This is a genomic window from Mycobacterium sp. 852002-10029_SCH5224772 (assembly GCF_001667315.1).
Taxonomy (GTDB): domain Bacteria; phylum Actinomycetota; class Actinomycetes; order Mycobacteriales; family Mycobacteriaceae; genus Mycobacterium.
In genome coordinates this window covers 1-57671 of record NZ_LZHT01000027.1, presented here as the reverse complement: position 1 = coordinate 57671, position 57671 = coordinate 1, and the positions used below count along the sequence as shown (strand labels likewise).

The 57671-nt window shown below is 68.6% G+C and carries 46 protein-coding genes and 1 riboswitch (1 of these 47 running past the window's edge); of the genes, 20 read left to right on the top strand and 26 right to left on the bottom strand.

Annotated elements, in window-relative coordinates; translation table 11 throughout:
- The 3 genes from A5775_RS06880 to sigE form a co-directional block, all read right to left on the bottom strand.
- Positions 1–1416 carry the 5' portion of a S1C family serine protease gene (locus A5775_RS06880; protein ID WP_067249660.1) on the bottom strand. It extends 99 nt beyond the left edge of the window, so 1416 of the gene's 1515 nt are visible here — the first part of the coding sequence; its start codon is at positions 1414–1416; its stop codon lies off the left edge, out of view.
- A gap of 156 nt (positions 1417–1572) precedes the next feature.
- Positions 1573–1968: an anti-sigma E factor RseA gene (rseA, locus tag A5775_RS06875; RefSeq protein ID WP_067249726.1), complete on the bottom strand. Its 396-nt coding sequence runs from the start codon at positions 1966–1968 to the stop codon at positions 1573–1575.
- Between the two features lie 143 nt (positions 1969–2111).
- Entirely contained in the window at positions 2112–2867 is a 756-nt protein-coding gene (gene sigE / locus A5775_RS06870; RefSeq protein WP_067249657.1) for an RNA polymerase sigma factor SigE, read from the bottom strand.
- Positions 2868–3068: 201 nt separating this feature from the next.
- On the opposite strand from sigE, the gene A5775_RS06865 reads away from it, so the two are divergent.
- The 6 genes from A5775_RS06865 to A5775_RS06840 all read left to right on the top strand — a co-directional run bounded on the left by A5775_RS06865 (position 3069) and on the right by A5775_RS06840 (position 9467).
- Positions 3069–3737, top strand: coding sequence for an O-methyltransferase (locus A5775_RS06865; protein WP_067249654.1), 669 nt, complete (start codon positions 3069–3071; stop codon positions 3735–3737).
- Between the two features lie 109 nt (positions 3738–3846).
- Positions 3847–4485: a TetR/AcrR family transcriptional regulator gene (locus tag A5775_RS06860; protein ID WP_067249650.1), complete on the top strand. Its 639-nt coding sequence runs from the start codon at positions 3847–3849 to the stop codon at positions 4483–4485.
- Positions 4475–5440 carry an ABC transporter ATP-binding protein gene (locus A5775_RS06855; RefSeq protein ID WP_067249647.1) on the top strand — a complete coding sequence of 322 codons (966 nt, stop codon included), beginning with the start codon at positions 4475–4477 and terminating at the stop codon, positions 5438–5440. Before A5775_RS06860 ends, A5775_RS06855 begins: the two co-directional genes overlap by 11 nt.
- On the top strand, positions 5437–7080 hold the full coding sequence (locus tag A5775_RS06850) for an ABC transporter permease (protein WP_156660595.1): 1644 nt from the start codon (positions 5437–5439) through the stop codon (positions 7078–7080). Before A5775_RS06855 ends, A5775_RS06850 begins: the two co-directional genes overlap by 4 nt.
- Before the next feature lie 7 nt (positions 7081–7087).
- The gene (locus tag A5775_RS06845) at positions 7088–7762 is read left to right on the top strand and encodes an isoprenylcysteine carboxylmethyltransferase family protein (protein ID WP_067249643.1); all 675 of its coding nucleotides are present in this window, start codon (positions 7088–7090) and stop codon (positions 7760–7762) included.
- Between the two features lie 22 nt (positions 7763–7784).
- Complete coding sequence (locus tag A5775_RS06840; protein WP_231995126.1) at positions 7785–9467, top strand: CocE/NonD family hydrolase; 1683 nt, start codon at positions 7785–7787, stop codon at positions 9465–9467.
- 15 nt (positions 9468–9482) lie between these two features.
- On the opposite strand, the gene glgC is transcribed toward A5775_RS06840, so the two are convergent.
- Positions 9483–10697: a glucose-1-phosphate adenylyltransferase gene (gene glgC / locus A5775_RS06835; protein WP_067249635.1), complete on the bottom strand. Its 1215-nt coding sequence runs from the start codon at positions 10695–10697 to the stop codon at positions 9483–9485.
- A 167-nt stretch (positions 10698–10864) separates the two neighbouring features.
- Between glgC and glgA the strand changes: the two genes are divergently transcribed.
- Positions 10865–12037: a glycogen synthase gene (gene glgA, locus A5775_RS06830; RefSeq protein ID WP_067249632.1), complete on the top strand. Its 1173-nt coding sequence runs from the start codon at positions 10865–10867 to the stop codon at positions 12035–12037.
- A gap of 29 nt (positions 12038–12066) precedes the next feature.
- Here glgA and A5775_RS06825 read toward each other — a convergent pair whose 3' ends face one another.
- From A5775_RS06825 to A5775_RS06795, 7 genes are all read right to left on the bottom strand, one after another.
- Positions 12067–12240, bottom strand: a complete 174-nt coding sequence (locus A5775_RS06825; protein WP_003878471.1) for a DUF3117 domain-containing protein — start codon at positions 12238–12240, stop codon at positions 12067–12069.
- Positions 12241–12406: 166 nt separating this feature from the next.
- Positions 12407–12988 (bottom strand): DNA-3-methyladenine glycosylase I, encoded by a 582-nt coding sequence (locus tag A5775_RS06820; RefSeq protein WP_067249629.1) that lies wholly within the window; start codon positions 12986–12988, stop codon positions 12407–12409.
- Positions 12985–13344 (bottom strand): DivIVA domain-containing protein, encoded by a 360-nt coding sequence (locus A5775_RS06815; RefSeq protein ID WP_067249626.1) that lies wholly within the window; start codon positions 13342–13344, stop codon positions 12985–12987. The genes A5775_RS06820 and A5775_RS06815 overlap by 4 nt, the downstream gene beginning before the upstream one ends.
- A 59-nt stretch (positions 13345–13403) precedes the next feature.
- On the bottom strand, positions 13404–14411 hold the full coding sequence (locus A5775_RS06810) for a glucosyl-3-phosphoglycerate synthase (RefSeq protein ID WP_067249623.1): 1008 nt from the start codon (positions 14409–14411) through the stop codon (positions 13404–13406).
- Positions 14408–15232 carry a dihydropteroate synthase gene (gene folP, locus A5775_RS06805; protein WP_067249719.1) on the bottom strand — a complete coding sequence of 275 codons (825 nt, stop codon included), beginning with the start codon at positions 15230–15232 and terminating at the stop codon, positions 14408–14410. Before folP ends, A5775_RS06810 begins: the two co-directional genes overlap by 4 nt.
- A 253-nt stretch (positions 15233–15485) precedes the next feature.
- Complete coding sequence (gene fadD6, locus A5775_RS06800) at positions 15486–17264, bottom strand: long-chain-acyl-CoA synthetase FadD6 (protein ID WP_067249619.1); 1779 nt, start codon at positions 17262–17264, stop codon at positions 15486–15488.
- Between the two features lie 73 nt (positions 17265–17337).
- On the bottom strand, positions 17338–17901 hold the full coding sequence (locus tag A5775_RS06795; RefSeq protein ID WP_067249615.1) for a TIGR00730 family Rossman fold protein: 564 nt from the start codon (positions 17899–17901) through the stop codon (positions 17338–17340).
- Between the two features lie 86 nt (positions 17902–17987).
- Between A5775_RS06795 and A5775_RS06790 the strand changes: the two genes are divergently transcribed.
- Positions 17988–20105 carry an AAA family ATPase gene (locus tag A5775_RS06790; RefSeq protein ID WP_067249612.1) on the top strand — a complete coding sequence of 706 codons (2118 nt, stop codon included), beginning with the start codon at positions 17988–17990 and terminating at the stop codon, positions 20103–20105.
- Here the strand turns inward: A5775_RS06790 and dapE are convergent.
- From dapE to A5775_RS06775, 3 genes are all read right to left on the bottom strand, one after another.
- The gene (dapE, locus tag A5775_RS06785; RefSeq protein WP_067249609.1) at positions 20102–21166 is read right to left on the bottom strand and encodes a succinyl-diaminopimelate desuccinylase; all 1065 of its coding nucleotides are present in this window, start codon (positions 21164–21166) and stop codon (positions 20102–20104) included. The genes A5775_RS06790 and dapE overlap by 4 nt on opposite strands.
- Before the next feature lie 169 nt (positions 21167–21335).
- Positions 21336–22493, bottom strand: a complete 1158-nt coding sequence (locus A5775_RS06780) for a PPE family protein (RefSeq protein ID WP_067249606.1) — start codon at positions 22491–22493, stop codon at positions 21336–21338.
- Positions 22494–22530: 37 nt separating this feature from the next.
- A complete protein-coding gene (locus A5775_RS06775) occupies positions 22531–23346 on the bottom strand; it encodes a PE domain-containing protein (RefSeq protein ID WP_067249603.1) in 816 nt (271 codons plus the stop codon).
- A 316-nt stretch (positions 23347–23662) separates the two neighbouring features.
- On the opposite strand from A5775_RS06775, the gene dapD reads away from it, so the two are divergent.
- Entirely contained in the window at positions 23663–24616 is a 954-nt protein-coding gene (gene dapD, locus A5775_RS06770) for a 2,3,4,5-tetrahydropyridine-2,6-dicarboxylate N-succinyltransferase (RefSeq protein WP_067249599.1), read from the top strand.
- Here the strand turns inward: dapD and A5775_RS06765 are convergent.
- The 4 genes from A5775_RS06765 to A5775_RS06750 all read right to left on the bottom strand — a co-directional run bounded on the left by A5775_RS06765 (position 24613) and on the right by A5775_RS06750 (position 30110).
- Positions 24613–25878, bottom strand: coding sequence for an MFS transporter (locus A5775_RS06765; RefSeq protein WP_067249596.1), 1266 nt, complete (start codon positions 25876–25878; stop codon positions 24613–24615). The genes dapD and A5775_RS06765 overlap by 4 nt on opposite strands.
- A 164-nt stretch (positions 25879–26042) precedes the next feature.
- Complete coding sequence (locus A5775_RS06760) at positions 26043–27458, bottom strand: acyl-CoA synthetase (RefSeq protein ID WP_067249593.1); 1416 nt, start codon at positions 27456–27458, stop codon at positions 26043–26045.
- 29 nt (positions 27459–27487) lie between these two features.
- Positions 27488–28396: an alpha/beta fold hydrolase gene (locus tag A5775_RS06755; RefSeq protein ID WP_067249590.1), complete on the bottom strand. Its 909-nt coding sequence runs from the start codon at positions 28394–28396 to the stop codon at positions 27488–27490.
- A 253-nt stretch (positions 28397–28649) separates the two neighbouring features.
- Positions 28650–30110: an aldehyde dehydrogenase family protein gene (locus A5775_RS06750; RefSeq protein ID WP_067249587.1), complete on the bottom strand. Its 1461-nt coding sequence runs from the start codon at positions 30108–30110 to the stop codon at positions 28650–28652.
- A gap of 198 nt (positions 30111–30308) precedes the next feature.
- Here A5775_RS06750 and A5775_RS06745 point away from each other — a divergent pair, with 198 nt between their 5' ends.
- The 5 genes from A5775_RS06745 (at position 30309) to A5775_RS06725 (ending at position 33710) form a co-directional block, all read left to right on the top strand.
- Positions 30309–30854 (top strand): MaoC family dehydratase N-terminal domain-containing protein, encoded by a 546-nt coding sequence (locus tag A5775_RS06745; RefSeq protein ID WP_067249583.1) that lies wholly within the window; start codon positions 30309–30311, stop codon positions 30852–30854.
- Positions 30854–31252, top strand: a complete 399-nt coding sequence (locus A5775_RS06740; protein ID WP_067249580.1) for a Zn-ribbon domain-containing OB-fold protein — start codon at positions 30854–30856, stop codon at positions 31250–31252. Before A5775_RS06745 ends, A5775_RS06740 begins: the two co-directional genes overlap by 1 nt.
- 82 nt (positions 31253–31334) lie before the next feature.
- A complete protein-coding gene (locus A5775_RS06735) occupies positions 31335–31790 on the top strand; it encodes a MaoC family dehydratase (RefSeq protein WP_067249577.1) in 456 nt (151 codons plus the stop codon).
- On the top strand, positions 31787–32956 hold the full coding sequence (locus A5775_RS06730) for a lipid-transfer protein (protein ID WP_067249573.1): 1170 nt from the start codon (positions 31787–31789) through the stop codon (positions 32954–32956). Before A5775_RS06735 ends, A5775_RS06730 begins: the two co-directional genes overlap by 4 nt.
- Before the next feature lie 136 nt (positions 32957–33092).
- Positions 33093–33710, top strand: coding sequence for a TetR/AcrR family transcriptional regulator (locus A5775_RS06725; protein ID WP_067249716.1), 618 nt, complete (start codon positions 33093–33095; stop codon positions 33708–33710).
- Here A5775_RS06725 and A5775_RS06720 read toward each other — a convergent pair.
- Together A5775_RS06720 and pruA are read right to left on the bottom strand one after the other, a co-directional pair.
- The gene (locus A5775_RS06720) at positions 33704–34669 is read right to left on the bottom strand and encodes a proline dehydrogenase family protein (protein ID WP_067249568.1); all 966 of its coding nucleotides are present in this window, start codon (positions 34667–34669) and stop codon (positions 33704–33706) included. The two genes, A5775_RS06725 and A5775_RS06720, sit on opposite strands and share 7 nt — an antisense overlap.
- Positions 34669–36300 (bottom strand): L-glutamate gamma-semialdehyde dehydrogenase, encoded by a 1632-nt coding sequence (gene pruA, locus A5775_RS06715; RefSeq protein WP_067249564.1) that lies wholly within the window; start codon positions 36298–36300, stop codon positions 34669–34671. The genes A5775_RS06720 and pruA overlap by 1 nt, the downstream gene beginning before the upstream one ends.
- 83 nt (positions 36301–36383) lie before the next feature.
- On the opposite strand from pruA, the gene A5775_RS06710 reads away from it, so the two are divergent.
- The 4 genes from A5775_RS06710 (at position 36384) to A5775_RS06695 (ending at position 42659) form a co-directional block, all read left to right on the top strand.
- Positions 36384–37979 carry a CdaR family transcriptional regulator gene (locus tag A5775_RS06710; RefSeq protein WP_067249561.1) on the top strand — a complete coding sequence of 532 codons (1596 nt, stop codon included), beginning with the start codon at positions 36384–36386 and terminating at the stop codon, positions 37977–37979.
- 55 nt (positions 37980–38034) lie between these two features.
- Positions 38035–38217: riboswitch (cobalamin riboswitch) on the top strand.
- A 209-nt stretch (positions 38218–38426) separates the two neighbouring features.
- Positions 38427–40103, top strand: a complete 1677-nt coding sequence (locus tag A5775_RS06705) for a PPE family protein (protein WP_067249557.1) — start codon at positions 38427–38429, stop codon at positions 40101–40103.
- 105 nt (positions 40104–40208) lie between these two features.
- Positions 40209–41945, top strand: a complete 1737-nt coding sequence (gene fadD21 / locus A5775_RS06700) for a fatty-acid--AMP ligase FAAL21/FadD21 (protein WP_067249553.1) — start codon at positions 40209–40211, stop codon at positions 41943–41945.
- A gap of 27 nt (positions 41946–41972) precedes the next feature.
- Positions 41973–42659, top strand: coding sequence for a GAP family protein (locus tag A5775_RS06695; protein WP_067249550.1), 687 nt, complete (start codon positions 41973–41975; stop codon positions 42657–42659).
- A gap of 28 nt (positions 42660–42687) precedes the next feature.
- Here A5775_RS06695 and A5775_RS06690 read toward each other — a convergent pair whose 3' ends face one another.
- The 3 genes from A5775_RS06690 to cysC are packed head-to-tail and all read right to left on the bottom strand — an operon-like array spanning position 42688 to position 44965.
- Positions 42688–43005 (bottom strand): hypothetical protein, encoded by a 318-nt coding sequence (locus tag A5775_RS06690; RefSeq protein ID WP_067249547.1) that lies wholly within the window; start codon positions 43003–43005, stop codon positions 42688–42690.
- The gene (gene sat, locus A5775_RS06685; RefSeq protein ID WP_067249544.1) at positions 43002–44261 is read right to left on the bottom strand and encodes a sulfate adenylyltransferase; all 1260 of its coding nucleotides are present in this window, start codon (positions 44259–44261) and stop codon (positions 43002–43004) included. Before sat ends, A5775_RS06690 begins: the two co-directional genes overlap by 4 nt.
- Entirely contained in the window at positions 44258–44965 is a 708-nt protein-coding gene (gene cysC / locus A5775_RS06680) for an adenylyl-sulfate kinase (protein WP_067249541.1), read from the bottom strand. Before cysC ends, sat begins: the two co-directional genes overlap by 4 nt.
- Positions 44966–45738: 773 nt before the next feature.
- Between cysC and A5775_RS06675 the strand changes: the two genes are divergently transcribed.
- Together A5775_RS06675 and A5775_RS06670 are read left to right on the top strand one after the other, a co-directional pair.
- Positions 45739–46932: a PPE family protein gene (locus A5775_RS06675; RefSeq protein ID WP_067249539.1), complete on the top strand. Its 1194-nt coding sequence runs from the start codon at positions 45739–45741 to the stop codon at positions 46930–46932.
- Between the two features lie 73 nt (positions 46933–47005).
- The gene (locus A5775_RS06670; RefSeq protein ID WP_067249533.1) at positions 47006–48166 is read left to right on the top strand and encodes a PPE family protein; all 1161 of its coding nucleotides are present in this window, start codon (positions 47006–47008) and stop codon (positions 48164–48166) included.
- A 13-nt stretch (positions 48167–48179) separates the two neighbouring features.
- Here A5775_RS06670 and pks2 read toward each other — a convergent pair whose 3' ends face one another.
- The 3 genes from pks2 to A5775_RS06655 form a co-directional block, all read right to left on the bottom strand.
- Entirely contained in the window at positions 48180–54551 is a 6372-nt protein-coding gene (gene pks2 / locus A5775_RS06665; RefSeq protein WP_067249529.1) for a type I polyketide synthase, read from the bottom strand.
- Positions 54552–54904: 353 nt separating this feature from the next.
- Positions 54905–57268 (bottom strand): APC family permease, encoded by a 2364-nt coding sequence (locus A5775_RS06660; protein ID WP_067249525.1) that lies wholly within the window; start codon positions 57266–57268, stop codon positions 54905–54907.
- A gap of 112 nt (positions 57269–57380) precedes the next feature.
- Positions 57381–57671: aminotransferase class I/II-fold pyridoxal phosphate-dependent enzyme (locus A5775_RS06655; protein WP_156660592.1), on the bottom strand; the 291-nt coding region annotated here is incomplete at its 5' end.

The window sequence follows — 57671 nt, the reverse complement described above, 5'->3', positions numbered from 1 at the left end:
CGCGACCACGAACTCGTCGGCGTCGGCGACCTTGCGGTTACCCACCTTGACGACGACGTCGTTTTCCAGGATGCCGCCCTTCTGCGCCGGACTTCCCGCCTTCACGTTGGCGACCTGCGCGCCGGAGGCGATTGCGTTGCTCACCGAGCGGGTGCTGACGCCCAGGGTCGGGTGCACGATCTTCCCGTCCCTGATCAAGGTCTGGGCGACCTCCTTGGCTTCGTTGATCGGAATCGCGAAGCCCAGCCCACTTGCGCTGTCGGACAACGACTTACCCGCGGTGTCGATGCCGATCACCTGGGAGTCCATGTCGATCAGCGGGCCGCCGGAGTTGCCGTGGTTGATCGACGCGTCGGTCTGGAGGGCGTCGATCACCGTGTCGGTGTCCGAGCCCTCGCCGGACAGCGGGACGGGCCGGTGCAGCGCGCTGATGATGCCGTGCGTCACGGTGCTGCGCAGCCCCAGCGGCGCACCCGCGGCGAGGACCTCATCACCCACCCGCACCTTGTCGGAATCACCCAGGCGCGCCACGCTCAGGTTGTCGACGTTGTCGACCTTGATCACGGCCAGGTCCGTCTTGGGGTCGCGGCCCACCAGGTTGGCGGGCACTTCCTTGCCGTCGTTGAACACCACGGTGGTCTTGAACTGGCTGGGGCTGTTCGCCGCCTCGGAGATCACGTGGTTGTTGGTGACGATGTAGCCGCGCCCGTCGATGACGACGCCGGAGCCCTGCATGCCCTCCTGGTCACTCTTGGACTCGATGGTCACCACGGCGTTGGCTGTCGCCGACGCCACCTTGGCGAAGCGCCCCGCCGGACCTTCCCCGTTGCCATTGGTCGACAACGTCACCTTCGAGGTGGTGAACGCCTCGGCGACCTCGGCCGTCTTACGGCCCACCAGGCCGCCGAACAGCCCGATGACCAGCGCGATCAGCGCCAAGACGATCAACGCAAGATAGGACACGCGGCCGCCGAACAGTACGTCGCGCACACCGAGTTTGCCGCCGTAGCCCAGCGCGGACCGCGACGTCGATGGCGCGACGGCCGGTGTTCCCAAGGCCGCCGCGGCCGCCGGGTCCCGCCAGGGATCGTCCAGCTCGTCGGGCTCCACGCCGTCTTTCTCGGCGGCCAGGGCGCCGACATCCACAGGATGACGCTGCAGCGAATCGGGGCTACCCTCCGGCCGGTGGAACGCCTCCTGCAGGACGGGGTCGGCCGGCCGATCGCTCGGCCGGAATTCGGCCTGCTCCCGGTACTTCTGCGGGCGGACGCGCTCGGCCACGAACGACCCGCGCAGCCCGTCGGGACGACCGAACTCCCGACGCGATGCGGGGTCGACCGGCGGACGAGAGACGGGGCGCGGCGCTAAGCGGTTGCCGCTGTCATTGCTTCGGTCGAAGCCTTGGTCGGAGGTCACGTTATCCCTTTTGGATCCTCTACTTGAGCGCTCGAGACTGGCCTTCACCGGCCGATATACGCGGCACCGGCGTTGTCCGTGTCCACCCTAGTATCCACGGCACGCCGAGGGTCAGCACGAACGCGCGTGTGGGGTGGTTGCGCAGCGGATCGATCGCTAGCGACGCTTGCGCCGTTCGCGGGCGTCGCGGTCGGCGAAACGGTCGGACGCCGGTGCGGTCGGGTCGTCGGGCGAATCATAGGGAATGTCAGCCAGCATTCCGAGCAGCGTGCTGGGGATGCGGATGGGGTGGGAATCGCGCAGCGCGGCGCGCGTCCGACTCTGGTCGTCCACCTCGGCCGCGCACTGGGGGCACATCGACAGGTGATGCGCGGCCCGCAGGTGGGCGTTCATCCGCAGCTCGCCGTCGACGAACGCGGCGATGGCTTCGACCGAGAGGTGCTCGGTGGAACCGAACTGGCGAGGCGCGCCGACGGGCGCATCGCTTTGGGAGGCGAACTGTGCGGGAAGCCAGGAGAACGCGCGGCGGAACACATGTCCTCGATCGGGCATCACCAGCTCCTGCCGCTCATTGTTATTGCCACCTCATCTCGAATGTAGCGCGAGCCGGTGCGCAATACCGCAGCTGCGGGCACAAAGCCGCTGAATATCTACCTGATCGCTCCGCTGCCGAGACCCGGCGGGGCGACCGTCGGCTATGCCATCTGGGCGCGCAGCGCGTCCCGATCGGAGTGGGCGGCCAGGTAGTCCCGCAGGGCCTGACGGCCGCGGTGGATGCGGCTGCGGACGGTCCCCAGTTTGACGCCCAGGGTGGCACCGATCTCCTCGTAGGACAGGCCTTCGATGTCGCACAAGACGACGGCCGCACGAAACTCCGGAGGCAGCGAGTCCAGCGCGGCCTGCAAATCAGGGCCGAGCCGCGAATCGTGGTAGATCTGTTCGGGGTTGGGCTCGTCAGCGGGCACCCGCTCGTAGTCCTCGGGCAGCGCCTCCATCCGGATGCGCGCGCGCCGGCGGACCATGTCGAGGAAGAGGTTGGTGGTGATGCGGTGCAGCCACCCCTCGAACGTTCCCGGTTGGTAGTTCTGCACGGAGCGGAAGACCCGGATGAAGGTCTCCTGGGTGAGGTCCTCGGCGTCGTGCTGATTGCCGGCGAGCCGGTAAGCCAGCCGGTATACCCGGTCGGCGTGCTGGCGCACCAGCTCGTCCCACGACGGCATGGCCGCCTTGTCCCCCGTCGCGTCGAAAACCGCGGTCCCTTGTGGCACGTCCGACGGCTCCACCCACTCGTCGGCGGGGTGCTCTTGCGGGTGGGACATGCTGGACGGGCTGAGAAGCGTGGTGATGATCAAGTCCTCCGAATCGGGTGTGCCACTCAGCGGCACTTCGTCATTGACGGCAACAGGCAGCTGCCATTCGGTATTCCCCGTCCAACGCGCTCCGCGATCCATACGGACACCGTCTCGTACCGGCGTATGTGCGGTATATGAACAGTCTGAGCTGAGGCTGAGAAACCGTTTTGTTACCTGCGCTGTGCAGGAAATATCCATCGCGTGGTGACCTTAAACGCGCGGCGCCGGTTGGGCGTGTCGTCGGCGTCCGGTTCAGGCGCGCCTGTCGGACCGCGCGATGAATTGGAATACGCTGCGGGCATGGACGGCACCGACGACGAAGCCCCCGCCCAAACAGCGCCCGGTCGGGCCGAATCGCTCTTTGCCCACGCCGAGGGGTCGATATCGGAGGACGCGCTGTTGGCGGCCGCCCGCGAGCGGGCCGAGGACATCGGCGCCGGCGCGGTGACGCCGGCGGTGGGCGCGTTGTTGAGCCTGCTGACCAAGCTGAGCGGCGGCAAGGCCGTCGCCGAGGTGGGCACGGGCGCAGGTGTCAGCGGGCTGTGGTTGCTGTCGGGCATGAGCAACGACGGCGTCTTGACCACGATCGACATCGAGCCCGAATACCTGCGGCTGGCCAAGCAGGCGTTCAGCGAGGCCGGCATCGGCCCGTCGCGCAGCCGGCTGATCGGCGGCCGCGCCCAGGAGGTGCTCACCCGGCTCGCCGACGAGTCCTACGACCTGGTGTTCATCGACGCCGACCCGATCGATCAGCCGGACTACGTCGTCGAGGGCATCCGGTTGCTGCGCCCCGGCGGCGTGATCGTGGTGCACCGGGCCGCGCTGGGCGGGCGGGCCGGCGATCCGGCTGCGCGCGACGCCGAGGTGGTCGCGGTGCGCGAGGCGGCCCGCCTCATCGCCGAGGACGAGCGCCTCACCCCGGCGCTGGTGCCGCTGGGCGACGGCATTCTGGCCGCGGTCCGCGACTAATTCGGCCGAGTCGGCGCAAACACACCCACATCCGTGCCCGATTGACGCTTTGCGTCTGCTCACGGGAAGGCCTTGACCGCAGACTGAACGTGCGTTTAGCCTACTGAACATGCGTTCAGCCGATCTGACGGCCGCGGCCCGGATCCGCGATGCGGCCATCGAGCAGTTCGGCGAGCACGGGTTCGGCGTCGGGCTTCGCGCTATCGCCGAAGCCGCGGGCGTGAGTGCCGCGCTGGTAATCCACCACTTCGGCTCCAAGGAGGGCCTGCGCAAGGCCTGCGAGGACCACATCGCCGAGAAGATCCGCAACACCAAGTCCGAGGCGCTTCAATCCAACGACCCGGCCACCTGGTTCGCGCAGATGGCCGAGATCGAGGACTACGCGCCGCTGATGGCCTACCTGGTGCGCAGCATGCAGACCGGTGGTGATCTGGCGAACATGCTGTGGCGCAGGATGATTGACAACGCCGAAGAATACATGGAAGAGGGCGTGCGCGCCGGGACCATCAAGCCCAGCCGCGACCCCCAGGCCCGGGCCAAGTATCTGGCGATCACCGGGGGTGGCGGGTTCCTGCTCTACATCCAAATGCATGAAACGCCAACGGATCTGCGTGCGGTGCTGCGCGACTACTCGCGCGACATGATACTGCCCGCGCTCGAGGTCTATACCGAAGGATTGCTGACCGACCGCACCATGTACGACGCATTTTTGGCTGCCGAACATCAAGGAGAATCCCATGGCAACTGAACGTTCCGTCGCTTCCGCCCCCATCGAAATTTGCGGGCTCACCAAGAACTTCGGCGCGGTACGGGCACTGGACGGCCTCGACCTCACCGTGCAGGAAGGGGAAGTCCACGGGTTCCTCGGCCCCAACGGCGCCGGTAAGTCGACCACCATCCGCATCCTGTTGGGCCTGGTGAAGGCCGACAGCGGCAGCGTCCGACTGCTCGGTGGCGACCCCTGGACACAGTCCGTCGCGCTGCACCGCCAAATCGCCTACGTTCCAGGTGATGTGACGTTGTGGCCGTCACTGACGGGCGGCGAGACCATCGACCTACTGGCACGCATGCGCGGCGGCATCGACAAACGGCGCCGCGCCGAGCTGATCGAGCGCTTCGATCTGGACCCCCACAAGAAGGCGCGCACGTATTCGAAGGGCAACCGCCAGAAGGTCTCCTTGATCTCGGCGTTCTCGTCCCACGCCAGACTGCTGCTCCTGGACGAACCCAGCAGCGGCCTGGATCCGCTGATGGAGAACGTGTTTCAGCAGTGCGTGGCGCAGGCCCGCGACCGGGGCACGACGGTGTTGTTGTCCAGCCACATCCTGGCCGAGACGGAGGCGTTGTGCGAACGGGTGACGATCATCCGCGCCGGCAAGACCATCGAGAGTGGTTCGCTGAACTCCATGCGGCATCTGAGCCGCACCTCGATCAGGGCCGAAATGATCGGCGATCCAGGTGATCTCAGCCGGATCAAAGGTGTCGAGGACATCAGCGTCGAGGGCAATACCTTGCGGGCCCAGGTCGATAGCGAAAGCCTGGGTGAGCTCATCCGGCTGCTCGGCGACGCCGGCGTCAGCAGCCTCGTCAGCCAGCCGCCGACGCTCGAGGAGCTCTTCTTGCGCCACTATGACACGTCCGGAGACGGATACGGGGGCGACGGCCGGCACGGGCGCGACGCGGAAAAGGTGTCGTTGCCATGAGCGCGACCACGCTGGACCGACCCTACGCGTCGGCATCGCCTGAGCCGCTTCGCGGTTCGAACTTCTCCGGGACGCTTGCGATGCTGCGGCTCTACCTTCGCCGCGACCGGGTTTCGTTGCCGCTGTGGATGTTTCTGCTGTCGGTGCCGTTGTCCACGGTGTACGTCGGCAGCATCGAAAAGATCTACCCCACCGCGGCGGGCCGCGCCGGATTCGCCGCCTCCATCATGGCCAGCCCGGCCCAGCGTGCGCTGTACGGGCAGGTCTACAGCGACAGCCTTGGCGCCGTGGGCATTTGGAAAGCCGGGATGTTCCACGTGTTGATCGCGGTGGCCGTCATCCTCACGGTCATCCGGCACACCCGCGCCGACGAGGAGAACGGGCGGACCGAGTTGGTGGACTCGACCGCGATCGGCCGCTATGCCAGCCTGGGCGCGGCGCTGCTGCTGTCTTTCGGAGCCTCACTGGGCACCGGCGCGATCGGCGCGGCGGGCCTGCTGAGCACCGACGTCCCGGCCGCCGGGTCGCTGGCGTTCGGGGCGGCGCTGGCATGCTCGGGCCTGGTGTTCACCGCGGTCGCGGCGGTGGCCGCACAGTTGTCGCCCAGCGCCAGGTTCGCCCGCGGTACCGCCTTCGCCGTGCTGGGAGCCGCGTTCACACTGCGCGCCGTCGGCGACGCCGGCTCGGGCACCCTGTCGTGGCTGTCTCCGCTGGGGTGGTCGCTACTGGTCAAACCGTACGCGGGCGATCGCTGGTGGGTGCTGCTCCTGCACCTGGTGACGGCTGCCGCGCTGACCCTCCTGGCATATCGCCTGCTCGTCGGCCGCGATGTGGGCGCCGGACTCATCGCGGAACGCCCCGGCCCCCCGACCGCCGCGCCGGCACTGGGCAACGCCTTTGGACTGACGTGGCGGCTCGATCGCGCCGCGCTGCTGCTGTGGACGGTCGGATTGTGCCTGTACGGGCTGCTGGTGGGCAGCGTGGTGCACGGCATCGGCGACGAACTGGGTGGCAGCGGCGTGGCCCGCGACATCGTCGCTCGGATGGGCGGCACCAGCGCCCTCGAGCAGGCCTTCATCGCCGTGGCGTTCGCCATGATGGGCATGGTGGCCGCGGCGTTCGCCGTCTCGCTCACCTTGCGGTTACACCAGGAAGAAACAAGCCAGCGCGCCGAAACGGTGTTGTCCGGCGCGGTGTCGCGAACCCGCTGGCTCGCAAGCCATTTGGTGACCGCGCTGGGCGGGTCCGCGCTGGCGATGCTGGCCAGCGGGGTCACCGCCGGAGTGGTCTACGGCATCGCGGCCGGCGACGTCGGCGGCAAACTCGCGATGGTTGTCGCAAGCGCGGCCGTCCAACTGCCCGCCGTCTGGTTGTTGTCGGCCGTGACGGTCTGCGTGTTCGGCGTCGCGCCGCGGTTCACGCCGGTGGCCTGGGGCGTGCTGATCGGGTTCATCGCGCTGTATCTGATCGGGTCGTTGGCCGGGTTCTCACAGTGGTTGCTCGATCTGGAACCGTTCGCCCACGTCCCGAGAATTGGCGCCGATTTCACGGCCGTGCCCTTGCTATGGCTACTGGGCATCGACGTAGGGTTGGTAATTCTGGGTGCCATGGGCTTTCGGCGCCGCGATCTACGCTGCTAGGAGCGTGATGAAAACCGGGATCCGAGTGACGACAACATCTGTCGGAGGCATTCTCTCGTGGATTTTGATCCTGCTCTTACCGGCCGGAACGCTCCACTACTGGCAGGCGTGGGTTTTCATCGCCGTGTTCACGGCGGCGACCATCGTGCCCACGATCTACCTGAGCCGGGCCAACCCCGCGGCCCTGCAGCGGCGCATGCGCGCGGGCCCGCGGGCCGAACCCAGGACCGCACAGAAATTCATCATCACCGCCTCCTTTCTGGGCCTCTTCGCAACGATGGTGTTCAGCGCGCTCGATCACCGGTTCGGCTGGTCGTCGGTGCCGGCCTGGCTGTCGCTGCTCGGCGACGTCCTGGTCGCCGCGGGGCTCGGCATCGCCATGCTGGTGATCGTCCAGAACAGCTATGCCGCCGCCACCGTCACCGTGGAGGCGGGCCAGACCCTGGTGTCCGGCGGCCTCTATCGATTCGTGCGCCATCCGATGTACGTCGGAAACGTGATCATGATGATCGGCATCCCCCTGGCCCTCGGCTCGTACTGGGGACTGCTTTTCGTCATCCCGGGCGCCGTCGTGCTCACCCTGCGCATCGTCGACGAAGAAAAGCTGCTCATTCACGAACTGCCCGGCTACCGCGAATACGCCGAACGCGTGCCCTATCGGCTGGTTCCCTACGTCTGGTAGCCGACGCGCCTAGGGTATGGGCGTGGTGCACAATCGCCCATCGGCCCTGGACCGCCCGTGGCGACGGCCCGGTGGGCTGCGGTACGCAGTGAGCAGGATTCGTGGCGTCGCCAGACCCCCGGTCACCGTCACCGACCCACCCGCCGACCTCGACGTCGAGCGTGACGTCGCCGTCACCACGCGCGACGGAACGGTGTTGCGGGTCAACGTCTTTCGTAAAGCCGGCGCCGATGCCCGGCCGGTCATCCTCAGCATCCACCCCTACGGCAAGGACAACCTGCCGAAGCGGCGGGGCGACACGTGGACGTTCTCGGCGCAGTACCGGGTCCTGCGCCAGCCGCAACCGGTGACCTTCTCGGCGCTGACCGGATGGGAGGCCCCCGACCCGGCGTGGTGGACCGCGCGGGGCTTCGTCGTGGTGAATGCCGACTCGCGCGGCTGCGGACACTCCGAGGGCACCGGAACTCTGTTGTCGCGGCGCGAGGCCGAAGACACCTACGACCTGGTGCAGTGGATCGCCGGCCAACCGTGGAGCGACGGCAATGTCGTCATGCTCGGGGTGTCCTACCTGGCGATCAGCCAGTACGCCGTCGCGGCGCTGCGACCGCCGGCGCTGCGGGCGATCTGCCCGTGGGAGGGCTTCACCGACGCCTACCGCGACCTGACATTTCCGGGCGGCGTCCGGGAGCGGGGCTTCACCCGGATGTGGTCACGAAACACGCGACGCGACACGCGGCAGGCCTACGACCTGGAGCGCATGCAGGACCTGCACCCGCTGCGTGACGAGTTCTGGCGCTCACTGGCACCCGACCTCTCGTCGATCACGGTGCCCATGCTGGTGTGCGGCAGCCTTTCCGACAACAATCTGCACAGCCGCGGCTCCATCCGCGCGTTCACGCACAGCGGTTCCCGCCACGCCCGGCTCTACACGCATCGGGGCGGCAAGTGGACGACCTTCTACTCCGAGGCCGCGCTGGCCGAGCAGCTGACGTTCTTTCGCGGGGTGCTCGACGGCGCTCCGGCGTCGCGCGGTGTGCGCCTGGAGGTACGCGAGGACCGCGACACCGTCGCCGCGGTGCGTGAAGAGGACGACTGGCCGCTGTCCCGAACCCGTTGGTGCCCAATGCATTTGGGCGCCAACGGGACGCTGACGACCGAACCGCCCGCCGATGCCGGCAGTGTGACCTTCGGAACACGTTCGCGTGCAGCCTCTTTCACCTGGACGTTTCCCGACGACATCGAGCTGTCCGGGCCGATGGCCGCCCGGTTGTGGGTCGAGCTGAGCGGCTGCGACGACGCGAACCTGTTCGTCGGCGTAGAGAAGTGGCGCGGCGGCCGCTTCGTCGGATTCGAGGGGTCCTACGGCTACGGCCGCGACCGGGTGAGCACCGGCTGGCAGCGCGTCTCGCTGCGCACCCTGGAACCCGAGCTTTCCCGCCCGGCCGAACCCGTCACGACCGGCACCGATCCGCGGCCGGTCGCCGTCGCCGAGGTGGTCGAGGTCAACGTCGCGCTGGGCCCGTCGGCGACGTTGTTCCGCGCCGGCGAGCAGCTGCGGCTGGTGATCGCCGGGCGCTGGTTGTGTCCGAAAAATCCGCTGACGGGCCAATTCCCGGCGGCCTACGCGGACTCACCGCGCGGGCGCATCACCCTGCATTGGGGTCCGGACCGCGGCGCGCACCTGCTGATCCCGGAGATCCCCTAGCCCGCCGAGGGCGAGCTAGATCCAGACGCCCTTGCCCACCGCGACCACACCGCCGGCGCTGATCGCGAAGCGCTCCCGGTCCTTCTCCAGATCCACCCCGACCATCTCGCCCGGCCCTACGACGACGTTCTTGTCCAGGATCGCGTGGCGCACCACCGCGCCGCGGCCGACGCGGGCGCCGGGCATGATCACGCTGCCCTCCACGATCGCGCCGTCGTCGACCACCACGTTGGACGACAGCACCGAGTTGCGCACCGAGGCCGCCGAGATGATGCTGCCGGCGCCCACCACCGACTCCTGCGCGGAGCCGCCGTTGACGAACTTGGCCGGCGCCAGGTTCTCCGACTCGCCGCGGATCGGCCAGCGCTTGTTGTACAGGTTGAACACCGGATGCACCGACACCAGGTCCATGTGCGCGTCGTAGAACGCGTCCAGCGTTCCGACGTCACGCCAGTAGGCCCGGTCACGATCGGTGGCGCCGGGCACCTCGTTGTCGCTGAAGTCGTACACCGCGGCCATCCCGTCGTCCACCAGTCGCGGGATGATGTCCCCGCCCATGTCGTGATCGGAATGGTCATCGTCGGCGTCCGCGCGGATCGCGTCGATGAGCACCTTGGTGGTGAAGATGTAGTTGCCCATCGACACGAACGTCGTCTCGGGATCATCAGGGGTGCCCGGCGGATCCAGTGGCTTCTCCACGAATCGGCGGATCCGCCCGGACTCGTCGGAGTCGATACAGCCGAACGCGGTGGCCTCGGCGCGCGGCACCCGGATGCCGGCTACCGTCGCACCCGCCCCGCTGTCGATGTGGAACCGGACCATCTGCTCGGGGTCCATCCGATACACGTGGTCGGCCCCGAAAACCACTATGTAGTCGGGGTCTTCGTCGTAGATCAGATTGAGTGACTGGTAGATCGCGTCGGCCGAACCGGTGTACCAGCGCGGACCGAGGCGCTGCTGCGCGGGCACCGGCGTGATGTACTCACCGGCCAAACCGGACAACCGCCAGTTCTGCGAAATGTGACGGTCCAGTGAATGCGACTTGTACTGCGTGAGAACGCAGATCCGCAAATAGCGGGCGTTGACGAGGTTGGACAGCACGAAGTCGATCAGCCGATAGGCGCCCCCGAAAGGAACCGCGGGCTTGGCGCGATCCGCGGTCAGCGGATACAGCCGCTTGCCCTCACCGCCGGCCAGGACGATGCCCAGCACGTGTGGTGCTTCCCTCATGGTGTCAAACCTATCGGCCCCCGGGGAACGCTGCCAGGGGCAGCGGGCTATTGCCAGCGTTCTGTGGGGCTGTCCGTCAAGGTATTTGGCTTGCCGGCGACCAGATCACGCCCATATTGTGGCCGCCCGGCTCGCGGGCCTCGTCATCCTCGAACTACGGTGCGGGTATGCGGGTGGCGATGATGACTCGGGAATACCCCCCAGAGGTCTACGGAGGGGCGGGAGTACACGTCACCGAACTCGTCACCCAACTGCGCCGGCTGTGCGCGGTGGACGTGCATTGCATGGGCGCGCCGCGCCCGGGCGTGCGGGGAGTGGCCGTGCATCAGCCCGACCCGCGGTTGCAGGGCGCCAACGCGGCGATGGCGACGCTGTCCGCCGACCTGATGATGGCCAACGCGGCATCGGCGGCCACCGTGGTGCATTCACACACCTGGTACACGGCCATGGCCGGGCATCTGGCCGCGCTGCTCTACGACCTCCCGCACGTGATGACTGCGCATTCCCTCGAGCCCCTGCGCCCGTGGAAGGCCGAACAACTCGGCGGGGGCTACCGGATCTCGAGCTGGGTCGAACACACCGCGGTGCTGGCCGCCGACGCTGTGATCGCGGTCAGCTCCGCGATGCGCGAGGACATCCTGCGCGTCTACCCCGCGCTGGATCCCGGCGCCGTGCACGTCATCCGCAACGGCGTCGACACCGACGTCTGGTGCCCCGCGGACCCGAAGCGAACCGGATCGCTGCTGGCGGCACTGGGGGTCGATCCCGCCCGTCCACTGGTGGTGTTCGTGGGCCGGATCACCCGGCAGAAGGGGCTCGGGCACCTGGTGGCGGCCGCCCACCGGTTCAGCCCAGAGGCGCAGGTGCTGCTGTGCGCCGGCGCACCCGACACCCCGGAGATCGCCGACGAGATTCGGGATGCGGTCGCCGGCCTGGCCCGCGCCCGCACCGGCGTGTTCTGGATCCAAGAGATGCTCCCCATCGGGGAGTTACGCGAAATCTTGTCGGCGGCAGCTGTTTTCGTGTGCCCGTCGGTGTATGAGCCGTTGGGCATCGTGAATCTGGAGGCGATGGCCTGCGCGGCTGCGGTGGTGGCCTCGGATGTGGGCGGAATCCCGGAAGTGGTCGCCGACGGCGTGACCGGGACTCTGGTGCATTACGACCCCGACGATGTGGCGGGCTATCAGGCCGGATTGGCCGAGGCGGTCAATGAGCTCATCGCCGACCGCGAAAAAGCGCAGCGCTACGGCAAGGCGGGACGCCAACGCTGCGTCGAGGAGTTCTCCTGGGCCCACGTCGCCGAGCAGACCCTGGAGATCTATCGGAAGGTGTGTGCGTAGCTCCGCCGACTCTGGATCGGCGGCAAGCCCTAGCTGGAGCTCGTGACGCCCTTGAGTTCGTCACCGAGGGCAGCAGCCTCGTCGGGCGTCAGCTCGACGACCAGTCGACCTCCACCTTCCAGTGGTACCCGCATCACGATGCCGCGCCCCTCCTTGGTTGCTTCCAGAGGACCGTCTCCGGTCCGGGGCTTCATCGCCGCCATCGAGTACTCCCTCCAGGTTCGCGCTGGCCCGCCCGTGCGGACCTGGTCGGCACCGAGCATGCCCCGCCAGCGAACCTCAAGCCATGCCCGACATCGAACTGAGTTGTCACCCCTCCATTGTTCCCTATCCAGGTCACCGCTCGTACAAAGACCCACAACTGGGCGCTCAGCGGGCGGTCGCGGGCACCCAGCAACCGCGGATATGGTCGTCGACCATGCCGGTCGCCTGCATCAACGCATACGCGGTGGTCGGTCCCACGAAGCGGAACCCGCGCCGCTTGAGTTCACGCGCCATGGCCTTCGATTCGTCAGTGGCCGAGGGAATTTGGGATGCATCCGCCGGCCGCGACCGCGGCGACGGCGCAAACGACCACAGCAGCTCCGCCAGGTCCGCCGCGGTCCCCAGCTCCGCCGCCGCGCGCGCGTTGGCGATCGTCGCGTCAATCTTGGCGCGGTTGCGCACGATTCCCTGATCCGCCATCAGCCGCTGCACGTCGGCGTCGGTGTACCCGGCGACCGCCGTGATGTCGAATCCGGCAAACGCGCGCCGGAAATTCTCCCGTTTGCGCAGGATGATCAGCCACGACAGGCCGCTCTGAAAGGCCTCCAGGCTCATCCGCTCGAACAGGGCCACCCCGTCGTGCACCGGGCGGCCCCACTCCTGGTCGTGGTAATCGCGGTACATCTCGAAGTCCGGCCCGGGCCGAATGGCCGCCCAGCTGCACCGAACCAGCTCGTCTTCGCTCACATCGAGTCCTGACGATCCTCGCCCTCGCCGGGTTCCCCCGAATCGTCCTCGGGGTGCTCTTCGGCGGCCGGCGAGGCGTGCACCGCGGCCAGCTGCCCGCGCAGGGCCTCCAGCTCGCGGGCGAGCCGGTCCAGCACCCAGTCCACCTCGCTGGTCTTGTATCCGCGCAGCACCTGGGTGAACTTGACGGCGTCGACGTCGGAGCCGGTCACCCCGAAGGCCGGCAGCACGGTCGCCGTCGTCCCCCTCGGCAGGGGCGGCAGCTGCTCACCGCGACCGAACAACAGGCTGGCCGCGCCGAACAGGACGATCGCCACCAGCACCAGAACCACCAGGTACAGCAACACCAACGCCACGGGTTCGATATTGCCCTATGCCACCGACACGGCGATGTTCAGCGTGACCTCGCCGGGCCTTACCGGGGCCTGATCGCCTGCATCGGCGGGCGGTCAGCCAGCGACACCGGCGACGTGTGCTGGGCGTAGCTCTGACCGTCGGGCTCGTCGGGACCGACGGCCACGAACTGGGTCAGGCCGACCCCGGAGTCCGGGATCCCGCAGCGCGACAGCAGGGTGGCGATGACCTGGCGGCTCATCGCGCCCAACTCGGCCAGCGGGCGGTTGCGGTGCGCCCGCACACCCAGGTTGACCTGGGCGATCGCGTCCAGACCCAGCCGGTCGAAGGTGTCCACCAGCAGGCCGATCTCCACGCCGTAGCCCGGGGCGAACGGCACCGAGGTCAGCAACTCCCTGGTGGCCGCGTATTCGCCGCCGAGCGGCTGCAGCACCCCGCCCAGCTCGGGCCGCAGCGCGGCGAGCAACGGCCGGGCCACCAGCTCGGTGACCCGCCCCCCGCCGGTGGCTCCCGCGCTGCCGCCGACATCGGCGACGTTGAGGGGCCGCCGGTAGAAGCTTTTGACCAGGTGGACGCCGCGGGAGGGTGGCCCGGTGAGCAGCGGGCCGACCAGCCACGGCACGAACATCGGGTGCGGGTCGATCAGGTCGGAGTCGACGAACACCACGATGTCGCCGCGGGTGGCCGCCAGCGAACGCCACAACGCCTCGCCCTTGCCGGGCCGTATCGGGACCTCGGGCAGCGCCTGCTCGCGGCTGACGACCCGGGCGCCGGCCGCGACGGCCCGGATCTCGGTGTCGTCGGTGGAGCCGGAGTCCAGCACGATCAGCTCGTCGACCAGCCCATCGACCAGCGGTGAGACGCTGTCGATCACCGATTCGATGGTGTCTTCCTCATCCAGGGCGGGCAGCACCACCGAAATGGTCCGCCCGGCCTTGGCGGCCTCGAGTTCGGGCAGGGTCCAGCTCGGACGGTTCCAGCTGCGGTTGGCCAGCCAGGTATCTCCCGGCCGGGCGGCGAGCATCCCGTCGCTGGCGAGATCGCCGACGACCAGGTCCGATGTCGTCATGCGAGCCCCCTCACGGTGCGTGCCGGCGGACGTGTCCCCTGGATCGAGGCCACCATTTCCAGCACCCGGCGGGTGGCGGCGACCTCGTGCACGCGAAACATCCGCGCACCGGCGGCCGCGGCCAGCGCGGTGGCCGCCAACGTTCCCTCGAGCCGCTCGGTCAATTCCACACCCAGAGTCTCCCCGACGAAGTCCTTGTTACTCAAAGCCATGAGCACGGGCCATCCCGTATTCACCAGATCGCCGACGTGGCGCAACAGCAGCAGCCCGTGAAAGGTGTTCTTGCCGAAGTCGTGGGTCGGGTCGATCAGCACCCGGTCGCGGGCCACGCCGCACGCGACCGCGCGCTCGGCGGCGGCGGTGACCTGCGCGATCACGTCATCGACCACGCCGCGTGTGGTGGTTCCATAGTTCACCCGGAACGGGCGGGTGCGTGGCTGCGCGTTGCCGGTGTGCGAACACACCAGGCCCGCCCCGAACTCCGCGGCCACCTCCGGCAGGGCGGGGTCGATGCCGGCCCAGGTGTCGTTGATCAGGTCCGCCCCGGCCGCGCAGGCCACCTTGGCGACCTCGGATCGCCAGGTGTCGGCGCTGATCACCTGGTCGGGGTAGGCGTCGCGGAGCCATTCGATAAATGGCACCAGGCGGGCAATCTCGGTGTCGGCATCGACCTCTTGACCCGGGCCGGCCTTGACCCCGCCGACGTCGATGACATCGGCGCCGTCGGCCACGGCCCGGTGCACGGCCGCCCGGGCGGCCTCGTCGCTGAAGGTGGCCCCCTTGTCGTAGAACGAGTCCGGGGTGCGGTTGACGATCGCCATGATCAGCGCGCGATCGCCTGCGACCGGGCGGCCGCACAGCGTGGGATGGCCGGCCGGCGCCGGCGGTGTCGATCGGCCGGCCAGCGCCGGCGGTGTCGATTGCACACGTACATGGTGCCCGGTCACCGCGCGACGCGCGGCCCGGGGATGCCTTCAGACCCGGCGCGCGAGCGTACCGCCACGGCGATTTTTGGCCCGATTTTTCGCCGTGACGTTACGCTCGCCGAGCGGCGTAAGCGCCGAACGCGCGGCCCTACGGGCGTTTGCCCTCGGCCACCTCGTCGGGGTACTCGTCGTAGAACGGCACATAGCCATCGTCGCGCCCGGCCAGCACGTAGAGCGGGTCGGCCACGTCGGGACCATAGGCCTGCTCGCGCAACTCCACCTTGCGGCTCTTGAAGGTCGTGGTCTGCTCGATCGACTCGACCACCCGCACGAACAGCGGCAGCGCGTAGCCGGGCAGCTGGTCATACACGGCACGGGCCAACGACTGCCCGTCGAACTCGGCGCCGTCGCGCAGCTTGACCGCGGCCATCCCGGCGCGACCGCCGGTGCGCGGCACCTCGACCCCGAACACCGTGCAGTCCTCGACGGACGCGTCGGAGTCCAGCGCCGCCTCGACCTGGGTGGTGGCCACGTTTTCGCCCTTCCAGCGGAAGGTGTCGCCGAGCCGGTCGACGAACGCGGCATGGCCCAGTCCCTGCGGGCTCATCACGTCGCCCGTGTTGAACCAGCAGTCGCCGTCACGAAAAGCGTTGCGCACCAACTTCTTTTCGCTGGATTCCGGGTCGGTGTAGCCGTCGAAGGGCTGCAGCCGGTTGACGGGGCTGAGCAACAGGCCCGGCTCCCCGGCCGGCACCCGGCGCACGCGCCCGTCGGCGCCGCGCAGCGGGGCGCCGGTGTCGGGGTCGTACTCGACGTAGGCCAAGGGCATCGGGAAGAAGCCGGTCGAGCGGGGCACGTTGAAGACGTTGATGAACGCGGCGTTGCCCTCGCTGGAGGCGTAGAACTCGCAGACGCGCGCGATGCCGAATCGTTTCGTGAACTCGTCCCAGATCTCCGGGCGCAGCCCGTTGCCGGCGATCACCCGCACCCTGTGCGCGCGGTCGGTCGGCTTGGCCGGCTGGTTGAGCAGGTACCGGCACACCTCGCCGATGTAGATGAACGCCGTGGCGTCGTTGGCGATCACTTCGTCCCAGAACTTCGACGCCGAGAACGACTTGCCCAGCGCCAGCGTCGCCCCCGACGTGATCACCGACGACAACGCGACCGTCAACGCGTTGTTGTGATACAGCGGCAGGCAGCAGTAGAGGGTGTCGGAGCTCTTGAGCCGCAACCCGATGCCGCCGAACGCCGCGAGCGCCTTCAGCCACCGCAGGTGTGTCATGACGCTGGCCTTGGGGAAACCGGTTGTGCCCGAGGTGAAGATGTAGAACGCGGTCTCCCTGGCCTGCACGGCCGACGCCGACGCCGGGTTGGTGGCCGGGGCGCTGACCGCGAACCGCTCCAGGTCTTCGACGGTCAGCGTCTGGGTGCTGCCCGAACCACCGCACTCGGCCACGGCGCTGACCAGATCGGTCTCGGCGATGAGCACCTTGGCGTCCAGCAGGCCGAGGCTGTGGGCGAGCACCTCGCCGCGCTGGTGGTAGTTGAGCATGCCGGCAACCGCGCCGCACTTGACCGCGGCCAGCATGGCCAGCACGGCGTTGGGCGAGTTACGCAGCATGATGGCGACGACGTCGCCGTGGCCGACGCCACGCGCGGCCAGCACCGCCGCGTATCGGTTGGCGGCCGCGTTGGCGTCGCGATAGGTCAGTTGCTGGTCGCCGAACCGCAGGAAGATCCGGTCGCCGTAGCGGGCCGCCCGCTCCTGGAACACCGTGCCGATCGACTTCTTGGAACCCGGCTGGGCCAGCAGTCCGGTCAGCGCGCCGCGCGCGATCACCGGCAGGTCGGTCAGCACGGCCGGCACCCGAGCCGCGATGTCGGTCAGTTTGACCGCCGTGCGCGTTCCCCCGTCACGATCGGACACGTGATCCCCTCGATTCGTCTCGAAAGTCAAGCTCGGCGGACAGCCTAGTAGGGCGGCGGAACTGCCGGCGGGCTCAGCCGGGCGCGCACGCATCCAGCGCGGCGCTCACCTTGTCGACCAGCACCAACCGGTCCATCGCCGCCTGGGAGACGTAACCGCTGTCCAACAATCCGCACAACCAGGTCCACAGCCCTTCGTAGTGGCCAAAGGGATCCAGCAAGACGACGGGCTTGCCGTGCAGACCGAGGTAGGCCGTCGTCCAGGTGTCGAGCAACTCGTCGAGGGTGCCGATGCCGCCCGGCAGCGCAATGAACGCATCGGCGCGGTCCTCCATGATCTGCTTGCGCTCGTGCAGGGTGTCGCTGACGATCAGCTCGTCGGCGTCCGCGTCGGCGATCTCGCGCCGCATCAAGATCTGGGGGATGACGCCGACGGTCCGGCCGCCGCGGGCCCGCGCCGCGCTCGCCACCGCGCCCATCGCCGAGACACGGCCACCGCCCCACACCAGAGTCCAGCCCCGCTCGGCGATCGCCTCGCCGAGTTCCGCAGCGACGCCGAGTAATTCGGGATGCTGCGGGCCGGACGCGCAGTACACACACACCGCCCACTCGCCTGCTGAATCGCGTTCCCCGGGCATATCCGCCAAAGGTAGACCAACCGCAATAACCCCTCATATCTGGGGCTTTCGCCTTGCCGACGGCCCGTGCACCATAAAATTCGGCAGTGCCGATTCGATGGAACGTCCCCCACCATGCGACGGCCTCAGAGCGGCTGGACGCGGCCTTGGCCGACGGGGGCCGGGGAGCGGTGGTGTTGGGACCCGACGGCGTCGGCAAATCCACGCTGGCGCGCGTGGCCGCCGAGCGCTTCGCCGGTCAGCACCCCGGCACGCTCATCCGCTGGGTCACCGGCACCCCGACCGAACGCGCGGTCCCGTTCGGGGCCTTCAGCCATCTGGTGCAGATCGCCGACCTCGGCAAGCCGGCCGCGCTGCTGCGTGCCGCCCGCGCCTCGCTGGTCGGCGATGACCGGCTGCTCGTCGTCGACGATGCCCACCAGCTGGACGTGTTGTCGGCCACGCTGGTCTACCAACTGGCGCGGGCCGGCGGGGTGCGGCTGATCGTCACCGCGCGCGCCGACTCCTCCCCCGACGCGATCGCGGCATTGTGGAGCGACGGGCTGCTCACCCGGATCGATATCGAGCCGCCCGGCGCGACGACGCCGCCCGCTGAGGTCGACGCCTTCCTCGCCGAGCTGCCCGCGCCGGGGCGGGCAGTGCTGGAGTATCTCGCCGTGTGCGAGCCGCTGTCGCTCACCGATCTGAGCGTGCTGGCCGGCGACGGCGCGGTGGCCGAGACCGTCGAGTGGGGTGCTGCGGAGACCCGGGTGCGGGGCGGGGCTTCCGAGGACCCGGTCGTCTATACAGCCCACCCGCTGTTCGCCGAGCGGGCGCGGGCCGCGCTCGACCCCGACGACGCCCGCCAACGACGCACCGAGCTGGTCGAGCTGCTGTCGCGGCGCCCGTCCGACCATCTCAGCGACCGGCTGCGGCTGGTGTCGCTGGCGCTGGACAGCGACGCGCCCCCGCGACCGGCCGACGTCGTCACCGCCGCGCAGCAGGCGCTGCGACTGGGTGACCTGGCGCTGGGCGAGCGGCTGGCCCGCTCTGCGCTGGAGCGCTCCGGCGGCCTGGCGGCGCGGCTCGCGCTGGCGCACACGATGGCATGGCAGGGCCGTGGCCGCGAGGCCGATTCGCTGCTGGCCGACGTCGACTCCACCGGGTTGACCGAAGCCGCGCTCATGGACTGGGCCCTGCTGCGGGCGGCGAATCAGTTCTGGATGCTGAGCGAGCCGGAGCGCGCGACCGCGTTCCTGCGGACCGTGCGCAATCGCGTCGCGGAGGCCCGCCCGCGGACCACGCTCGACGCCCTGAGCGCGACGTTCGCGATGAACGCGGGCAACGTGGGGCACGCGGTCAAGGTCGCCGGCGACGTGCTCGCCGCGCCGTCGGCCGACGACCAGGCGGTGGCCTGGGCCGGGAGTGCGGCCGCGTTGTGCGCGGCGCGGCAGGGCCGATTCGATGACGTCGAGCCGTTGGCGCAGCGCGCCCTGGGCGCCGAACATCCCGGGCTGCTTCGGTTCACCATCGGGCTGGGCCAAACGACGACGCTGTTGTTGGCGGGCCGGCTCGACGACGCCCGCCAACTCGCTCGGCAGTTCACCGACTTCGCCGAGCTGCAGCAGCCGGGCCGCGCGATCGGCGAGGTGCTGCTGGCGCACGTGTTGATCGCCGGCGGCGAATTCGCCCCTGCGGCAACGCTACTGGTCCCGGCGACCGCTACCTTGGAGCGCACCGGCTACTCGTGGGGCCCACTGTCGTTGACGCTGCTGGCCACCGCGCTGTCCCAGCTGGGCGATACCGCTGCCGCGGCAAAAGCGTTGAGCAGGGCCGAATCCCGGCACGGAACCAAGTCGGCGTTGTTCGCACCCGAACTCGGGGTGGCGCGGGCATGGCGGCTGGCGTTGATGCGCGACCCGCACGGTGCGGTGGCCGCCGCGCGCGACGCCGCCCGCGCGGCCGAGCGTGGCGGGCAGCGGGCCGTCGCACTGCGAGTCTGGCACGAGGCGGTGCGGCTCGGTGACACCCGGGCCGTCGATCCGTTGGCCCGGCTCTGCGACGAGATCGACTGTGTGGTGGGCGGAATCGCGTTGGCCCACGCCCGCGCGCTGACGGCCGGCGACGCCGCGGCGTTGCAGGCAGCGGCGGACGAACTGACGTCGATCGGAATGCACGCCGCCGCCGCGGATGCCGCCGCGCAGGCGCGGAGGTGCCGGGCCTAGCCGCTCAGGTAGCCGCGCAGCATGTCCACCGCGGCAGTGATGCTGGCGACCGCGACGCGTTCGTCGCGGCGGTGGGCCAGGTTTGGATCGCCGGGGCCGAAGTTGACCGCCGGTATGCCCAGCGCGGCGAAGCGTGCGACGTCGGTCCAGCCGTACTTGGCCCGGACGTTGCCTCCCGCCGCCTCGACCAGGGCCTTGGCGGCGGGTTGGGACAGTCCGGGCATCGCGCCCGCCGCGGCGTCGGTCTGTTCGATGTGCACATCCAGCCCGGCAAGGACGTCGTGCACGTGTTGCAGCGCGTCGGGGACCGAACGGTCCGGGGCGAAGCGGAAATTGACCGTCACCGCGGCCGCGTCGGGAATGACGTTACCCGCCACACCGCCGTCGATGCGCACCGCCGACAAGCCCTCGCGGTAGGTGCAGCCGTCGATGTCGACGATGCGCGCCTGGTAGGCGGCCAGCCGCTCGAGCACTGCGCCCAGTTTGTGAATGGCGTTGTCTCCCAACCAGGATCGCGCCGAATGGGCGCGGGTCCCGGTGGCGCTGACGACCACGCGCAAGGTGCCTTGGCAACCGGCTTCGATGTAGCCGCCGGTGGGCTCACCCAGAATGGCCACATCGGCGGACAGCCAGTCCGGCAGTTCGCGTTCGATGCGGCCCAATCCGTTTGCCGCGGCGTCGATTTCCTCGCAGTCGTACATCACCAGCGTCAGATCGTGCACGGGTTCGACCACCATGGCGGCAAGGTGAAGAAAGACCGCGTCCCCGGATTTCATGTCGGCGGTGCCGCAGCCGTGCAGCTCGCCGCCCTCGCGGCGGCTGGGCAGGTTGCCGGCCGCCGGGACGGTGTCCAGGTGCCCGGCCAGCAGGACCCGCGACGGCCGCTGGTGTCGGGTTCGCGCCAGCACCGCGTTGCCGTTGCGGACGATCTCGAAGCCGGAGGTCTGAGCGCGCAGCGCGGCCTCGACCTCGTCGGCCAGGCGCGCTTCGTTTCTCGATTCGCTGGGGATGTCGACCAGCGCCGCGGTCAGCGCGATCGGATCCCCGCGTAAGTCCAGCACGCCCTCAGGGTAGTGGCGATCGCAAGCGCGGCGGAGCCGGGCGCAGCGGGTCGCCACCATTTAGGTAGTGGCGATCGCAAGCGCGGCGGAGCCGGGCGCAGCGGGTCGCCACCATTTAGGTAGTGGCACGCCGTGCTGGCGAGCCTCGCGCGTGAGCCGGGCGCAGCGGCTACACGAGCAACCGCGTGGGCATCACCGTGGGCTTGACCCCGTAACGCGGTCCCATGCCGTAGCCGCCGCGCCCGGCGGCCGAGGCGACCGCCGGCATGCCGGTGGCCCACGTCGTGTGCGGCTCTTCGACGGGTGCGGTCCACCCCGATCCCACGGTCGTCGCGGCGGGTGCGGGTGTGGCCGCGGACCAGGCGACCGGTGTCGACAAGCCGCCGACCGGGGCGGCCGAGCCCATGCTCGCCAGCACCGGTGCGGCGCCGATGCCCGCGGTGCTGACCGGGGCCACCGCGCCCACCAAGGCGCCGCCGCCGACCGCGCCTCCCACGTCGCCGGCCAAACCCGCGCCTGCTGCCACGTCGATGGTGTGGTTGTACAGGATGTTGGACACGATGGTGTTGAAGACGTTCCAGGACACGGCGTCGAAGCCGGCATTGCCGACGCTGTTCACCACCGGGTTGCCGAGGAAACTGTCCAATCCGCTCAGGCCGGGAGGCGGGTCCACCGGCGCCGCCATCAGCCGGACCGCATCGGGCGTTCTGGATACGACCTGGTTCAGGCCGCTCGTCTGCGCGCTCGTGGCCGTGGCCTGGGAGACGGCCGCGGCTTGCGCGCCCAGCCCGCCCGGGTTGTTTGTCGGCGCCGGCGAGGTCAAGGGACTCAGCCTGCCGGCGGCCGCGGACGCGGCGGCGTAGCCATACATGGCGGCGGCGTCCTGGGCCCACATCTCGCCGTACTGCGCCTCGGTGGCCGCGATGGCAGCGGTGTTCTGGCCCAGGACGTTCGTCGCGGTCAGGGCCGCGAGCTGGGCCCTGTTGGCCGCGATCAGCGGCGGCGGGACCGTCATCGCAAAGGCGGCCTCATACGCGGCGGCCGATGCCATCGCCTGGGAGGCCGCCTGCTGCAGCTGGGCGGCGGTGGTGTGCATCCACGTCAGGTACGGCCCGACGGCGGTGGCCATCGCGGACGAGGAGGGGCCGATCCACTCCTCGCCGGTCAGGTTCGAGATCGCCGACTGGCTGGCCGAGGCCGTCGTCGCCAATTCGTCAGCGAGGCTGCTGAAGGCCGCCGCAGCGGCCATCATCGGCCCCGCACCCGCTCCGGTGTACATGCGGAGAGAGTTGATCTCGGGGGGAAGTGCTCCAAAGTCGAAAGACATTGCATCGCTCCTGTTCTGTGCCGAGGTTCGGTGGGTGCTAAATGGCCGGCTTGGGCATCACGGTCGGCTTGACGCCGTAGCGCGGCGCGCCGAGGCCGTAGCCGCTGCGTCCGCTGGTGGCCATCGAAGGCAGGCCGCCCGGCACGGTGGTCACTGGCGCGGCGTGGGGCGCGGCGCTGGTGAAGCCCGCGCCGACCAGCTGTCCCGGGGCAGGGCTCACCGAGGGAACGCCGCCGGCCGCCCAACTGGGCGGCACCGACAACGCGCCGATCGAGGGCCCGCGCCCCATGCTCGCCAGCACCGGGGCCGCACCCACAGCCGCTGGCGCCGCCGGCGCGGGCGCGGGCGCCGTTGCCGAGGTGAGGCCCGCCGTCATATTGGGGATCCCGGCCGCCCCGGCGACCGGAGCAAATTGGCCTTCGCCCAACGTGATGAAGTCCGACGCTGCGGCGCCGACGTTTTGGCCCCAGCCGATCTCCGTCCCGAGGGCGGTGCTCCCCGGCGGCGGGTCGGTAAGCGGGTCCGTTCCGACGGCTTGCGGCGAAAACGACGTGGCGCTGGTGGTCACCCGATTCGCGGTTTCGGTCTCGCCGTAGGAAGCGGCGCTGGTGTCCAGGTTTTTCACCATTGTCTGGTGGACCGCCTTCGCCTGCGCGCTGACCTGCTGGTACCAGGCGCCGTAGGCGGAAAACTGTGCGGCCTGCAGTGCGGACACTTCGTCGGCCGCCGCGGGAGCAATGCTCGTGGTGGGCGCTGCCGCGGCGGCGTTTTGGGCATCCATTGAGGAGCCGAGCGCTTCGAGCATGCTCGCCGCGGCCAGCAGCGCCTCGGGCCGCGTGGTGACAAAGGACATGGTTTTCTCCTTCTGTAAACGAGCCGGCCCCTTTGCGGACCCGGGCCGGTTGCTCTCCGCCAGGCCCGGGACATGACCAGCCGATCCCCGGGAGCGAGGTACCCCGAAACGGCGAAGTTCACGCGGTTGACCTGGCAAGACGGCGAACCCTCGAAACGCACGATGCAGCGGCTGCGCAGCGAGGGCCTCCGAATCACGTTGCGCGGGTCAGCGTTTCATACGCAGCGACGCGCACCGCCTATTTCACGACTCCCGGGAGCGTCGCCGCCGCAGGGCGGACAGATCTCGACGCAGGCCAGGAAGTAACCTGACCGCCGTGACAAGAGCAGCAGGTGCCGAAGCGATAGGCCTGGCAACGCTGGCCGCCGACGGATCGATCCTCGACACGTGGTTTCCCGCACCGGAACTGACCGAATCGGGCACGGGCGGCACGTCGCGACTCGCGCTGTCCGACATTCCCCCCGAACTAAGGGCACTGATCGGCCGCGACGACGACCGCGGCACCGAGACCGTCGCCGTACGCACGGTCATCGGCTCGCTGGACGACGTGGCCGCCGACGCCTACGACGCCTACCTGCGGCTGCATCTCCTATCGCACCGGTTGGTGGCGCCGCACGGGCTGAACGCCGGCGGCTTGTTCGGGGTGTTGACCAATGTGGTGTGGACTAATCGCGGGCCCTGCGCGGTCGAGGGCTTCGAGGCCGTCCGGGCCCGGCTGCGCCGCCACGGACAGGTGGCCGTCTACGGCGTGGACAAGTTCCCCCGAATGGTCGACTACGTGCTGCCGACCGGCGTGCGCATCGCCGACGCCGACCGGGTGCGGCTCGGCGCGCACCTGGCCCCCGGGACGACGGTGATGCACGAAGGCTTCGTCAACTACAACGCCGGAACGCTGGGCGCGTCGATGGTCGAAGGCCGCATCTCGGCCGGCGTGGTGGTGGGCGACGGCTCCGATGTCGGTGGTGGAGCCTCGATCATGGGCACGCTGTCCGGCGGTGGCACCGAAGTCATTTCGATCGGTAAGCGCTGCCTGCTCGGCGCCAACGCCGGGCTGGGCATCTCACTGGGCGACGACTGCGTCGTCGAAGCCGGCCTGTACGTCACGGCGGGCACCAAGGTCATCACGCCCGAGGGCAAAGAGATGAAGGCGCGTGAGCTCTCCGGCGGCAACAACCTGTTGTTCCGGCGCAATTCGCTCAGCGGGGCCGTCGAGGTGGTGGCCCGCGGCGGCCAGGGCATCGCCCTCAACGAGGACCTGCACGCTAACTAACCGACTCCGAGCGCCGTGCCGTTGGTTTCGGGCAGCAGATAGGTGCACACCAGGCTGACCGACGTCAGGGCGGCCAGCATGAACCCGATCGCCCAGCTCCCGTACGTCGCCTGCAGGGTCCCGGCGATCAGCGGCGGCGACGCGCTACCGACGATGCCGGCGAGGTTTTGCGCCAGCGCCGTCCCGCTGTAGCGATAGCGGGTGGCGAACAGCTCGGGGATGAACGCCGCCGTCGGGCCGGAGCCGATCGCCGCGGCCGTGCACATGCCGACGATCCCCACCGCGTACCCCACGGGTTTGCCGGTGTTCAGCAGCGGCATCACCAGAAACGACCACAGCAGACAACAGCTCCACCCCACCAGCATGATGCGGCGGCGCCCGAGCCGGTCGCACAGAGTGGCCGACACCGCCATGAACGCCATGCTCGCGACCCCGCCCAGCGCGCCGACGAACCAGATGAAGTTGCGCGAATACCCCAGGTTGGAGTGCGCGTACATCGCCAGATAGGTGTGGGCCATGTAGATGAACCCCAACGCGCCGAGGATGCTGCCCGCGGCCAACGCGATCTCACGGCGTTGCAGCCGCAGCAGCTCCGCCAGCGGGGTTTTGGGTATCAGCTCACGCGCCTTCTCCTCCGCGAACACCGGGGTCTCCTCGATGTTCAGGCGCACATACAGCGCGAGCGCGACCAACACCCCGCTGAGCAGGAACGGCACCCGCCATCCCCACTGCAGAAACGCCGGACTACCCTCGCCGATGGTGAGGTTCACCCCGAGAAAGGTGGCACTGCTCAGCACGGCCGCGATGCCACCGCCCATCAAGGTGAACACGCCGTACCGGCCGCGCTGGTGGGCCGGCGCGTATTCGGCGCTCAGCAACGCCGATCCCGCCCATTCGCCGCCGACGGCGAACCCTTGCAACAGCCGAAGCGCAACCAAGATCAGCGGGGCCGCCGTGCCGATCACCCCGGAGCTGGGGACCAGGCCCACGCACACCGTTGACAGGCCCATGATCAGCAGCGTGGCGACCAGGGTCTTCTTGCGCCCCAGCCGATCCCCGAAGTATCCGAACACGGCCGCACCGATGGGCCGGGACAGAAAAGCCGTCGCAAACGTTCCCATCGAGGCGATCGTGGCGCCGGAAGGGCTGAGGTGCGGGAAGAACACCATCGGGAACACCAGTGCCGCCGCGGTCCCGTAGATCATGAAGTCGTAGAACTCGATCGCCGAGCCCACGAGGCAGGCGACCGCGATCCGCCTCATTGGCGTGGGACCGGTTACGACGGTCGCGGCGGCGCCGGCGGGCGGTACGTTCCGTGCCATCACTCGTCCGACGGTACCTCCCGCCCGTTGGATCGCGAGCGCAACCGGACTGCGAAGAATGGCGCTGGATTTCGCAGTGTGGATACGCTCGCGCGGACAGGTGCTCAGCCGTCGGACAGCAGCTGCTTTTTGAGGACCTTGCCCATGGCGTTGCGGGGCAGCGCGTCCACGACGCGCACCTCGCGCGGACGCTTGTGCACCGAAAGTTGTTGCGCGACATAGTCGATCAGCTCGTCACCGTTGGCCGATCCGACGATGTACGCGACGATGCGCTGCCCCAGGTCCGCATCGGGCAGCCCGACCACCGCGGCCTCTTCGACACCCGGATGCCCAAGCAGCACCGTTTCGATTTCGCCCGCGCCGATGCGGTAACCGCCGGACTTGATCAGGTCGACCGACTCACGTCCGACGATGCGGTGCATCCCGTCGCCGTCGATCACCGCGACGTCGCCGGTGCGGTACCAGCCGTCGGTGTCGAACGCCTCGGCGGTGGCCTCCGGCCGATTCAGGTAGCCGTCGAACATCATCGGCCCGCGCACGTGGAGCTTGCCGACGGTCTCACCGTCGTGCGAAACCGGCCCGCCGTCATCGTCGAGCAACCGGGTCCGCACCCCCCTCAGCGGCAGGCCCACCCACCCCGGGCGCCGCTCGCCGTCTGCCCGCGTCGAAATGGTGATCAGCGATTCCGAGGCGCCGTAGCGTTCGACGGGCTGATGCCCGGTGAGGGCGGCCAAGCGGTCGAACACCGGGACCGGCAGCGGCGCGCTCCCGGAGACCAGCAGCCGCGCCGGGCCCAGCGCCCGCGCGGCCGCCTCGTCGGCCCCCACCCGCGACCACACGGTGGGCACGCCGAAGAACAGCGTGCCGCCGAAGTCGGTGCGGGCCTGGGCGTAGCCCGCCGGTGTCGGTTTTCCGGTGTGGATGAAGCGATTCCCGATGCGCAACGAGCCGAGCAGGCCCAGCACCAGGCCGTGCACGTGAAAGAGCGGCAAGCCGTGCACCAAAACGTCGTCGGCCGTCCATTGCCAGGCGTCGGCCAGGGCGTCCAGATCGGCGGCGATCGCCCGCCGGCTCAGCACCACCCCCTTGGGCAGCCCGGTGGTGCCCGAGGTGTAGATGATCATCGCGGTGGCGTCGGGCGACGGCTCGGGATAGCGGTGCCAAGAGCGGGCGTGCAGCCGCACGGGAATGTGCGGCAGCCCCCCGGGCTCGTCAGGCACCGACCCGAGCCAGGCTTGCGCTCCGGAATCGGTGAGCATGTGGCGGCGCTCGGCGGCGCCGACGTCGGCGGGCACCGGGACGAAGGGCACCCCGGCGATCAGGCACCCGGTGACCGCCAGCACCGTCTCGGGGGTCGGGGCGGCCAGGATGGCGACCCGGCCCACGCCGCCCACCCGCTCGGCCACCGACGTGGCGGCACCGACCAGGTCGCTGCGGCTGAACACGCTGCCGTCCACGCGCACCGCGTCGGCGATATCGGTGGCGGTGGCGGCCGAGGGATCAAGGGAAGCCAGCAGCACGTCAGCAGGCTACCCGGCGTCCAGCGAGGTCAGTTCCGCTCGTCCCAGATCTTCATCAGGGTGGACAGGATCTCTTCGCCGCGGCCCAGCCCGGCGAGGTGACTTTCGCCGGGCAGCACGAACAGCTCGCAGTCGGGCAGCCTGGACACCACGTGCTCGCCGTGGGCGAAGGGCACGATGTGGTCGCTGTCGCCGTGCCACCAGCGAACCGGGACCTTGACCTCGTCGAGCCGGAATCCCCAGTCCCGGGTGAACAGGATGATGTCGTTGAAGGGGGCCGCCAGCTGCTTGCGGCTGCCGTTGAGCAGGTCGTCGAGGAACATGGCCCCGAACTCGGGGCGGGTGAGCAGGCGCCGATCGGCTTCGGGCGACACCGCGGCGTAGAGATACAGCGCGGTGCTCGCGACCGGACGGATGGCCCGGACCACCAGGCTCGCACCGATCCGCAGCGGGTCACCGCCCAGCCGCAGCAGCGGCGCCACCCGCTTGCCCAGATTCATCAGACCGCTGGTGATCCCCTCGTCGCCGAGGAACGGCGCGACGCCGCCGAGGATGCCGGCCGCGACGACCCGGTCGGACAGCACCGCGGCCGACGCGAGCGCGTACGGACCGCCGCCGGACAGGCCGATGACGGCCATTTTGTCGATGCCGAGCGTGTCCGCGATGGTCCGCAGGTCGTCGGCGAACGCCCGGATGTTCTCGTAGCGATGGGGTGTCGACGAGCCGATCCCGGGGCGGTCCAGCCCGATCAGCCGGATCCTGTGGTTCTCGGCGTAGAGGCGGGCTTCGGTGGGAATCTGGCGGCGCGCGCCGGGGGTGCCGTGCAGCCAGAAGACCGCCCGGCCCTGCGGATCACCGAATTCGGCGAAGCCGATCTGGCGGTCCGCACCGACGGCGACGTTTCCCTCGAGTTTGGGGCGGGCGATCTCGATGGCCATGTCAGCAGCTTGGCATGAGACCCACGGTTTACCCAAGGCGCACCGGCGCCGCCGCTGTGCTTTGCGATGGAGGCGCGTCCACGAGCCGCCGGCGGACAGCGGATGTCCGAACTCACGCGTCGATCGCGGCTGCCTCTAAAGCACTTGTGCCGGTGCCTAATCTGATTCGTTACTGCTCAGGCCGGCTACGTGGTGGTCAGAAAGATCTAGGGCGCAGAGCATTTCGGGGACTGGGGCCCGGCGAGGGGTCCCGTCACGCGGGAACCCCGATGGCCATCGGCTCCATGTACTGGTGTAGCCCGCCGATTCCCCCGCCCTCGCGGCCCAGCCCGCTGAGTTTGAAACCGCCGAACGGCGCGCCGCCCGGGCCGCAGCCGTTGACCGCGATCTGGCCGGTACGGATGCGCCGCGCGACGCCCACGGCGCGGTCGACGTCGCCGCCCCACACCGCCCCGGAGAGCCCGTATCGCGAGTTGTTCGCGATGGCGACCGCGTCGTCGTCGTCGCGGTAGCGCAGCACCGTCAGCACCGGACCGAACACTTCCTCTTGCGCGATAGTCGAATTCGGCTCCACCTCGGACAGGATCGTCGGCTCGAAGTAGAAGCCGATGTCCAAGCCGGCCGGGCGGCCACCGCCGGTCACCAGCTTGGCCCCGTCGTCGAGCGCGCCGGCGACGTGCGCCTCGACCCGGTCCCGCTGCGCCGCGCTGATCAGCGGGCCCATTTGCACGTCGGGATCGGTGGGATCGCCCACGTTGACCTCGCGGGCCAGCGCGGCGAGCCGGTCGACGACGTCGTCGTGCAGCGAGTCGGGAAGCAGCAGCCGGCTGTGCAGGATGCAGGCCTGCCCGGCGTGCAGCGAGCAGCAGTCGAACAGCATCTGCTGCAGCATGTCGTCGGTGATGTGCGCGTCGTCGAGGATGATGCTCGCGGACTTGCCGCCGAGCTCGAGCAGGATCCGCTTCATCGTGTCGCCGGCGGCGGACATGACCTGGCGGCCGACCACCGAGCTGCCGGTGAAGCTCACCATGTCGATCCGTGGATCGGTGGTCAGCAACTTGGCCGCCTCAACCCCGGATGGCGTGACGACGTTGACCACGCCCGGCGGGATGTCGGTGTGCTCGTCGATGATTCGCGCGAGCGCCAGCCCGGCCAGCGGCGTCAGTGGCGAGGGCTTGAGCACGACTGTATTGCCCGCGGCGAGAGCATGATTGAGCTTCATCACGTTAAGACAGTGCGGGAAGTTCCATGGAGTCAGCACCGATACGACACCCAGCGGCGCATGACGCAACAACGTGGTGCCGGCGCCCATCCCGGTGACTTCTTGGTCGGTCAACAAGGTGGCCAGCTGCGCGGCGTGCAGGGACATGAACCCGGCGCCGTCGATCTGCATGAGCCGTTCGTTCGCGATGCAGCCCCACTCCACTTGGGACAGCGCGAAGAAGTCGTCGGCGTGCTTCATCAGCGCCTCACCCAGCTGGTTGAGGCACCCGGCGCGCTCTTCGGCGCTCATGGCGCGCCAGGGTCCGCCGTCGAAAGCGCGGCGCGCGGCGGCGATCGCCTCACCGACCTGGGCGACGCTGGCGTCGGGCGCGGTGGCGATCACGGCCTCGGTGGACGGAGAAATGTCGTCATACCGGCCGTCTTGCGGGTCGACCCAGTTGCCATCGATGTAGAGCTGATAGGACTGAACAAGAGCGGGCGAATCGGCCATGTGCTTCCTCCGGTCATCTGATCACTTGGTGTACCCGCCCCGGCGGCCGCCGTCAATCATCATTTGCGCGAATTCCGGAGCTCTTCGCGCACTTTGCTGTTGTATTGACAGCACGCAAGCGCGCAGAGTACACACAACTCGCGTGACAGATCGCATCAATCTGTCGGATCAGGGTGTCCGGCGAGAGGGGCTTGCTACGTGACCGACTCAGAAACCGTCAGCGCCAAGGTGCGGGCCCTCGTCGGGCGGCCGACCGGTGGCACCGGAACACCCTCGCTGGCCCCGGACCCGGTGAACCAGCCGATGATCCGGCATTGGGCGTACGCGATGGCCGACATGAACCCGGTATATCTCGATCCGGAGTTCGCGGCCTCGTCACGGTTCGGCGGCATCGTGTCCCCGCCGGTAATGCTGCAGACGTGGACGATGCCATCGCCGATACTGGAGGGAATCGGCGATCGGGGTGGGGCTCCTATCGAGATCAAAAGCAACCCAACGGAATTCCTCGACCAGGCCGGCTACACCAGCACGGTGGCGACCAATTCGGAGTTCGAGATCGAGCGTTACCCGCGGCTGGGCGATGTGATCAGCGCGACGACCGTCTACGAAGCGGTCTCCGACGAGAAGAAGACGGCACTGGGCACCGGTTTCTTTCTGACATGGCTGACCACCTACACGGACCAGAACGGCGAAGTGTTGGGGCGGCAACGATTCCGGGTGCTGCGATTCAGGCCGGCAAACTGATGGCGGCCCGTCTGGCGCCGGCGATCACCGGCGACACCGAATTTTTCTGGAATGGATTGCGGGAAAACCGACTTCTGATTCAGCGCTGCGGTGGCTGCGGGACGCTGCGTCACCCGCCCCGCCCAATGTGCCCGCACTGCCGTTCGCTGAAGTGGGACGCGATCGAGTCATCCGGTCTCGGCACGGTGTACAGCTACGTGATGCCACACGAGCCCAAGTTTCCGTTCTTCGACTATCCCTACGTCGTCGCGCTGGTGGAACTCGAGGAAGGAGTACGGCTGGTGTCCAACCTGACCGGCATCGATCCCTCCGACGTGACAGACGGATTGGCCGTGGAGGTCTACTACCAGACATTCGATGACGGCCTGGTGCTGCACCAATTCCGGCGCCGCGACTAGGTGCGGTCATGGATCTCAACTTTCTCGGTCCGGCGTCGGCACAGCCGGCCCAGCTTGGCGCGATTTATTCGAAGGGACACCGATGACGACCACCGCGAAGCACACCACCACCCTGCGATGGCAGGACATCGCGGTGGGTGACGAGGTCACCCCCCTCGAGATCCCGATCACCACAACGATGATCGTTGCCGGCGCGATCGCCACCCGCGACTTCATGCCGGTGCATCACGACCGCGACTACGCCAAACAGCAGGGCTCGCCCAACCTGTTCATGAACATCCTGACCACCAACGGCTACTGCGTGCGCTTCCTCACCGACTGGGCGGGCCCCGAGGCGATGGTAAAGAACTTGTCGATTCGCTTGGGAGTACCGTGTTTTCCCGATGATCCGCTGCGCTTCACCGGCAGCGTCACCGGCAAGAACGCAGGCTCGGGGGGCGAGAATTTCGTCGAGGTGACCTTCGCGGGCGCCAACAGCCTGGGCGACCACGTGTCCGGCACCGCGGTGCTCAGCCTGCTCGGCGGGTCCGGCTCATGAGCAGGACGCTGCCGGGCGCGGCGGCCATCGTCGGGATCGGCCAGACGGAGTTCTCCAAGGAATCCGGGCGCAGCGAACTGCAATTGGCGTGCGAGGCGGTCAGCGCCGCACTGGACGACGCGGGCCTGGCGCCCGCCGACGTCGACGGCATGGTCACCTTCACCATGGATTCCAGCGACGAGATCGACATTGCCCGCAACGTGGGCATCGGCGACCTGAGCTTCTTCTCCCGCGTCCACCACGGCGGGGGCGCCGCCGCGGGCACCGTGGTCCACGCGGCGATGGCCGTCGCCACCGGTGTCGCCGATGTGGTGGTCTGCTGGCGCGCCTTCAACGAACGTTCCGGCTTCCGGTTCGGCGGCAGCGGCCGCAGCATGGCCGAAACACCGTTGTTCATGGCGCATTACGCGCCGTTCGGCCTGCTCACTCCCGCGGCGTGGGTCGCGGTGCACGCCCAGCGATACATGTCGACGTACGGGGTCACCAACGAGGACTTCGGCAGAATCGCGGTCGTCGACCGCAAGCATGCGGCGAAAAACCCCGATGCCTGGTTCTACGAGCGCCCGATCACGCTGGAAGATCATCAGAATTCGCGCTGGATCGTCGAACCCGTGCTGCGGCTGCTGGATTGCTGCCAGGAGAGTGACGGCGGTGTCGCGCTCGTCGTCACCAGTGCCGAACGCGCTCGGGACCTGCGGCAGCCACCCGCGATCATCACCGCGGCCGCGCAGGGAGCGGCCTACAACGGCGAGATGATGACCAGCTACTACCGCGACGACATCACCGGACTGCCGGAGATGGGGGTGGTCGCCCGGCGACTATGGCGCGATTCCGGCCTCAAGCCCCAGGACATCCAAACCGCCTTCATCTATGACCATTTCACGCCGTTCGTGTTCACCCAGCTCGAAGAACTCGGCTTCTGCGGGCGCGGCGAGGCCAAGGACTTCGCCACCGTCGAGCGGCTGTCGCTGGGCGGCGATTTTCCGATCAACACCAACGGCGGCCTGCTGGGCGAGGCGTACATCCACGGCATGAACGGCATCACCGAGGGGGTGCGCCAGGTGCGCGGCACCTCGCACAACCAGGTCGACAACGTCGAACATGTGCTGGTCACCTCCGGCACCGGCGTGCCCACCAGTGGTTTGATCCTCGCACCGGCCGGCTGAGGGAACCCGTCATGCCGAGGCTCGCGCTCCTGGCCGCCCACGGCGGCCCCATCGAGCTATCGTTCTTGCGCCACATCAGCTTTTCCGTTCGACCGACTGATGCCGGGCCGGCGCCCCGGGGTGCGTTGGTCCCGTGATGGCGCAGACTTCCGCCTTCCAGCAGCCGACCGATACCCGCGAGCTCATCGTGGAGTCCGCGTTCGCGTGTTTCGGCAAACAGGGATTGCAGAAGGCGACCATCGTCGACATCGCCAAGCGGGCCGGCGTATCCCGCAGCACCATCTACGAATACTTTTCCGACAAGGCCGCGATCGTCGAGGCATGCGCCGAACACGCGTCCGAGCGCTTCTATCGCGAGATGACCAAGGCGATGGATCGGGGCGGCAACCTGGAGGACAAGCTGTGCGCGGCGGCGGTATTCGTCACCCAGGCGCGTCGAGTCATCGCTTCCGAGAAGTACTTCGACGAAGACGCGATCAGCCTGCTGCTGACCAAGGACGCCGCCGTGCTGCTGCGTGAATGCGTCGAGTTCTTCGCGCCCTACCTGTCGGCCGCCAGGCTCACGGGCGAGGTGCGCAAGGATCTCGATGTCGAGGCCGCCGGCGAGTGGTTCGCGCGGATCCTGTTCTCGCTATTCAGCACGCCGTCCTCGACCCTGGACATGGACGATCCCGACGTGGCGGCGGAGTTCGTGCGCGCCCACGTGGTGCGCGGCTTCGCCAGCGACCGTCCGCGTCCGCGACGCGCTCAGTGACGCCGCTGCGCCAGCGCCCGCAGGAAGAACGTCAGGTTCGCGGGTCGTTCGGCCAGTCGCCGCATGAAATAGCCGTACCACTGGGTGCCGAACGGCAGATACACCCGCACGGTGTTACCGGCCCCGACGAGGCGTCGCTGCTCGTGGTCGCGAATGCCGTACAGCATCTGGTATTCGAATTCACCGGCGCCGCGGCCCGATTCGCGCACCATCGCCGGCACCGCATCGATGATCGCCGGGTCGTGGGTGGCCACCATCGGGTGGCCGGTCCCGGTCATCAGCACCCGAAGGCACTCCAAGTACGAATGGGTCACCTCGGCCTGCCCGCGGTAAGCCACCGATGCGGGCTCGTCGTAGGCGCCCTTGCACAACCGGACCCGGGCGCCGCAGGAGGCGAATTCCTCGCAATCATCCAGCGTCCGCCGCAGATACGCCTGCACAGCCACGCCCAGCGACGGGAAGTCGGCCCGCAGGTCGCGCACGATGGACAGCGTCGACTCGGTGGTGGTGTGGTTCTCGGCGTCGACCGTCACCCACACGCCCGCCCGCCGGGCGGCGTCGCAGATCGACCACGCGTTATCGCGCGCGATCTTGTGTCCGTCGCGCCCGAGCGTCTGCCCTAGCGCCGACAACTTGACCGAGACCTCCAGCGGCCGGACCACACCGCCCCCGGTATCGAGGCGGCCCAGCTCTTCGATCAGATCCAGGTAGGTCTGCACCGTCGCATCGGCGGTGTCCGTGTCGGTCACGTCCTCGCCCAGATAGTCGACGCTGACAAGCCGACCCGAATCACGAAGCGCTGCAGCACTGTCCAGCGCGGAGTCGACGGTCTCGCCCGGGACGAAGCGTCGCACCACGCGACGGGTCACCGGGAGCCTTTCGGCGCCACGGCGCACTACGTCACCGCGCCCGGCCGCCAGGATCACGGGGCGCAGGGTGGTGGCGAACAGTCCGGCCATCAGTCGGCGCCCATGTGCGGGTAGGCGTGCTGGGTTGCCGGGACGAACGTCTCCTTGATGGTGCGAGCCGACGTCCAGCGCAACAGGTTCAGCATCGATCCGGCCTTGTCGTTGGTGCCCGAGCCCCGCGAGCCGCCGAACGGCTGACGCCCGACGACCGCGCCGGTCGGCTTGTCGTTGACGTAGAAGTTCCCGGCGGCAAAGCGCAGCCGGTCCTGCGCGGTCAGCACGGCCTTCCGGTCGTCGGCGATGACCGCGCCGGTCAGCGCGTACCGGGAACCACCGTCGACGACGTCGAGGATCCGTTCGTAATCGTCGTCGGGGTACACGAGCACCGACAGCAGCGGACCGAAGTATTCGGTCGCGAACGACTCATCGTGCGGGTCATCGGACAGCAACACCGTGGGGCGCACGAAATACCCTTCGCGGTCGTCGTATTCGCCGCCGACGGCGACGGTGACGTGTGGCGCGCCCTTCGCCCTCTCGATGGCGTCGACGTTCTTGATGAAGGCCCGCCGGTCGATCAGCGCTCCGCCGAAGTTGGTCAGATCAGTGACGTCGCCGTAGCGCAGCGCGGCCGTCTCCTCCAGGAAGGTGTCGCCCATGCGGCGCCACACCGACTGCGGGATGAAGGCCCGCGACGCCGCCGAGCATTTCTGCCCCTGGTAGTCGAAGGCGCCGCGAATCAGGGCGGTGCACAACACATCCGGCCGTGCGGACGCGTGCGCGACCACGAAGTCCTTGCCGCCGGTCTCGCCGACCAAACGCGGATAGCCGTGGTAGTGGCTGATATTGGTGCCCACCTGGTACCACAGTCGCTGGAAGGTGGCGGTCGACCCGGTGAAGTGGATGCCTGCCAGCCGCCGATCGGCCAGCACCATATCCGAAACCGCGAAGCCGTCGCCGGTGACCAGGTTGATCACCCCGGGAGGCAACCCCGCGGCCTCGAGCAACTGCATGGTCAGATAGGCCGACAGCGTCTGGGTGATGGACGGCTTCCACACCACGGTGTTGCCCATCAGCGCCGGCGCGGTCGGCAGGTTGCCGGCGATGGAGGTGAAGTTGAAGGGCGTGATCGCGTACACGAAGCCCTCCAGCGGGCGGTATTCGCTGCGGTTCCACTCCCCGGGCCCGCTGATCGGCTGCTGCGCCAGGATCTGTTGCGCGAAGGCCACGTTGAAGCGCCAGAAGTCGATCTGCTCGCACGGCGAGTCGATCTCGGCCTGATAGACGGACTTGGACTGGCCCAGCATCGTCGCGGCGGCGATCTTCTCCCGCCACGGCCCGGCCAGCAGGTCGGCGGCCCGCAGGAACACCGCCGCCCGCTCATCGAAGGGCAGTGCCGCCCAAGCGCTTTTCGCGGCCATCGCGGCGTCGATCGCCGCCGTCGCGTCGGCGTGCCCGGCGTTGGTCAGCGTGCCCAGCTTCGCGGCGTGGCGATGCGGCTGGACGACATCGATGCGCTCACCATCGCCCATCCGGTGGGTGCCACCGATGACATGCGGGAGATCGATCGGGTGATCGGCCAGCGCGGCGAGTTCGGCGCGCAGCCGGGTGCGCTCCGGGGACTGTGGCGCATAGTCATGGACCGGCTCGTTGGCCGGCATCGGGACCTGGGTTATCGCGTCCATATCGCCAGGATCCTCGCGGCGACCACCCATTGAGTTAGCCGATTGGACAAGGCATACCTAGGTTCATAGTAAGATCGGACAACATGGCCGGAGTGGGGCTGGGTCAGCTGTTGCTCGCGCTGGACGCGACCATGGTCAGCCTCGCCGACGCCCCGCGAGGCCTGGACCTTCCGGTGGCTTCGGCGGCGCTGATCGACTCCGATGACGTGCGCCTGGGGCTCGCGGCCGCGGCGGGCGCCGCGGACGTCTTCTTCCTGTTGGGGGTCGCCGACGACGAGGCGATGCAATGGATGGGCAGGCAGGCACGCGAGCGCGTGCCGGTGGCCATCTTCGTCAAAGAGCCGTCCCACGCATTGGTGGCCACGGCCGTCGCGGCGGGTTCGGCGGTGGTGGCCGTCGATCCGCGCGCCCGGTGGGAACGCCTCTACCAGTTGGTCAATCACGTCCTCGAGCATCATGGCGACCGCGCCGACGCGATGGACGACACGGGCACCGACCTGTTCGGACTGGCGCAGTCGCTCGCCGACCGCATCCACGGCATGGTCAGCATCGAAAACGCGCAATCCCATGTCTTGGCCTATTCGGCCTCCAACGACGAAGCCGACGAGCTGCGCCGACTCTCCATCCTGGGCAGGGCCGGCCCGCCCGAGCATCTCGAGTGGATCGGCCAGTGGGGCATCTTCGATGCCCTGCGTTCGGGCACCGAGGTGGTGCGCGTCAAACAGCGGCCCGAATTGGGGTTGCGTCCGCGGCTGGCCATCGGGATCCACCAGCCGGCGACCGACGCCCGGCGACCGCCGGAGTTCGCCGGAACCATCTGGGTGCAGCAAGGCTCACAGCCGCTGGCCGACGACGCCGAGGACATCTTGCGGGGCGCCGCCGTACTGGCCGCCCGGATCATGTGGCGGCTGGCGGCCAGGCCGTCCACCCATGCGCGCCGGGTCCAGCAACTTCTGGGCCTGACCGACGAGGCCGCCGACGCAACCGCCATCGCCCGCGAACTCGGGCTAACCACCGACACCGCCGCAGCCCTGATCGGTTGGGACGCCGGCGAGACTTCGGCCGGTCATGCTCGGCTCGCCGACATTATTGCGCTGAGCGCCAGCGCTTTCCGGCGCGACGCTCAGGTGGCCTCCAACGGTTCACGAACGTACGTCCTGCTTCCCCACACCCGGCCCCAGACGCAGAACCGGTCGGTCGCCTCGTGGGTGCGTGGCACCATCGGCGCCATGCGCGCCGAGCTCGGGGTGCAGCTACGGGCGGCCATCGCGGCGCCGGTCGCGGGCCTGGCCGGGGTCGCCGCGGCGCGCATGGAGGTGGACCGGGTGCTGGATAGCGCTGAGCGCCACCCAGTTTCGTTCGGACAGGTGACGTCGCTGGCCGAAGCGCGCACCACCGTCCTGGTCGACGAAATCGTGACGCTGGTCGGTGCTGACGAACGCCTGATCGATCCGCGGATCGTGCAACTGGGCGAAGAGGATCCGGTGCTGGCCGACACCCTGCGGACCTACCTGGACGCCTTCGGCGACATCGCCGCGGCCGCGCAGTTGTTGCGGGTGCATCCGAATACCGTTCGCTACCGAGTGCGGCGGATCGAGAAGTTGCTGTCGACGTCGCTGGCCGACCCCGAGGTCCGGCTGCTGTTCTCGCTGGGGCTACGGGTCCTGGAACGCCGCTGAGGCGGCGACCCGGCGGCCCGCACCGACCGCCTTCGGAAGATTTGACGGCATTTGCTCCCAGGGGATGCAAGAATGTCACCCCGTAAGGTGATGACGACGCAGGAAGCCGGTGCGAATCCGGCGCGGTCCCGCCACTGTCATCGGGGAGCGACCCTCAACGGCCACGGCTGAAAAGCTGGAAGGCGAGGCGAGCAGCGATCCGAGAGCCAGGACACTCGCGTCATCGCGTCCTGCGACCCGGGGCGGGTGTACCCCGAGAGAGCTGTCAACGTCCATGTTTCCCTCAGCATGGGTGGCCATCAACGCCGCCATCGATGCGGCGCCGCGCCGCCGCGCCCACTCTCGTCACACCGATGCACGCAACCGGGGGCACCGCCCCCCGGGCCCTGGCCTCATCCGCTTGGCCGCTGCGGCAAGGGGTTTCGCCACGGTCCCGGGGAGCGATCGATGACGTCCCCGATCTGGATGGCCTCCCCTCCGGAGGTGCATGCAACGCTGCTCAGCAGCGGACCGGGGCCGGGCCCGCTGCTGGCCGCCGCGGCGACGTGGAGCTCGCTGAGCGTGGAATATGCCGAGTCGGCCGACGAGCTGGCCGCGCTGCTGAGCGGCGTGCAAGCCGGGAGCTGGGACGGCCCGACCGCCGTGGCATACGCGGCCGCGCATGCGCCCTACCTGACGTGGCTGGTGCAGGCCAGCGCAAACAGCGCGACCATGGCCGCCCAGCAGGACCTTGCCGCCGCCGCCTACACCGCGGCGTTGGCGGCCATGCCGACGATGCCCGAGTTGGCCGCCAACCACGCCACCCACGCGGTCCTGACGGCGACGAATTTCTTTGGCATCAACACCATTCCGATCGCGGTGAACGAAGCCGACTACGCGCGGATGTGGGTCCAGGCCGCCACCGTGATGAGCACCTACGAGGGTGTGGCGACCGCCGCGGTGGCCACCGCGCCGCACGCCGAACCGGCGCCGCAGGTCATGAAGGTCAGCGCGCTGGCGGCCACGTCGGAACAGTCGTCGTCGTATCCTCCGGACACGCAGAACCAGTGGATGGAGTGGTTGGAGCAGACCGGGTTTGTCGACTTCTACAACAGGTACATCCAGCCGTTGATCGACCAGCTGATGAACAATCCGTTCTTCCAGTCGCTGTTTTCCGGTTTCGACCCGTGGCTGCCGTCAGTGGGCAACCCCTTGAGCTTCCTGAACCCGTTCAACATCGCCTTCGCCCTCGGCTACCCGATGGATTTCGGTTCGTACTTCGGCTATCTGGCGCAAATGTTCAGCTTTGTCGCGGCGGATCTTGCGGCGGCCTTCGCCTCGGGCAACCCCGCGACGATCGCGTGGACCTTGCTGTTCACCACCATCGAAGTGATCGGCACGATCATCACCGACACCATCGCGCTGATCAAGACGTTGCTCGAGCAGATGATCGTGCTGATCCCGCTCATCGTGCCGCTGCTGACCGTCGCGGTGGTTCCGTTGGTCGTGCCCACCCTGGTGGGGGGCTTGGCGGGCCTGGCCGGTCTGGCGGGACTGCACGCCATCCCGGTGGTGCCGTTCATTCCGGCCCCGGCGCTCGTCCCGGTGGCTCTGACACCCACCCCGCCTCCCACGCCGGCCCCGGCGCCCGCCCCCGCGCCGGCGCCGGCCTCCGCACCGGCCTCCGCACCCGCAGCGCCCACGCCCGGGGGCCCACCACCGACGCCGGCGGGACCGCCGGTGGCCGCGATGCAAGGCCTCGGCTACATGGTCGGTGGCCTGGCCGCGGACGCGCGCAGGGCAGCGAGCACCAGCGCCCGCGCGAGGACGGCGGCGACGCGCGACATCGCCGAGGCCGAGGCGGTCGCACAGCCGGAGGAAGAGGCGACGAAGAAGCGCCGGCAACGCCTCAAGGTCACCCAACCCGGCCGTGGGTACGAATACATGGACCTCGAGCCCGAGCTGTCGACGACGGCCTCGGACCGGCCCGCGCCGGCGATGGGGTTCGCCGGAACCATCCCCACCAGGGCCGCCGCCGCACCGGCGGGATTGAGCGCGCTCGGCGTCGACGAGTTCGACGACGGCCCCCGCACGCCGCTGATGCCGGGAACCTGGGATGCCGACCCGACGGCGACGAAAACGTAAGGGACATACGTTGTTTGGCTCGCGGCGATTTCGTGGGTCGCGGGCCACGCAACCGCCTCGCACGACCGGCATGCGCGAAAAAGCCGAAGCGGTAACCTAGCCCGCATGCACCATTCGTCGGTTGTCTCCGTGCTGCGGGAACGCGCCGGTCTGCAGCCCGACGATGTGGCACTCCGCTATACCGATTACGAGCAGGACTGGACGGGCGTCACCGAATCGCTGACGTGGGCGCAGCTGTATCGGCGGACCCTCAACGTTGCGCACGAGGTCAAGCGGTACGGCGCCACCGGGGACCGGGCCGTGATCCTTGCACCCCAGGGCCTCCCCTACATCGTGGCGTTCCTCGGCGCGATACAGGCCGGGCTGATCGCTGTTCCGCTCTCGGTTCCGCAGCCCGGTACGCACGATGACCGGGTCGGTGCCGTCCTGGCCGACACCGGCCCCACCGTCGTTCTCACCACCTCCGCGGCCGCCGCCACCGTCGGCGATCACCTGCAGCGGCCGGACGGGGCAAACCCGGCCATCGTCGAGGTCGACACACCGAGTCTCGATGACCCGAATCCGCCGAGCATGCGCGTCAGCGACGCACCGGGCATGGCGTACCTGCAGTACACGTCGGGCTCCACTCGTCTTCCGGCCGGGGTCATGGTCTCGCACCGGAATCTTCACGTGAATTTCCAGCAGCTGATGGCCGCCTACTTTCCGGACTCCGATGGCGTGGCCCCGCCCAACAGCGTGTGCGTGTCGTGGCTGCCGTTCTATCACGACATGGGTTTGATGCAAGGCGTCATCGCTCCGATCCTGGGCGGCTATCCCGGTGATCTGATGAGCCCGGTCGCGTTCCTGCAACGGCCCGCACGCTGGATCCAGGCGATGGCCCAAGACAATCCGGTCTTCTCCGCCGCACCGAACTTCGCCTTCGAGCTGGCCGTGCGCAAGACGACCGACGCCGACTTGACCGGAATCGACCTGGGCAACATCCTGCGCATCGTCAGCGGCTCCGAACGGATCCATCCCGCAACGCTCGACCGGTTCTGTAAACGGTTCGCCCCGTACAACTTTCGCGATGACATGATGCAACCGTCCTACGGCCTGGCGGAGGCGACCGTCTACGTGTCCAGCCGTGCGCGGACCGGCGCCCCGAACGTCGTTCACTTCGAACCGGAGAAGCTGTCGCGGGGCAGCGCCCAACGGTGTTCAGCCCAGACCGGCACACCCCTGCTGAGCTACGGCGCACCGACCTCGCCGACGGTGCGCATCGTGGACCCAGACACCAGCGCGCAGTCCCCGGACGGAACGGTCGGTGAAATCTGGGTCCACGGCGACAACGTGGCCGACGGCTACTGGCAAAAGCCGGAGGAAACCCGGCGCACCTTCGGTGGCGTCCTGGCCGACCCGTCGCCGGGCGTCCCCGCGGGACCGTGGCTGCGCACCGGGGACCTCGGTTTCATCTGCGACGGCGAGATGTTCATCGTGGGCAGGATGAAGGATTTGCTGATCGTCTACGGGCGCAACCACTATCCCGAGGACATCGAGTCGACGGTGCAGGCGATCACCGGGGGCCGCGTCGCGGCGATCTCGGTGCCGGTGGACGAGACCGAGAAACTGGTGACCATCATCGAACTGAAGAAGCGCGGCGATTCCGACGCGGACGCGCTGCGCCAGCTCGACATCGTCAAGAACGATGTCACCGCGGCGATTTCGGACTCCCACGGGCTCAATGTCGCCGACCTGGTACTGGTGCCACCGGGATCGATTCCCACCACGACGAGCGGCAAGATCCGGCGGGCCGCCTGCGTCGAGCAGTACCGACGGCAACAGTTCACCCGGCTGGACGCCTGAGCGGCCCGGGGACACACCATATCTGCGATGTTGTTCACCATCGGCGTGATGGCCATTGCCGTGAGCCTGGAACCGTTCCGGATCGGCATGGCGGTGCTGATGCTGAATCGCCCCAGGCCGCTGCTGCAACTGCTCGCATTTTTGGCCGGCGGCTTCGCAATGGGCTTGACGGTGGGTGCCACCGCCTTGTTCCTCCTCCGGCGCGTCCTGCTGCGCTCGACATACTTCACGCTGCCCCGGGTGCAGATACTCATCGGCGCACTGGCTCTGGTGGCCGCCACCGTACTGGTGGCGAAGATCGTCGCGGACCGGTGGAGCGGATCCCCCCGCGTTCCTCCCGACGGCGACAGCGCCGGCCCGGCATGGCTGACGGCTCGGGCCCGGCGGCTGCTGAACGGACGTTCCCTGTGGGTCGCCGGAGTCGCCGGCCTCGGCATCGCGCTGCCGTCGGTGGATTATCTGGCCGCCCTGGCGGTCATCTTGGCGTCCGGCGCGGCGGTCACGACGCAAGTGGGAGCGCTGGTGATGTTCAATGTCGTAGCGTTCGCCCTCGTAGAGATTCCGTTGGTCGCCTACCTGTTGGCGCCCACGGCAACGCGCACGGCGATGACCGGGCTGCAGGACTGGATCCGGTCTCGGCGCCGCATCGAGGTTGCCGCACTGCTTGGCGCGGTCGGCTGCGTGCTGCTGGCGGTTGGACTAGCTGATCTTTGAGTGGGGTGGCGGCGGCGCTACCGGCGGCTCAGCGTTGCGTCTCCTCGAGAAAGCGGCCCATCACGTCGGGACCGGTGGAATGCATCGCGATCGACAGCTCTAGCAGCCTGTCCTTCGCCCGCTTGGGCAGCAACTCGATGGACTGGGTGGTGGCGGAATCGTATTTCGACCCCGGATAGCGCTGCAGGACAATATTTTTCTGCTCTTCGGTCGTGTAAATCTCCAGCAGTTTCATGCCTGCGAAAGCCTCATTCGCCAGGTCCGCCATCCCGGCGTTCGCCAACGCTTCCAGCCGCTCCTCGTTGATCCAGACGTTGACCTTGATCTGCTTGTCGTCGCTGCTCACGAACCCTCCAATTGGTTGAGCGTGAAGACCGGCCGTCTGTCCCGCAGATATTCCTCGGTGACGAACGGCGAACCCCGACCATGCTTGGCGGCGCATTCCATCACGACTTCGAAGACCTCATGCCGCATCACCTTCTGCGTCGGTTTGACCTCGTCTGTCAGAATGCTCCGTATCAGGCTGCCGCTGAAACTTTGCGCCTGCGAATCGTGGCCGCACAGCGCCGAGTTGGTGACTTCCAAACACACCGGGCAATACCAGTTCTCCCGCAGGAACACCGGCTTGATGCCCAGCTGGCTCCGGTATTGCTTGAGGATGTTCTGTGAGTCATAGGGGTGGTAGAAGTCGCCCACGCCCGCGTGGTCGCGCCCGAACATGTGATGGGTGCAGCCCAGGTTCGTCCGCAGAATCGCGTGGAAGATCGCCTCGCGGGGCCCCGCATACCGCATGTCCCAGAGGGTGAAAGACACCATGTGCACGTTCTCGCGGAAATATCCGCTGGTTCGTAGGGCGTTCTGCCCCAACAGGATTGCCTCGTCGATGTAATCGCCTACGCGCTTTTGGCCGATGATGGCATTCACCAGGACGCCCGTGTTCAGGTTGTCGACCGGCTGGTCCTCGTTCGCGGCCAACCACGCTTGCTTCATCAACGCCTCGTGGCCGGTGTGCGGAACGTTTCTGGTCTGGTGGGCGACGGCCCGCTGCCAGTGCCGCTGGGCCAGCGCGTCCTTGTGCTGTTTCGGGGTGAGCCAGAAGCTCTTGAAGGGCTCGTGGAAAACGGGTTCGTTGATCAGCGTGATATCCCCGCCGATGAAGCGGTTTTCGTAGCCAAACGTCTTCTTGACGCCCGGGTGCCGGGGATCGGTTGTGCCATATGTCTTTTCGGCCATACGCTCGAGGTCGTACTCGTAGATCTCGGTGATGTCGAAGATGGCCATGGGGGCGCCGAGATAGTCGAGAACTACGCTGGCGCCTTCCTTGATATCGAGCGTCGCGATGTCGTCGGCGGACATGTCGAAGACGATCGGAATGCTCCACAGCGTCCCGTCCGGCAGCGCGAAGTCGTCCAAGGTCCCGTCGACCGCTTGGCGGCCCATGAAGCCGGTCAGCGGGGTGAAAAAGCCGTAGGAAAGGCTGATGACTTCGTGCGCGGTGGCCTTCGATATCGGAACACGCGGCAGCCCCTGCATCCGACCGGTCGCGTCGTCCGTGGACACCCGCTCCACGATCGGTTTGCCGTTGTGACCCGTGTAGTTCATGCCGTGACCTCGTTACTCTCCAGGTTCCTTTCCCGGCCGTCGTGATCTCGGTCGGGCGTCTCGATGACCCCTACCCGCTGGAGGTGGGCGATCACTTCGTCGGCGAGCGTGTCCGCGTCCTTCGTTCCGCCGTCGAGCCGCAACTCCGGCTGCGTCGGGGCCTCGTACGGGTCGTCGATCCCGGTGAATCCCTTGATCTCGCCGGCCCGGGCCTTCTTGTAGAGGCCTTTGGGATCGCGCTGTTCGCATACCTCGATCGGGGTATCGATGAAGATTTCCTGGAAATCGCCATCGCCCAGCGTGGCCCGGATCGCGTCGCGATCACGAACGTAAGGGCTGATGAAGGCGGTCAAAGCGATGACGCCGGCCTCGCAGAACAGCTTCGCGACCGCGCCGATCCGCCGAATGTTCTCCTCACGATCCTCGGCGGAAAACCCCAGCCCGAACCGCTTGGCGAACGCGGGCCCATGGCGCTCCTCGAGCAGCTCCGCACCGGCGTTGAGCCCGTACCGGACGTTGTCGCCGTCCAGGAGATAGCTCCGGATGCCCCGCTCGTAGAGCTTTTGTTCGACGATGTTGGCGACCGTGCTCTTGCCGCTGCCACTCAGCCCGGTGAACCAGATGACGCACCCGTGGTGGCCATTGAGTTCCTCGCGCTCGCCGCGGCTGATCTTGTGTTCGTGCCAGGTGATGTTGTTCGACATTTCTGGTTCCTGTTCACAGCGAGGTCGATGCGCAGCTACGGCGCCGCTGCCACACACCTTTGCCAAATTTCTTGTCAACCAAACCGGATTAGAACCAGCCTACAAGTAAAGATGGTCAACTTACGGGAGTTTTCCGGTGGCGGGATCACTCCGCCACGTTCCCCGCATCGGGTCCGCCAGCAAACGAATCACGCTGGTGGAGCGAAGCCGGTCCCCGCAGTCTTTGCCGAGGCGCGAAGCAGGGCGCCGGTTTGCTATCCCAGCGTCCGGGGCCGCAGGCGTCGGCCAGCACGCGTCGATGCCCTGGGCCGCTGGTGGCGCGAGCCGTCGATCGTTTGTGCGTCGATCGGTTATGGCTGTCCAAGGCGGATCGTTGGGTTTTATTCAAGCAGAGAATAATTTGCCGTGCCGCCGCCCAGGGCCGCGTGCGGCGCGACGCGATGGCGCTCACGCCCGCCATAAGCGCGTGTGAGCGTCGATCATCGATGGTCCGGCGAACACGCCATAACCTCGCTGGCAAATTTGCAGCCGGCGGCCCGACGCACACGGGACCGTAAACACGAAGTAAATTTCATTTAACATTCCGATGATCAAGTCCCTTGACTCGCTTGCCATTGCCTGCTCGTCGACGCGCTTGGGCCGCAACGCACGAAGCCGTCGTCGCCAGCGACGGCCAGCGCGTACAGATCCAACGGTCCCGGGGTCACCGCCAGCCGGCCCTGCCGCCTCGCGGCGGTGCATACCCGGGGCCGTCTGACGAAGAGGAAGTACGAATGCTCGATTTCGGGTCCCTGCCACCAGAAATCAATTCGACCAGAATGTATGCCGGTCCCGGCTCGGGGCCGATGGTTGCCGCGGCGGCCGCCTGGGGCGTACTGGCCAACGGGCTGGAGACCGCGTCGCGCGGTTACGCCGCGGTGATCGCCCAGCTCGAAGGCGAAAGCTGGACCGGCAGCGCCTCCGCCGCGATGGCCACCGCGGCCGCCCCGTACGTGGCGTGGCTGGCGACCGCGGGGGCACAAGCCGAGGAGGCCGCGAGTCAGGCTCGGGGCGCGGCGGCCGCCTACGAGGCCGCCTTCGGAGCGACGGTGCCGCCCGCGCTGGTCACGGCCAACCGCACCGTCCTGGCGCAACTGGTCGCGAGCAATATTCTGGGGCAGAACACCGCGATGATCGGGGCGGCCGAAGGCGCCTACGAACAGATGTGGGCCCAGGATGCCGCCGCCATGTACGGCTACGCCGCCACGTCGTCGGGCGCGACAGCGCTGACGCAGTTTCACGAGCCTCCGCGGACCACCAACGCCGACGGGCAGCCCGCCCAAACCGCCGCGGTCGCCCAAGCCACGAACGGCTCGGCCGCGACCCAATCTCACGCCGCGTTGTCCCGGACGATGTCGACCGTGCCGCAGAAATTGCAAACCCTCTCCGAATCGGGTCCTCCGGGGTCTCCGGGTGGCCCCACGCCCTCGGGCGTGGTCGACGCGGTCGACAACTTCAACACACTGACGGCGCCGGTGAACCTCGGCGACGCCATGAGCCGCACCTTCACGTCGGCGGGCACCTTCGGCACCGGGGCCTTCCGCGCCAATCTTCAGGCGGCGAGCGAAGCCGTCAAAGCCGCCGCCCCCGCCGCGACGGCCGGCGTCTCGACCGGCGCGGCGAGCGTCGCCGGCCCGACCCTGGCGAGTACGGGCAGCGCGACGGCGGTAGGCCGATTGTCGGTCCCGCAAAGCTGGGCGGCGACGAATCCGACGATCTCCACTGTCGCCGAGTCGCATTGGCTGTCGGACGCCGAGCTCGACGGTGGACCGTCATGGCACGAAGGCCCGGCGACCAATATGTGGGGCGGGGCGCCCGCGGCGGGCGCTGGGGCCACGTCGGCGCTCTTGTCGCGGCCCTCGGTCAACAACGTCTTGCGTGTGGCGCCACGCCAATTCAAGATGCCGCGTCCTTCCGCGGGCGGATAGCCACTAGTTCCACTCTTCAGTGCAGGCATGGACCTGCAGCGACCAAGCGTGCGTTGTTCAGAAAGGATCGCCGATGATTGATTTCGGGGCGCTGCCGCCCGAGATCAATTCGGCCAGAATGTATGCCGGGCCGGGCTCGGCCCCGATGTCTGCCGCCGCTTCGGCGTGGGACGCGCTGGCAGCGCAACTGGAGTCGCACGCCGCCGGTTACTCCGCCACGCTGTCGGAACTGCGCGGACGGGCGTGGTCCGGCGATGCTTCAACGGCAATGGCGGCCGCGGTCGAACCGTATGTGGCGTGGGCATTCACCACGGCGGCTCAGGCCGGGCAGGCCGCCGCACAAGCACGCGCCGCAGCGGCCGCTTATGAGGCGGCGTTCGGCGCAACGGTGCCGCCACACGTGGTCGCCGCCAACCGACTTCAGCTCCTCATGCTGATCGCCACCAACTTCTTCGGACAGAACGCGGCGGCGATCGCGGCCACAGAGACCACATACGCCGAGATGTGGGCGCAGGATGCCACCGCCATGTACGGCTACGCCGCATCGTCGTCGGCCGCCACCACCCTCACGCCGTTCGCCCAGCCACCCCGCACCACGAACGCGCACGGCCAATCGGCCCAGGCCGCTGCGGTCAACCAAGCCGCGAGTACGTCCGCGGGTCAGGCCCGGGCCGCGCTGGTCTCGGGCCTGTTCACGAATGCTTCCTCGGGCGGGCCTGCCGAGGTGCTGGGGTCTGGATCCGGTCTGTCCCTTATCAGTTCGGTCGACGACTTCAATACACTCGTCACCACACCGGGACAGACGTTCTTGGCGGGCGCCCGCACATTGTTAGGGTGGGGGCAATTGGGGTACGGGCTCGACCTTTCCGATATCCAGGCCGCCAAGGCCGCAGAGGGCGATGTGCCCATTGTGCCGGACATCGCGGCGCCCACTGCGCCGGAGATCGCGGCCGTCCGCGGTCCTGTGCTGGGCGGATTGGGCCGGGCGACACTGGTGGGCAAGCTATCCGTCCCGCAGGCCTGGATGGCCGCGAATCCAGCGCCCACCGCCAGCGCGGGACTGACCCCGTTGCCCGACAATGTATTTCGGGTAGCGCCGGCGGCGGTGGCGGACCCATCCACCGTCCCGGGACCCATGCCCGCGGCCCGCACCGCGGGTCAGGCCGCCGGTGTCCCGGTGTTGCGCAACGGACGTCGCATCTTCAAGATGCCGCGCCCGGCATACGGCGGGTAGCGACACCCGCGAGTCAGGATGCCGACGGCGCCGCTTCCAAACCCGCCAGCTCGTCGCATAAGTGGTCCGCCACACCGCGGACGGTGGTGATCTTGGTGGGGCTGATGCGCACGCCCGTCTCGGTTTCGATGCGGGTCCGCAGTTCCAGGTTCCCCAGCGAATCCAGGCCGTAGTCGGATAGCGGGCGGTCGGGATCGATTGTGCGCCGCAACAATAGGCTGATTTGACCGGATACCAGCCGCCGGATGGCCGACGGCCATTCCTCGCGCGGCAAGGCCTGCAGCTCGGCCAGAAACTTGCCCGTGTCCGGTTTGCCGAGCCCCATCGATCCGAACGCTTCGGCGAAGCGGCTGCGTTGCGCCAACGAGGTCAACCACGGCGTGCCCGTGATCGGGGCGTAGCCGCAGTAGGGGCGGTCATAGCGCAGCAGCGTCTCGAATGCGCGGAACCCCTCGGCCGGAGTGATCGCCACGCCGGCGCCTTCGGCCAGGGCGGTGGCGCGGCCGACCTCCGACCACGCCCCCCACGCGATCGCGGTGGTCGGCAGGCCCTGAGCGCGGCGCCAGTAGGCAAACGCGTCCAGCCAGCTGTTGGCCGCGGCATAGGCGCCCTGCCCCGGCGAACCCACCAGCGCGGCGGCCGACGAGAAGCAACAGAACCAATCCAGTGGCTCCCCCGCGGTGGCTTGGTGAAGGTTCCACGCGCCGTGCACCTTTGGCGCCCAGCACCGGTCGATGAGCTCATCGGTGACGTTCGCCAGCGTGGCGTCCTCGACGACGGCCGCGGCGTGCAGCACCCCCCGCACCGGCAGCCCGGTGGCCGTCGCGCACGCCACCAGGCGCTCGGCCGTCCGCGGTTCGGCGACATCCCCGCACTCCACCGCGATGTCGGCCCCCGCGGCACGAAGGCGCTCGATGGCTTGGCGCGCTTGCTCGTTGGGCTGCGAGCGGGAATTGAGCACGATCCGCCCACAACCCGCTGCGCCGCCTCGCGACGCCATCTCGCCGGCCAGGAACAGCCCCAATCCGCCGATCCCGCCGGTGATGACGTAGGCGCCGTCGGCGCGGAACGGCCGGAACTTTTCCGGTGGCATTACCGCCACGCTGCTGCCCGCGCGCGGCACGTCGAGCACCACCTTGCCGGTGTGCCCGGCGGCGGCGACCAGACGCACCGCGGCGGCCGCGTCGTGGATCGGATAGCGCGTGCTGCGCGGCAATGGCAATTCCCCCGCCGCGGTGCGTTCATACACCGTGGTCAGCAAGCGCCGCACGGTGTGCGGGTGACTGAAAGTCAACAGCGCCAGGTCGACGGCGAACAACGAGAGGTTGCGGCGGAACGGGAACAGTCCGAGACGGCTGTCGCCATAGATGTCGCGCTTGCCCAATTCGATGAAGCGCCCGCCCAGCGCCAGCAGTTCGATGCCCGCGCGCTGCGCCGCGCCGGGCAGCGAGTTGAGCACCACGTCGACGCCGTAGCCGTCGGTGTCGCGGCGAATCTGGTCGGCGAATTCCGTGCTGCGTGAGTCGTAGACGTGCTCGATGCCCATGTCGCGCAACAGCTGCCGGCGCTGTGGGCTGCCCGCGGTCGCGAAGATCTCACAACCCGCGGCCCGGGCGATCGCGATCGCCGCCTGCCCGACGCCGCCGGTGCCGGAGTGGATCAGCACTTTGTCCGCCGGTGCGATGCGGGCCAAGTCGTGCAGGCCGTACCAGGCGGTCGCCGAAGCGGTCGGCACCGCGGCCGCGTCTTGCAGCGGTACCTCGGCGGGCAGGGTGACCGCGTGCTGGGTGTCGGCGATGACGAAGGTGCCCCAGCATCCGTTCCGCGACATCCCGCCGACGTGGTCGCCGACCTGGTGCTCGGTGACGCCCGGCCCGACGGCGGTCACCACGCCGGCGAAGTCGCCGCCCAACTGCTGCCGGTACCCCTCGAACGTCGGATAGCGCCCGAACGCGACGAGCACATCGGCGAAGTTGACGGTGGACGAGGTGACCGCCACCTCGATCTCCCCCGGTCCGGGCGGAACCCGATCGAACGCGGCGAACTCCAGCGATTCCATATCACCGGGAGTGCGGATCTGCAGCCGCATGCCGTCACGCTCGTGGTCGACGATCGTGGTTCGCCGCTCGGCCGGACGAAGCGGACCGGGCCGCAGCCGCGCGGCGTACCAATGGCCGTCGCGCCAAGCGGTCTCATCTTCTTCCGAGCCGCTTTTCAGTTGCAGCACAACCTTTTCGGGCTCGGTGGCGTCATCGACGTCGATCTGGGTGGCGCTCAGATGCGGATGCTCCGAATCGATCACCCGCATCAGTCCACGCAGCCCGGCCTGCGCCAGGTTCGCCACATCGCCGGCGACCACGCTCGCGGCGTTGCGGGTAACGACGAAAAGTCGCGGCGCTTCCCCGGGAAGCTCCGAGAGCTCACGGGCGATGGTCGCGAGGTGCGATACGTAGTCCCGGCCGCGTCGCCGGGCCCGCGGGTCGTCCGGGCGGTCATCGGCTACCCCGATCACCACGACGACACCGGTGAGCCCCTTGAGGGCCCCGTGACCGTTGGTGGCGGACACACCGCCGCCGGACACCAGCGAACGCAGCTGCGCGGTGTCCACCGATCCGAGCGGCACCGACACCGTGGTGCATTGCGCCCCATCGGAATTCAAGACGTCTGCGAGTTGCGTCGCCAACCGGTCGTGACCATCGGACCCGGCATCGGACGCGCTGAGCAGCAGCCAGGATTCCGACCCGCCCTGCACCGCCTCGGGCGGCTGGCGGGGCTCCCATTCGATGGTCAACAACCGCTCGTTGAGCAGCCGGTGGGCGTGTTCGTGTTCGGAAGTTCCGCCGGCCAGCCGTAGCCCCTCGACGGTCAGCAGCACCGCCCCGCACTGGTCCAGCACGTCGACGTCGGCCTCGCACTCGCCGGGACGTGAGGACGTGACCCGAGCCAGGCAGTAGTGCGCGTTGCGCGTCGAGTGATAGTTGCGCAGCCTGCGCACCCCCACCGGCAACAGCAGGCCGCCGGCGCCGGCCTTTTGCACCTCGGGCGCAACAATGACCGACTGGAAGCAGGCGTCGAGCAGAGCCGGGTGCGTGGAATAGGCCGACTGCTGCGAGCGGATCGCCCCCGGCAGCGCCACTTCCGCGAGCACCGTCGTGATATCCCCGTCGCCGACCAGCACCGCGGACAGACCGGCAAACGCCGGACCGTACTGAATACCCACGGCGTCGAAGGCCTTTCGCAGCTCGGCGCCCTCCATGCGGGACGGGTGGGCGGCGATCAGCGTTTTCAGGTCGTGCGCGGGCGGTTGGTACGGCTCGGCGCCTGCGCCGGAAGCGTGCAGGGTCGCGCCGGCGCGGCGGACGCGTTCGCCTTCCTCGTGCGTGTCCACCGTGAACTCGAGCACCCCGGGTGCGGTGACCGTCGCCGTCGAGGAAGCCTGCGTGTGGTCGGCCAGTAACAGCGTCTGCTCGAAGGTGCCGTCGCGAACCTCGGCGCGTTCACCGAGCGCCGCGCCGGCTGCCGCGAGCGCCATCTCGCAGTAGGCGGCTCCGGGAAACGCTGCGACGCCGTAGATTTGGTGGTCGGCGAGCCACGGGTGGGCGTCGGTGCCGACGTCGCCCTGCCACACATGTCGCTCGGGCTCCTCGCGCAGATGCACATGCGCCCCAAGCAGCGGGTGAACGGCCTGGAGCGAGGCGCCGTGGGCCTGCTCCACCGACTCGCGACTGAGCATCAGCCGCCGGTGCGTCCACGTCGGCAGCGGCGCATCCACCAGACGCCCACTGGGGTATTGGACGGAGAAGTCCACCAGCGCGCCGGCGCTGTGCACGTCGGCGACGAAGCCGCGCAAGCCGGCCGGCAGCCCCTGCTCGCGGCGCATGGCCGCGAGCGCGGCGATCGGCATGTCCAGGTTGGCGGCGTTCTGCTCGACGGCGTGGGTCAGCAGCGGATGCGGCGCCAGCTCACCGAAGACGCGGAACCCGTCCTTGAGGGCTGCTTGCACGGCCGCGGCGAATCGCACCGTGTTCCGCAGGTTTTCGGCCCAGTAGTCGGCGCGAAACGACGGCCGCTCGCGGGGGTCCCACAAGGTGGCGGAGTAGTACGGAACTTCGGGCACCGTGGGTTTCAGCTCCGCGAGGGCGTCGACCAGCTCCTCGATGATCGGCTCCACCTGCGGTGAATGCGAGGCGACATCCACCGCGACCTCGCGCGCCAGCACGTCCTGCTCCTGCCAGGCCGCGACCAGCTCACGGATCGCCTCGGCGTCACCGCCGACGACCGTCGATGTCGGTGAGGCGACCACGGAGAGCACGACGTCGGAGATCCCGCGGATGGACAGTTCCGAAAGCACTTGTTGCCCAGGCAGTTCCACCGACGCCATGGCGCCGCTTCCGGCGAGTCGCGCCATCAGCCGCGAGCGGCGGCAGATGACCTTCACGCCGTCGTCGAGCGATAACCCGCCGGCGACCACGGCCGCCGCGGATTCGCCGAACGAATGTCCGATGACGGCGCCGGGGCGCACCCCGTAGGACTTCATCGTTTCGGCGAGCGCGACGTGCATGGCGAAAATCGTCGGCTGGACTTTGTCGATGCCGGTCACCGTCTCCGGCGCCGACATGGCCCGGGTGACCGAAAACCCTGATTCTGCGGCGATCAACGGTTCGACGGCGGCGATCGTCGCGGCGAACACCGGTTCCCTGGCCAGCAGTTCGGCGCCCATCTGCGACCATTGCGAACCCTGTCCGGAGAACACCCACACCGGCCCGCGATCGTCTTGTCCCACGGTCGGCTGGTACGGAATGTCGCTGTCGGCGAGTGCGCGGAGTCCCGCGCGCAACCCGTCGAAACTGTTCGCGGACACCACCGTCCGCACCGGCCGGTGCGCGCGGCGGCGCGACAGCGTGTAGCCCAGGTCCCGCAGGCCGGTGTCGCTGCCGCCGTCGGGAGGGGCACTGCGCCGCTCGTCGAGCCAGGCCTCTAGGCGAGCGGCCGTGACGCGGAGCTGCTCTGCCGACGTGGACGACACGGGAAACAGCAGTGGCCCCTCGGCTTGGGGCGCCGCCGACGCATCGGGCGCCCGGGTGGGGGTTTCCGCCGGCGCCTGCTCCAAGACGGCGTGCACGTTGGTGCCGGACATCCCATAGGACGACACCGCGGCGCGGCGCGGATGAGGGGCGGTGCTGGGCCACGGTGTATTGACCTGCGGCACAAAGAGTTCCGTGTTGACCCGGGCCATCTCATCGGGCAGCCGGGTGAAATGCAGATTCTGCGGCACCACACCGTGCCGCAGCGCCAGGATCGCCTTCAACAACCCCAGCGGCCCGGACGTCGATTGCATGTGGCCGAAATTGGTCTTCACCGACCCCAGCACGCAGGGCCCGTCGGTTCCGTACACGGCTGCCAGGCTGGAGAATTCGATCGGATCGCCGACCGGGGTGCCGGTGCCGTGCGCCTCGACGTAGCCGACCGTGGACGCGTCGACGCCCGCCACGCCCAACGCCGTTCGGTAGACGGCGATCTGAGCCGTCTCCGAGGGCGCCGCGACGTTCACGGTGCGGCCGTCGTGGTTGGCGGCCGTGCCGCGCAGCACCGCCAGGATGCGATCGCCGTCGCGCCGCGCGTCGTCGAGCCGCTTGAGCAGCAGCATGACGCAGCCCTCGCCGGACACGAAGCCGTCGGCCTGCACGTCGAACGCGTGGCAGCGGCCGGTCGGCGACAACATGCCTTGCAACGAACCCGATACGGACTTCCGGGGTTCCAGGGTCACCACCACACCACCGGCCAGGGTGAGGTCGCTTTCGCCGCTCCCCAGGCTGCCGCACGCTTGGTGGACGGCCATCAGCCCGGACGAGCACGCCGTGTCCACCGTGACCGCGGGGCCGTGCAGCCCCAGCGTGTAGGCGACCCGCCCGGACGCGAAGCTGTTGCTGGTGCCGGTGAATCCGTACGGCCCTTCGGCCGCGCCGCAGTCGGCGGACAGCAGTTCGTAGTCGCCGTGCGTCAGGCCGACGAACACGCCGGTCTGCGTTTGGGCCAGGGACGCGGGGTCGAGGCCGGCATGCTCGACGGCGTCCCACGACGTCTCCAGTAGCAAGCGGTGTTGCGGGTCGATCGCGGTGGCCTCACGCTCGGTCATCCCGAAGAAATCGCAGTCAAAGCCCCCGACGTCGTCGAGGAACGCCCCCCACCGGGTCACCGATCGGCCGGGCACCCCGGGCTCGGGGTCGTAGAACAGGTCCGCGTCCCACCGGTCGGCGGGAATCTCGCCCACGAAATCGTCGCCGCGCAGCAACGCCTCCCAGAGGCGCTGCGGGGAATCGATCCCGCCGGGAAGCCGGCAGGCCATTCCGATGACGGCCACGGGTGTGGCGTTCGCGGCACGCAACGTGCAGCCCCCTGTTCTCGCCCAGCGGCCCGTGAGCGTCGCCGCGCACCGTCTTTCTCACGTGTTCAGGCGTAATTGTGCAGGCGTCAGTTTACCTACCCGAACCGCGTCAGTTAGCGGGATTAAGCAATTCGGTTCGGCGTACCAGAAAGGATCCTGAAGGGTTACAGAGCCGCCCCCGTAGCCGCCCCGGTGTCGTGAAACCCACGCCGTGACTTCGCAATTGCGTAGTCTTCACCCCCACCGGCACCGCGGCGCGCCCGCCGCCATGGCCCCGCGGGATCAGCGAAACCGCCTTAGTCTCAACACATTTCGCGCGGTATCGCGGCCGCCCCGCCGCACGGACGCCAGGACTAAGACTGGTCGGCTTGTTCCGAGGCCCCGGACTCGGCTTCCTTCGCCGGATCTTCGATGACCTGATACTCCGGATCGACCATCGACAGGGAACGCTGGGCGGCCTGGCGGGCCTTGCCGCTGATCCGCAACAGTTGACCGGGCTGGATGTCGGCGCCCCCGCGTCCGGGGCGGAAGGTCACCGTGATTTCCCCGCTGCTGTCCCCCACGACGATCTGCCGTCGCGTTCGCCCCCGTTCGGCGACGTCTTCGACCTCGCTGACACGTCCCTCGATGGTGGCGCGTTGCCCGGAGATCAGTCCGGCCACCATGATCACCGACGACGGCCCTTCGGGGTGTTCGTAGGCGTCGACCTTCTCGTCCTCGTCCTGGGACACCCAGGTCTGGATCTTGTCGATCTCTTGCCCGATGCGCTGCTCGAACGAGTCGGGGTAGGCCTCTCTGATCCGCGATTCCACGTCGTAGGGCACGATCGTCGCCGCGGCGTCGGGGATGAGGCTGACGGCCTGGGCGACCTTGTCCGCAGTCCGGTCGTGCAGCAGCCGGCCGAACAGCCACGCGAATGTCCGCCGCGGCAGGAGGACCGTGACGTTGGTGTCGGGGTGTTCGTCGCGCGCCTTGGCGACCAGCAGCTGCGCGGACCTGCTGATCCGCCGGTCGGGGCAGTCCACGATCCGTAGCGGAGTGTCCAGACCGAAGTGGTCCCAACGGCTTCGCAGTTGCGCGGCGTGGGCCGGGTCGACCATGAAGTGCACGGCAACCAGTTCGTCGGCCCGCAGGCCCCGGCCGTAGCGCAACGCTTCGATGACCGCCAGGTCGACCGAGTCGACAAACACCAGCACCTTGTGCCGCGCGTACTTCACCAATTCCGGGCGGTCGGTGCGGAACATCTCGAGAATGGCTGCCTCGGCGCGGTATTCGCGGTTCAGCCGCGTCAGCACGAACACCAGCACCGGGAACACGACGACCACCAACCAGGCGCCCTCGGTGAACTTCGCCACCGCGAAGATGCCCACCACGATCGTCGACAGGATCGCCGCGGACAGGTTGATCATCAGCCGGTGTCGCCATCCCGGTTCGCGATGCGTCACATGGTGTTTGGTCATGCCGTAGCCGGCCATCGAGAACCCGGTGAACACGCCGATCGCGTAGAAAGGGACCAGCGCGCTGACCGAGCCGCCGGTCACCACCAGCAACGCGATCGACAGCGCCGTCAGCGTGATGATTCCGTTCGAAAACACTAGGCGGTGACCACGTTTCGTCAGCTGCCTGGGCAGGAAGCGGTCGTCGGCGACGAAGCTCGCCAACGCCGGGAATCCGTTGAAACTGGTGTTTGCGCCGGTGAACAAGATGGCCGCGGTCGACGCCTGGACCAGCACGTAGAACACGTCGCCGAGCGTGCCGTTGCCGTAGACGGCGCGGCCGATCTGCGACAACACCGACGGATATTCGGTCAGATACGGCGTGGCGTGGGTGACGTGGGCCAGGTAGGCGACACCGGCCAGCAGGAAGCCCAGGATGATGGCCATCGCGGTCAGCACCCGGCGCGCGTTGCGGCCCTGGGGCTTTCGGAAATAGTCGACCGTGTTGGAGATGGCCTCGACCCCGGTCAGCGACGAACCTCCGTTGGCGAACGCACGCAGCAACACCAGGATGGTCGCGCCCAGCACCAGCCCGTTGCCCTGATGAACCGGTACGGCGCCGGGCGTGTGCGCGGGATCGTAGACCGGTAATCCCCCGGTCATCACGCGGACCACGCCGACGAGGATGGTCAGCCCGACCATGGCTATGAAGGAGTAGGTCGCGACCGCGAACGGCATTCCCGCCTCCCGCAATCCACGCAGGTTCGCGTAGCAGATGATCAGCACCACGCCGACGGTGATCGCGAGGCTGTAGGGGCCCAACGCGGGGATCGCCGAGACCACCGCCACCGTCCCGGCCGCCGATTGCACCGCCACGGTCACCACATAGTCGATCAGCAGCGCCGCGGCGGCGATCTGCGCGACCCGGGGGCCGAAGTTGTCGCGCGCGACGATATAGGAGCCGCCGGCCCGGGTGTAGGCCATCACCACCTGCCGGTACGAGGCGGCCACCAACACCAGGATGAACAGGATGACGCCGGTGATCGGGAGCAACAGCAGGAACGCGGCCAACCCCGCGTGGGGCAGCAATTCGATCAGGATCTGCTCGGGGCCGTAGGCGACCGATGAGACCGCGTCCGGCGAAAGCGCGCCCAGCGCAACGCCATTGGACAATTTCTCGGAGGCGATGTCCTCAGTGATCAGCGGCTTTCCCAAGAACACACGCCGGGCGACATCCCCGAACGACAGCGGGATGCGCAGCTTGCCGGTCGAACTGGTCACAAGCACCGTCCTTACCCGAGGTTCAAGAACGTGAAACGCCTAACGATGCATTGTGCACGTTCGCGCCGCGAGGCGGCGCGCATCGTCGCCGGGTAGGTTCAGATCGCCCGGGCTAGGCGAGCCGGCGCACCGCGGCCGCGATCCGCTCATCGCTGGCCGTCAGCGCAACCCGCACGTGCTGAGCGCCGCGCGGGCCGTAGAAATCACCGGGCGCCACCAGGATGCCGCGCTGCGCCAGCCACGCGACGGTGTCGTGGCACGGCTCGCCGCGGGTGACCCAGAGATAGAGGCCGGCTTCGGAATAGTCGACCGCAAAGCCGGCCGAACGCAGCGCGGGCATCAGGGCGGCCCGGCGCCGCTCGTAGCGCTGCCGTTGCGCCAGCTCGTGGGCGTCGTCATCCAG

Coding starts and splice junctions, on each gene's coding strand:
- rseA (WP_067249726.1), bottom strand. CDS start 1,968: ATGCCCGATCGAGGACATGTGTTCCGCCGCGCGTTCTCCTGGCTTCCC.
- sigE (WP_067249657.1), bottom strand. CDS start 2,867: ATGGATCGCGGAGCGCGTTGGACGGGGAATACCGAATGGCAGCTGCCT.
- A5775_RS06865 (WP_067249654.1), top strand. CDS start 3,069: ATGGACGGCACCGACGACGAAGCCCCCGCCCAAACAGCGCCCGGTCGG.
- A5775_RS06860 (WP_067249650.1), top strand. CDS start 3,847: ATGCGTTCAGCCGATCTGACGGCCGCGGCCCGGATCCGCGATGCGGCC.
- A5775_RS06855 (WP_067249647.1), top strand. CDS start 4,475: ATGGCAACTGAACGTTCCGTCGCTTCCGCCCCCATCGAAATTTGCGGG.
- A5775_RS06850 (WP_156660595.1), top strand. CDS start 5,437: ATGAGCGCGACCACGCTGGACCGACCCTACGCGTCGGCATCGCCTGAG.
- A5775_RS06845 (WP_067249643.1), top strand. CDS start 7,088: ATGAAAACCGGGATCCGAGTGACGACAACATCTGTCGGAGGCATTCTC.
- glgC (WP_067249635.1), bottom strand. CDS start 10,697: ATGAGGGAAGCACCACACGTGCTGGGCATCGTCCTGGCCGGCGGTGAG.
- glgA (WP_067249632.1), top strand. CDS start 10,865: ATGCGGGTGGCGATGATGACTCGGGAATACCCCCCAGAGGTCTACGGA.
- A5775_RS06825 (WP_003878471.1), bottom strand. CDS start 12,240: ATGGCGGCGATGAAGCCCCGGACCGGAGACGGTCCTCTGGAAGCAACC.
- A5775_RS06810 (WP_067249623.1), bottom strand. CDS start 14,411: ATGACGACATCGGACCTGGTCGTCGGCGATCTCGCCAGCGACGGGATG.
- folP (WP_067249719.1), bottom strand. CDS start 15,232: ATGGCGATCGTCAACCGCACCCCGGACTCGTTCTACGACAAGGGGGCC.
- A5775_RS06795 (WP_067249615.1), bottom strand. CDS start 17,901: ATGCCCGGGGAACGCGATTCAGCAGGCGAGTGGGCGGTGTGTGTGTAC.
- A5775_RS06780 (WP_067249606.1), bottom strand. CDS start 22,493: ATGTCTTTCGACTTTGGAGCACTTCCCCCCGAGATCAACTCTCTCCGC.
- A5775_RS06775 (WP_067249603.1), bottom strand. CDS start 23,346: ATGTCCTTTGTCACCACGCGGCCCGAGGCGCTGCTGGCCGCGGCGAGC.
- A5775_RS06765 (WP_067249596.1), bottom strand. CDS start 25,878: ATGAGGCGGATCGCGGTCGCCTGCCTCGTGGGCTCGGCGATCGAGTTC.
- A5775_RS06755 (WP_067249590.1), bottom strand. CDS start 28,396: ATGGCCATCGAGATCGCCCGCCCCAAACTCGAGGGAAACGTCGCCGTC.
- A5775_RS06750 (WP_067249587.1), bottom strand. CDS start 30,110: ATGGCCGATTCGCCCGCTCTTGTTCAGTCCTATCAGCTCTACATCGAT.
- A5775_RS06740 (WP_067249580.1), top strand. CDS start 30,854: ATGGCGGCCCGTCTGGCGCCGGCGATCACCGGCGACACCGAATTTTTC.
- A5775_RS06735 (WP_067249577.1), top strand. CDS start 31,335: ATGACGACCACCGCGAAGCACACCACCACCCTGCGATGGCAGGACATC.
- A5775_RS06730 (WP_067249573.1), top strand. CDS start 31,787: ATGAGCAGGACGCTGCCGGGCGCGGCGGCCATCGTCGGGATCGGCCAG.
- A5775_RS06725 (WP_067249716.1), top strand. CDS start 33,093: ATGGCGCAGACTTCCGCCTTCCAGCAGCCGACCGATACCCGCGAGCTC.
- A5775_RS06720 (WP_067249568.1), bottom strand. CDS start 34,669: ATGGCCGGACTGTTCGCCACCACCCTGCGCCCCGTGATCCTGGCGGCC.
- pruA (WP_067249564.1), bottom strand. CDS start 36,300: ATGGACGCGATAACCCAGGTCCCGATGCCGGCCAACGAGCCGGTCCAT.
- A5775_RS06710 (WP_067249561.1), top strand. CDS start 36,384: ATGGCCGGAGTGGGGCTGGGTCAGCTGTTGCTCGCGCTGGACGCGACC.
- A5775_RS06705 (WP_067249557.1), top strand. CDS start 38,427: ATGACGTCCCCGATCTGGATGGCCTCCCCTCCGGAGGTGCATGCAACG.
- fadD21 (WP_067249553.1), top strand. CDS start 40,209: ATGCACCATTCGTCGGTTGTCTCCGTGCTGCGGGAACGCGCCGGTCTG.
- A5775_RS06695 (WP_067249550.1), top strand. CDS start 41,973: ATGTTGTTCACCATCGGCGTGATGGCCATTGCCGTGAGCCTGGAACCG.
- sat (WP_067249544.1), bottom strand. CDS start 44,261: ATGAACTACACGGGTCACAACGGCAAACCGATCGTGGAGCGGGTGTCC.
- cysC (WP_067249541.1), bottom strand. CDS start 44,965: ATGTCGAACAACATCACCTGGCACGAACACAAGATCAGCCGCGGCGAG.
- A5775_RS06675 (WP_067249539.1), top strand. CDS start 45,739: ATGCTCGATTTCGGGTCCCTGCCACCAGAAATCAATTCGACCAGAATG.
- A5775_RS06670 (WP_067249533.1), top strand. CDS start 47,006: ATGATTGATTTCGGGGCGCTGCCGCCCGAGATCAATTCGGCCAGAATG.